The following is a 57,072-nucleotide window of genomic DNA, read 5'->3' on the forward strand; positions in this document are numbered from 1 at the left end:
CCCTACGCCAGTTCCGTGTCCTCCGACGCCGGCCTGACCTGGCACGCGCCGCAGTTCGGCGAGGACGTCCGGCACTTCACCGTCGTCACCCAGAAGGAACTCGCCTGGCGCCTCGGCGAGGTCGACCTCAGCGAGGCCGGCACCGAGTCCCTCGCCCGCGCCAAGGTCATCGCCGACGAGAACCGCGGCAAGGACGAGCTCCACGACTGGGCCTCGAACTCCATGCTCAGCACCAGCCAGGTCGGCTGGAGCGCACGGACCTCCAGCGACGTCGCCGCCTACCTGAAGCGCGGCGGCTTCCCGACCGTGGCGCCCGTCAAGGACTCGCCCGAGTACCGCGTCGAGGTCGAGGACCTCAAGCAGGCCTGGGCCGGCTGCGACTACCAGAACCCGTACGACCCGTCCCGCAAGCTCAACCAGCCGCTCATGACCGCGATGATCGAGTGGGAGCTGGAGTACGCGGGTCAGGCCGGCCAGCGCTCCGCCATCATGCGCGCGGAGGCCGACGCCTCGGCGGCGGCCCGCGAGGCCACGGACGACCTGATCGAGGCCATCGGTCAGGCGTGGCTCGCCGACCAGATCCTGAAGTGGCGCAAGTACTGGCACGACACCATCGCCAAGTCGCCCGGCTACTTCAGCAATCAGCCCGATCAGGCCAAGCTCGACAAGGCCGACGCGGACCTCGCCCGGTACCGCGCGAACGTCGCCGCCCTCGTCACCTCGGCCAAGGCCCACTCGGCCAAGGCCGCCACCGCCGCCCAGACGGCCGTGACCGCACAGCAGGCAGCCTGGGCCGTCGCCGACACGACCCACGTGCCGCGCGGCCGGGGTCTGATGTACGCGCAGCAGTCCGTGCAGGTGGCCCGTGCCTCCGCCGCGGCCGCCGCCGCCGCCACCAAGGCGACCGAGACCGCGCTCGCCTCCGCCAACGCCACCGTCGCCACCAGCGCCGCGCTGCTGGCGAAGGCGCAGACCGAGTCGCACGCGATCGACGCCGAGTTCCGTCGGGTCGCCGCGGAGGAGGCCGCCGCGCAGGCGAAGGCCGCCGCGGACAGCGCCGAGGCCAACGCCACGGCCGCCACGGAGAGCGCGAACACCGCGAAGTCCGCGCGGACGACCGCCGAGGACAAGCGCGACAAGGCCAGGACCGCCGCCGCCACCGCCGCTTCCGAGCGTGCCAAGGCGCAGGCGGAGCAGGCCACCGCCGTCGCCTCCCGGGCCAAGGCCGCCACCGAGCGCGCCAAGGCCAAGGAGGCCGAGGAGCGCGCCGCCGCCCAGCAGACCACCGCCACCAGCGCGGGTGCGGCTGCCGGCAGCGCGACCGCCGATGCCACGGCGAAGCGGAAGCTCGCCGACGAGAAGGCGAAGGCCGCGCAGGCGGCTCGCGAGAAGGCGATCGCCGCGCTTCAGGCGAAGCAGGCCACCGCGGCCCGCGCCGCCGCGCTCGAAGCGGCGGCCACCGCCGCCGAGGGCAGCGCCGCGGCGGCCGAGACCCGTACGGCCGCCACCGCCGCCCGTACGGCCGCGAACCAGGCCGTCCAGGCCGCGACCGCCGCGCAGACCGCCGCCGACCAGGCCACCACGGCCGCCGTCGGCGCGCGGACCGCCGCCACGACGGCGGAGGGCGCCGCCGAGCGTGCCAAGGCCAGTGCCGACACGGCCTGGTCCGCGTACTACGTCTCCCAGGGCGAGGCTTCCACGGCGCACGCCGCCGCGGCCACCGCCCTGGACGCGTCGCAGGACGCGGCGATCCGGGCGGACAACGCCGCCACGGCATCGGAGAACGCCAGCGAGCTCGCCAAGAAGGCCCGGCTGGAGTCGGCGGCCGCCGGGACCAGCGCGGACGAGGCCGTGAAGTCGGCCGCGACCGTGGTCGGCCGGGCCTACGCGGCCGGTCAGGCCGCCCTGGCCGCCCGGGACAGTGCCAAGGAGGCGATCACCGCCGCCGACACCGCCGTCTCCGTCGGTACTCCGTACCAGGAGAAGGACAGCGCGGCCGCGTTCGCGGTGCTGTCCGGCCAGTCGTCGAAGACGCTCGCCGAGCAGCAGGCCGCGGCGGCCGAGGCCAAGGCCACCGCCGCTGCCGCCGCCGCGGAGTCCGCGCAGCAGACCGCCGCGCAGGCGACCGGCGACGCGAAGCTCGCCGCGGAGGCCGCCGCCCGTGCGGCGAGCGATTCGTCGCGCGCCGTCGAGGCCGTCACCCGCGCCCAGGCGGCCGCGGCACAGGCCGCCGACGCCCAGAGGGGTGCGAAGGACGCCTCCGACGCCGCCGCGGGCCACGCCCAGCAGGCCGGGAACGACGCCGTCAGTGCCCGCACCACGGCCGGCGAGGTCAGCGGTATCGCCGCCGAGGCCGACCGTGAGGCCACGGACGCCGAGCGGCACGCCGCCGAGGCGAACGAGAAGGCCGGCCGGTCCTCCGAGGCGGCCCTGGAGGCCGCGAAGAAGGCGGCCGACTCGGAGAAGGACGCCAAGGACGCCGAGGACAAGGCGTCCGACGCGGAGGGCGACAGCTCCGCCGCCGAGGAGGCCGCGAAGAAGGCCGAGCAGGAGCAGCGCGAGAAGAACGAGGCCGCGCACCAGGAGGCCCTGGAGAAGGGCACCACGCCCATCAAGGGCGGTGCCTCCAACTGGCCGGCGCTGGGCGACCGCGAGGAGCGGATCCTGCTCGACGCGTGTGGTCAGACCTGTGTCGACGACTACCGGAAGGGCCTCGCGGCCGTCTCCGTGAACGTCGTCGACTGGGCGACCGCCAACGGCGGACAGATCCTCTTCGAGCAGCTCGACGCCGCCAAGGTGAAGGAGTGCCTGGCCTCGCGGGACGTCGACGACTGCCTCTGGGCGCTCGTGGACATCCCGTCGTCCTCGGTGATCGTGGGCCGTGTCCCCGCGCTCGCCGTGGCGATCGAGAAGGTCTCCGACGGTATGCGGACGATCTTCAACGCCGCTGACGACGCGCTGCGGCGGCTCAACGAGCTGGCGGCCGTCATCAGTGACGTCCGTTCCACCCCGCGGCTGGAGCGCTGCATCACCGGTGTCGCCCTGCACGCGGGCGGCGCCAGGACCAAGGCGAAGGCCATCGAGGGCCTGACCGGGACCGACGCGCAGCTGCACGCGGTCATCGGCGACCTCGCCTGGCTCCAGCTGATGCCCCTGGGGCAGGCCAACTCCCAGGACAAGAAGGCCGCGTACGAGTACGTGGACGCCATCGCCGCCCGCAAGGCCGTCCTGGAGGACGCCAACCGGCCGTACGCGATGAGCTCGTTCAGCGACGAGATCACGCTGCACGCACCGCAGTTCGGCGCCGAGATCACGGCGTTCACGCACTCCGCGCAGCCGAAGCTGTCCGCCCGTCTCGGCTGGGACGGACACACCAACCCCAGCGCCGAGTCGATCGCGCAGGCCAAGGCGGTCACCGAGCAGAACCGTGGCAAGGACGACTGGCACGACTTCGCGGCGGACTCCCTGCTGCGGAACGCCTCCACGGCCAACACCATGTTCTTCGGCGGCACCACCTCCGCCGACATCGCCACCTATCTGCGGCACGGCGGTTTCCCCGCCAAGAAGGTCACCGAGGGGACCGCGGCCTTCCGCGTCGAGGTCGAGAACCTCAAGCAGGCCTGGGCCACGTGCAACCACGGCGACCCCGTGGACCCGCGCAACGCCCTGAGTGACGTCGTCTCCCGGGCCTCGGCCGAGTGGGAGTCGGAGTACGCCGGTCAGAACACGCAGCGCGGGATCATCATGCGGGCGGAGGCCGACGCCGCCGCGGCGACGAAGGCCGCCACCGACCACATGATCGAGGCCATCGGTCAGGCGTGGCTCGCCGAGCAGATCCTGCTCTGGCAGAAGTACTGGCACGACCAGCTCGCACGCGACCCGAACCACCTCTTCAAGCCGAAGCAGGCGCTGTTCGACCAGGCCGACACGGACCTCACCAAGGCCCGCGGCAAGGTCCAGGCCCTGGTCACCAAGGCCAAGGAGCAGGCCGCCCTGGCCACCGCCGCCTCCCAGCGCGCGGTGACCGCCCAGCAGGACGCGTGGACGATCGCGGACGCCTCCGAGGTGCCGCGCGGTCGTGGCCTGATGTACGCCCAGCAGTCGGTCCAGGTCGCACGCGCTTCCGGCGCCGCCGCCACGGCCGCCGCGAAGGCGACGGAGACGGCGCTGAACGCGGCGAACGCCACGGTCTCGACGTCTCAGACGCTGCTGGCCCTGGCGCAGACCCAGGCGCACGCGGTGAACACCGAGTTCCGCCGTATCGCCGCCCAGGAGGCCGCCGCCCAGGCGAAGGCCGCCGCGGACAGCGCCGACAAGCAGGCCGCCGAGGCCGAGGCGAACCTGAAGATCGCCAAGGAGGCCCAGGCCACCGCGGAGAGGGAGGAGCAGGAGGCCAAGCAGGCGGCCGCCACGGCGCAGGCCAAGCGCGCCGAGGCGGAGCTGGAGCGCGCCAACGCGGCCGCTCACCGGGCCACCGCGGAGCGCGAGCGGGACAAGGCCGGTGCGGCCGAGGCCCGCGCGGTGGAGGAGCAGGGCAAGGCCGCCTCCGCCCGTGCCGACGCGGACGGCGCCGGCGCCACGGCCACGTCCAAGCGGCGTGCCGCGGAAGAGGCGGAGCTGCAGGCCAGGCTCGCCCGGAACCGCGCCGTCGTCGCCGAACGCGACCAGCGGGCGGCGGAGGCGAGGGCCGCGGCCACCGAGACGGCGGCCAGGGCCGCCGAGGGCACCGAAGCCGCGACCGAGACCCGGCAGGCGGCGAACGAGGCCCGCGCGGCCGCGGACGTGGCGACCACCGCCGCGACCAGCGCCCGCGTGGCGGCGAACGAGGCGACGACCGCGGCGGTCGACTCCCGTGCGGCCGCGACCCGGGCCAAGGGTGCCGCGGACCGCTCCAAGGCGGCCGCGGACGGCGCCTGGGCCGCGTACGCGACCGCGATGGGTTCGGCGGCTGTCGCCCACGCGGCCGCGGCCACGGCGATCGACGCCTCCGAGGCGGCCGCGCAGAACGCGCGGAACGCCGAGGCCGAGTCCAGGAAGGCGTCGGCCGCAGCGGCCGTTGCCAAGCAGGAGGCCGCGGCCGCGCACAGCGAGGCGGTTCTGACCGCCCAGTGGGCGGCGAAGACGGCCGGTCACGCGTACGCCGTCGCCCAGGCGGCGAGCGCGGCGCGGGACACCGCGACCCAGGCCGTCAAGCCGGCCAAGGAAGCCATCGCCATCGGTTCTCCCTACCAGGAGACCGACGCGTCGGCGGGCTTCGCGGTCCTCACCGGCCAGAGCGCGCTGACCCTCTCGGAGCAGCAGGCGAAGGCCGCCGAGGCGAAGGCCGTGCAGGCGGCCGCGTACGCGGCGGAGGCGCAGCGTCTCGCCGAGCAGGCGGCGGCCGACGACAAGCTGGCCGCCGAGGCGGCAGCGGCCGCGGCCAAGGACGCGGAGCGCGCGGCCAAGGCCGTGAAGCGCGCCCAGGCCGCGGCCGTGGAGGCGGAGAAGGCGGCCAAGGCCGCTCAGGCCGCCGCCAAGCGTGCCGACGGCTACGCCCTGCAGGCGGGTTCGGACGCCCTCGCCGCGACGTCCGCCGCCAACGCGGCGATGGGCGACGCGGTCGCGGCCGACAGCGCGGCCACCGAGGCGGAGAAGGACGCCGCGAGCGCACGCGCGGCGGCGACCACGGCGGAGAACGACGCCGCCAGCGCCCGTTCCACGGCCACCCAGGCCGAGAGCGACGCGGACGCGGCGGAGACCGCCGCGGAGAACGCGGAGAACCTCGCGGTGGAGGCCGACGAGGCCGCCAAGCGCGCGGAGGAGGCGGAGCGCCGGCGCCTCCTGGAGGAGCGGGCCGCCCACGTCGAATCGGGCTCCCTGTACGACGGGCCGCAGCTCACCGGCGACGACGAAGCCCTGCTGATGCAGATCTGCGGTCAGGCCTGTGTCGACGACTACAAGGCGGCCAGGGACCTGGCGGCCGGGGACATCGTCGAGTGGGTGAAGGCCAACGGCGGCGCGATCCTGCTGGAGCTGTTCGGCCTCGCCAACATCAAGGAGTGCCTGTCCACCTGGGACTTCGAGGCCTGCATGTGGGCTCTCGTCGACGTGGCGGCGAATCTCGTCCCCGTCCTGAAGATCCCCGCGGTGGCCAAGGCCCTCTGGCGCATCGGCCAGGCGCTCGACGCGTTCTTCGACGCCTCGAAGCTGGCCAAGCGGCTGCTCGAGAAGTACCGGGCCATGATCGAGAAGGCCAAGAAGCTTCCCGAGGTCTGCCTGGTTCCGCCGAAGCCGTCGTCCGCGCAGCAGGCCTCGTACTCGGGCAAGTACGCCACGTACAAGCACGCGACGTACAAGCATGCGACGTACAAGCACGCGACGTACAAGAACGCGACGTACCCCGCGCAGCGGGCTTCGTACTCCGTGCAGCCGGCCGCGTTCAGCGCCGCGGACAAGCCTCAGCAGTTCGGTCAGTGGACGATCCCCGGCCTGTGCCAGGCCGTCGTGCTCAACGACTGGTTCTACGAGGACGTCCGCGACTGGCACTTCGAGGGTGGCAAGAATCTCGACAAGGACAGGGGCGTCTGGGACGCCGCGACGAGCGACGATCTCCTCAAGAAGATCTTCTTCATGGCGGAGACCAAGTGCCCGTCGGGCTCCTGGCGTCAGGGGACGGAAGAGGAATACCGCGTCTGCACCTTCAACCCCGGACTCGGCTTCATCGGCAAGTCGAAGTTGAAGGGCGCCGACACCAACATCGTCGAGGTGGTCATCTCCAGGTTCGGTGACTCGATCACCATGTACCCCAAGTAGCAGACGGCCCGGAGGAAGGGCGCGTGAGATATCCGCTTTTCCTCGGTGACTGATCTGCAAGACAAAGGAACGCCCGGCCGGGAATTTCCCGGCCGGGCGTTTCGCGTACGGGGAGGTGGGCGCTCAGCCCAGCTGGTCCAGCTGGGACTTCACGACCGCTTCCGGAATCGCGCTCTTCTGCGGGGTCAGCATGTTGACGCCGTAGAAGACCGCGACCACGCCGTCCTTGCGGACCGCGGTGTACGTCATGGTGACGCTCTGCTCGGCGACGACGCTGGTGATGCGGTAGCCGAGGGATTCGTCGCCCAGGGCGGGGGCCTTCACCGACTGGACGGACTTGTAGGTCAGTCCGAGGGTCTTGAAGCCGCCGGGGCATTCCTTGACGGAGTTCCGCAGGTCGGCCATGACCTTCTCGGCGTTCTTCGCCGAGTGGGAGGCCAGCCACATCGAGCCGATGGTGGCGTTCTTCGCCTCGGTGGGTTCGAGGGAGCGGTGTTCCACGCTCACCGCGGGGATGTGGGTGAAGCCGCCGGCCAGGCTCGCGAGCGGCTGGCACTCGGCCTTGTCGGCCTTCATGTCCCGGCCGGCCTCGACCTCGGCCTTGGCGACCTTCTTGGCCTCGAAGCCGTTCTTCGTCCCGGAGAGCGTGGCCTTTTCGAGGGCCTGCGGGGCCATCGCGCCGATGCGCTCGGCCTCGGCGGCCGCCTTGGCGTCCGCATCGGCCGGGCTCGGCGTGCTCTTCGCGCTCGCGCTCGCGTTCGCCTTCGGCTTCCTGCCGTCGGAATCCGAGGATTCTCCGCTGCAGGCGGATATCGCGAGGAGGGCCGGTATTACGGCGGCGATCGGGAGGGCCCTGCGCAGTTTCATGGTCTTTCCTGGCATCTCTCGCTGGCGAAGAATGAGCAGAATGATCTTACCGGCGGTAGGGGTGCCTTCTCATTACGTTTTGACGTCGGCTCAGCCCGTTCCGGAAATGTCCGCCGGCTCATCAGCTTCCTGACTCCTCGGCTTCCTGACTCCTCGGCTTCCTGACTCCTCAGCTCTTCAGCTCCTCAACTCCTTGAGTTCCCGCTCCAGGTTCGCCCGCGCCTTCTCCTCCCACACCGCCGCCCCGTACGGCGTGCGGAAGAGCCGCGGGAGGCCGAGGAGGTGGCGCAGGACGGCCGCGCGGCCTTCGCGGAAGGCGTCCTCGGGCACGAAGGCGTACTCCTCGCGGACCGCCGCGACGTATGCCCCGTAGGCGGCGGGGCCGGTGGCGAGGATCGCGAGGTCCGCGTCGCAGAGGGTCTCGCCGTTCAGGTCGCCCTGGGGCGGGTCGTGGGAGATCGTCAGGCGGACCAGGCGGGCCACCTCCCGGACCTCGTGCTCCGTCAGACCCGCTTCGGTGAGCGCCTTTTCGGCCAGGAGCGCCGAGCGTTCCTCGTTCTCCGAGCGGTCGGGGCGGTAGACCGCGTCGTGGAACCAGGCGGCCAGCCGGACGAGTTCCAGCTCGCCGCCCTCCCCGCCCATGTCGGTGAGTTCGTCGATGCGGTCGAGGACCGCCCGCAGGTGGTCGACCGTGTGGTAACGGCGCTGCGGCTCGGCCCAGCGGGAGAGCAGGTTCCGGCCGAACGGGGCGGGGTCGGGTCCTTCGTGGCCGGAGCGGGCGGCGCGCAGGGTGGCGTTCCAACGCTGGAGCAGCTCGGGGTGTTCCTGGGCGGTCATGGTCGCATTCTGCCCGGCACGCGGGCCGGAAGCCCTGCTTCCCCGGCTCCCCGGTCGTGCCCTCATCTCACCCTTACATACCCCCCATGGGTATGCTACGGTGCTGCGCGAAGGTACCCCCTAGGGGTATGCCTCGGGGTAACTCGGGGCTCGTCGCGAGCGAAGGGTCAGGGCAATGTCAACCGTCAATCCCCGGCGCTGGTGGGCACTTGTCGTGCTCGCCGCCGCCCAGTTCATGGTCATCATGGACACCTCGATCATCGGGGTCGCACTCCCCGAGATGCAGAAGGACCTGGGCTTCACGCAGGGCGAGCTCCAGTGGGTCTTCAACGCCTACGTCATCGTCTTCGGCGGCCTGCTGCTCCTCGGCGGACGCCTCTCCGACCTCATCGGGGCCCGCAAGATCTTCGTCGCCGGCTGGGCGATCATGATCGTCGGCTCGATCCTCGCCGCCGCCGCGCAGACCGCCTGGGTCGAGATCGCCGGCCGCGCCGTCCAGGGCGTCGGCGGCGCGCTCATCGCGCCCGCCGCCATGACCCTGCTGATGATGCTCTTCATGCACGACCCGAAGGAGCTCGGCAAGGCCATGGCGCTCTACGGCGCCGCGGCTCCCGCCGGCGGCACCGCGGGCGTCTTCCTCGGCGGTGTCTTCACCGAGTGGGCCGCCTGGCAGTGGGTCTTCATCATCTACATCCCGATCGGCCTCGCGACCCTCGCCGCCACCAAGCTCCTCCCGGACGTCGAGTCCCGCCGCGGCTCCGTCGACGTCCTCGGCGCCGTCGCCGTCACCGCCGGTCTCGCGCTCGCCGTCTTCGCCGTGGTCCGCGCCCCCGAGGTCGGCTGGGGCTCCACCGGCACGATCCTCCAGCTGATCGGCGCCGCCGTCCTGCTCGTCCTCTTCTTCGTGATCCAGAAGAGCATCAGCGAGCCGCTCATGCCGCTCAGCGTCTGGCGGGTCCCGCGCCTCGGCTCGGCCAACCTCGCGATGACGCTGCTCGGCGCCGCGTGGATCCCGATGTGGTACTTCCTCAACCTCTACCTCCAGCAGGTCCTGGGTTACGGGGCCTTCGCCTCCGGCGCCGCGCTGCTCCCGATGACCGTCCTCCTCATGATCTTCATGACGGCCATCACCGCCCGGCTCATGATGAAGGTCGGGGCGAAGCCGCTCATCGGCATCGGCCTCCTCGTCCTCGCGGCCGGTCTGGTCTGGCTCGCGGCCGTCCCGCCGACCGGCACCTTCCTCGTCGACGTCCTGCCGGCCTCGCTCGTCGCCGCGCTCGGCATGTCCCTCGCCTACATCCCGGCGATGATCGCCGCCATGTCCGGCGCCCCGCAGGAGCAGGCCGGTCTCGCCTCCGGCATCGTCAACACCACCTACAACGTGGGCTCCGCGCTCGGTCTCGCCGCGCTGACCGCCGTCGCCATGTCCCAGGGCGCCGACCAGCTCGGTAACCTGCCCGCCCTCACCGACGGCTTCTCGTCCGCCTTCATCGGCGCCGCGATCATCGCCGCCGTCGGCGGTGTGATCACCCTCCTCGTCATGAAGAGCGACAAGGCGGTCGCCGCCGAGGCCGCCGCCCCCGCCGCCCAGGGCGAGAAGGTCTCCGCCTGAGCAGCTCCGAAGGGGCCGCCCGATGTCCGACTCCGGACGCCGGGCGGCCCCTTTCCCGTATCCGGAAAGGAAAGCCGTGGAACTGAACACCCGTGCCGTGCACGTCTTCAACGAACCCTTCCCCAGCGGCAGTTGGCCGCTCTCCGTGCCCCTCGTGCAGTCCTCCGCCTTCGCCTTCGACTCCGCCGCCGAGCTCGCCGACGCGATGGCGGGACCCGACGGGCGCTATGTCTACAGCCGCCGCGGCAATCCGACCGTGCGGGCCCTGGAGCAGACCCTCGCGGCCCTGGAGGGCGGCGCCGGGGCCATCGCCTTCGCCTCCGGCATGGGGGCCATCAGCGGCGTCCTGCTCGCGCTCCTGCGCCCCGGCGACCGGGTGGTGGCCCAGCGCTGCCTGTACGGGGGCACCCATGCCGTCCTCTCCGACCTGGCCGAGCGCTTCGGGATCGAGGTCGTACGGATATCCGGCGACGACCCGGCCGAGCTGGAGGCGGCGGCCGTGCACCCCGCCACCCGGCTGCTCGTCCTGGAGACGATCGCCAACCCCACCGGCCAGGTCCCCGACCTGCCGGGGCTGCTCGCCGTCGCCCGCGCGACGGGGGTGACGAGCCTCGTCGACAACTCGCTCGCCTCGCCCGTGCTGTGCCGCCCCCTGGAGCTCGGCGCCGACGTCGTCGTCCACTCCACGACCAAGTACCTCTCCGGGCACTCCGACGTCCTCGGCGGCGCCGCTGTCTTCGCCGACGACGAGCTGCGTCACCGCGTGTGGCCCCGGACCGTCGAACTCGGCGCCTGCGCCGACCCGTTCGCCGCCTGGCTGACCCTGCGCGGGATACCCACGCTGCCGCTGCGGATGCGCGAGCACTGCTCCAACGCCGTCTCGCTCGCCGCGGCGCTCGCCGAGCGGGCCGAGGTCCGCGGTGACGTCACGGCCGTCCACTACCCGTGGCTGGCGGCCCATCCCTCGCGGGAGAACGCCCGCAAGGTGCTCTCCGGCGGCGGCGGGCTGCTCTCCTTCGAGCTGGCCGGCGGCCGGGAGGCGGGCCGGGCCTTCGTCGAGCGCGTACGGCTCGCCAGGCTGGCGCTCTCGCTGGGCGGCGTGGAGACGCTCGTGACCCACCCGGCCTCCACCTCCCACCGGGAGCTGGACGGGGCCGCGCTGGAGGCGGCCGGGATCGGTGCGGGCCTGGTGCGGATGTCCGTCGGCATCGAGGACGTCGAGGACCTGTGGTCCGACATCGAACAGGCCCTCGCCTGAAGGGAGTCCGTTCCCCTCCCCTTCCTTCTTTTGGGTTGACAAAATAAATGACTGATTCGTAGATTGGATGTCGCCAGGGAAATACCACTCCTAGGTCAAGGGGAGCGCGCGATGCGTTACTTCGAGGACTTCCGGCCCGGCGACGTCCACGAGCTGGGCGCCGTCACCGTCACGGCGGAGGAGGTGCTGGAGTTCGGCAGGCGCTTCGATCCGCAGCCCTTCCACACGGATCCCGAGCTCGCGAAGCGTTCGCAGTTCGGCGGTCTGATCGCGAGCGGCTTCCACACGCAGTCGATGTTCATGCGGCGGTACGTGGACGGCCTGCTCGCCTACAGCGCCTGTATGGGCTCGCCCGGCATCGACGAGGTCCGCTACCTGCGGCCCGTCCGCCCGGGCGACGTCCTCACCGCGCGCGTCGAGATCCTCGGCGCCACCCCGTCGCCGTTCAACCCCGCCACCGGCACCGTCAAACCGCGGTGCACCCTGGTGGCCGCCGACGGGACGGCCGTGTTCAGCATGATCCTGCACAGCATCTTCCGCCGGCGCCCCGCCGACTCCGAGGCCGACCATCTGTCGTCGATGCCCGCGGCCGAGGACCCCGTCGCCTGCGCGCGACCGGCCGAGAGCTGTGTCCCGGTCATGAGCGCCTGACGAACCGCCGCTCGCCGGTGCGTGTCCGACGAACCCGTCCTTCGTCGGCGCGTGCCCGGCGGACCGTCCTTCGTCATGCCCTGAGCACGGCCGTCCGTGCTTCTTCCCATCCTGTTCACCAGTGAAGGGGGACCTCCAGTGGAGGCCGTATCCCGCACCGCCCAGTGGACCGCCGCCGCGCGCGCCCTGGAGACCGAGCGCGAGGACCGGCTGTTCGCCGATCCCTACGCGCGCACCGTCGCCGACCGGATCGGCTTCGAACTGCTCGAGCGCTACGACGGGGGCGGCATCGTGCCGTTCCTCGCCATCCGCACCACCTACCTCGACCGGGCCGTCGTCAAGGCGGTGGAGGAACGCGGCATCCGCCAGGTCGTCTTCCTCGCCGCCGGCATGGACACCCGCTTCTTCCGGCTGCCCTGGCCGGACGGCGTCACCGTCTACGAGCTCGACCGCCCCGCGCTCCTCGCCGCCAAGGCCGAGATGCTGGCGGACGAGCCACGGCCCGCCGGCCGCACCCGCGTCACCGTCCCGGTCGACCTCACCCAGGACTGGACCGGCCCCCTGAAGGAGGCGGGCTGGAAGAGCGAGGAGCCCGTCCTGTGGGTGGTCGAGGGCCTGCTGTTCTTCCTCCCCGAGCAGGCCGTCCGCACCCTCATCTCGACGCTCTCCGCGCACGCCGCGCCCGGCTCGGTGCTGCTCGGCGACGTCATCTCCAGGGCCGCCCTGGTCAACCCGCTGGCCCGCACCTTCCTCCAGGCCCTGAAGGACGACGGCAACCCGTGGCTCTTCGGCACCGAGGAGCCCGAGGCGCTGCTCGACGACTGCGGCTGGGCCGTACGGGAGGTCAGGCAGCCCGGTGAGGAGGGCGCCGACTTCGACCGCTGGCCCTACCAGGTCGCGCCGCGCGCCCTTCCGGGCGTGCCGAGGTCGTTCCTCTTCACCTGCGACCTGCCCGGTACGACCGGCTCCGGCCTGCCCACCCACAGCGAGGAGAAGCCGGCATGAGCGCCCACGACTTCCACCAGCGGGTCATCACCGACGCCGGTGCGGCCGTCCGCGGTCTGACCGTCGCCCTCGGCGAGCGCCTCGGCCTGTACAAGGCGCTGGCCGAGCAGGGTCCCCTCACGGCCGCGCGGCTGGCGGAGACGACCGGCACGAACGAGCGGTACGTCGAGGAGTGGCTGCACGCCCAGCTCTCCGCCGGGTACGTGGAGCGGCACCCCAGCTCCCTCACGTACACGCTCCCCGCCGACCACGTCGAGGTCCTCGCCGACCCGAAGGCCGTCACGTACGCCGCCGGGTTCTTCACCGCCCTCAAGGCGCTGTACGCGACCGAGGACCTGCTCGTCGAGGCGTACCGCACCGGTGACGGCGTCGGCTGGGCCGAGCACGACGCGGCCCTCGACACCGGCATGGGCTCCTTCTTCCAGCCCACGTACGAGCACAAGCTCGTCCCGGACTGGCTGCCCGCGCTGCACGAGGTCACCGACAAGCTCGGCGCCGGCGGCACCGTCGCCGACGTCGGCTGCGGGGTCGGCCACACCACCCTGCTCATCGCCAAGGCGTTCCCGCAGGCCACCGTCCACGGCTTCGACTACTCCGAAGAGGCCATCTCGATCGCCCGGGAGCTCGCGGAGGAGGCCGGTCTCTCCGACCGGGTCGTCTTCGAGGTCGCCTCGGCCGACGACTACCCGGGCTCCGGCTACGACCTGGTCTGCTTCTTCAACGCCCTGCACGACATGGGCGACCCGGTCGCCGCCGCCCAGCACGTCCACAAGTCCCTGGACACGGACGGCACCTGGATGCTCGTCGAGTCGAACGTCTCCCCGCAGGACATCGACACGCAGACCCCCGCCGCCCGCATGTTCATGGCCCTGTCGGCCGTGATGTGCCTGCCGGTCGCGGTCGCGCAGCGCGGGCCGCACGCCCTCGGCAACCACTCCGGCGAGAAGGCCTTCCGGGCCATCGCGGAGGAGGCCGGCTTCACCCGCTGGCGCCGCGCCACCGAGACCCCGGTCAACGCGGTCTACGAAGTCCGTCCCTGAAAGCCCCCGGGGCCCCGCACCCCGTGCACCTGAGGGCGAGTGAGCCGAAGGGGGCCGTCGGGGGAACGCGTCCGAGCGCGCGCAGTTCCCGAGGAACGAGGGAGCGAGCACGTACGGACGCGTGAGCCCGACTCAAGGCCGCCGGAGGCGAACCGAGCCCCGAAGAGAAGAGGAGCGAGAACATGGGCGTGTCCGCCCCCCTGCCCGTCACCGACCGGTTCATGGAGGTCCTGGAGCGGCTCAGCGAGCGCTCCGTGGAGGACTACTACAACCCGTACCAGACCTTCCAGTGGCCCGAGACGCTGGAGGAGAACCGTTTCTGGATGACGCCGGAGCTGCTCACCGTCTACGGCACCGAGCACTACGACACCCTCGGTGAGGAAACGCTTCAGCGGCTGTCGAAGTGGGAGTCCATCAACTTCTACAGCCTCAACGTGCACGGCATCCGCGAGCTCCTCATCGAGGTCGTCGGCCGGATCCACATGCCCGGCTTCGAGGTCCCCTCGGACTTCTTCCACCACTTCATCGGTGAGGAGAACGAACACATGTGGTTCTTCTCCGAGTTCTGCCGCCGCTACGGCCACAAGATCTACGGCTCCACCGCGATGCGCGCCGACGCGGCCTGGGAGCCCGAGGTCGAGAACTTCCTCGTCTTCACCCGCATCCTCTTCTTCGAGGAGCTCGTCGACCACTACAACTCCCGGATGGCGAAGGACGACTCCCTCTGCCACACCATCCGCGAGGTCAACCGCATCCACCACCAGGACGAGTCCCGCCACATCGCCTTCGGCCGCGAACTCGTCTCGCTCCTCTACAGCCGGATGTGCCAGTCGGTCGGTGCCGAGCGGGTCCGGGAGGTGGAGGCGTACCTCAAGCGGTACGTCGTCTACAGCACCAACTCCCTCTACAACCCGCACGTCTACCGCGACGCCGGCATCCCGGACCCGCTGGCCCTGCGCAACTCGCTGGTCGCCGACGCACGCCGCCGCCCGCACGAGCGCAAGGCCATCCGCAAGCCGCTCTCCTTCTTCCTGAAGACCGGGATCTTCTCCGACGACACCCTGCCCGTCGTCTGAGCGACGCCCTCACCCGAGAGGTGCACCGACCATGACCGTGACGACCCCCGAATCCGTCGGGGACACGAGGGGCCTGCCCTCGCTCGGCCCGGAGGGGACCCGCCTGCTGCGGCTCCTCGACGACACCTTCGAGGGGTGGGGAGTGACCGCGGGCGCCCGCCCGATGACCATGCCCCCGCTCCTCCCGGCCGCCGACCTGGCCAAGCTCGACTACTACGACAACTTCCCCCACCAGGCCGTCGTCGCCGCCCCGCTCGACCTGGAGCGCCGCGCGACCGCGCCCTTCTCCGCCGACACCGGCCGCTTCCCGAGCGACGCCCTCGAACCGGCCGCGCTCGGCCTGCCCTCGGCCTCCTGCTACGCCGTCTACCTCGACCACCAGGGCACCCGGGTCGCGGACGACACCCTCGTCACGATCTGCTCCTGGTGCTTCCGCAAGGAGACCCACTACGAGGGCATGCGGCGCCAACTCGGCTTCCGTATGCGGGAGATCGTGGCCATCGGCGCGCGCGAGCACGCCGAGAACCACCTCGCCGACTTCACCGGCAGGATCCAGTCCTTCGCCGCGGCGCTCGACCTGCCGCTGCGCAAGGAGGCCGCCTGCGACCCCTTCTTCGACAAGGGCAGCTCGAAGGCGGTCCTCCAGCGGCTGACCCCGGTGAAGTACGAGTTCCTGTACGAGGACCTGGCGATCGCCTCGGTCAACACGCACCGGAACTTCTTCGGCGACCGGTGCGGCATCACGCTGGAGTCGACCGGCGGACCGGCCTTCACCAGCTGCGTCGCCTTCGGCCTGGAGCGGTGGCTGTCCGCACTGACCCGGCGCCACGGCAGCTGGGAGGCCGCCACCGAGGCGGTGCTCGACGCGAACGCCCGCACGCGGGCCGGTGCGAGTGGCACGGCCGGGCCGGTGATCTGACGTGCCGGCCCGTCCCGCCGCCCCGCCGGCGGGCGGCCTGGGGTGGGCGAACCTCGGCATGGACATCGTGTCCGTCAACCGTGTCCGCAGGCTCCTCGCCCAGTACGGGGAGCAGTTCTTCGAGCGGATGCTCACCCCCGGCGAGCTCGCCGACTGCCGTACGTCCTCCGGGCTCGACCTCCTGAGCCTGTGCGGGCGGATCGCGGCCAAGGAAGCGGCCTTCAAGACCTTACGGGTCAGGGGCAGGTTCCTGCCCTGGCCGGACATCGTCGTGCGGCGCTCCGAGGGCGGCTGGCCGCTCGTGGAGCTGCACCGGTCGGCCGCCGAGATGGCGGCCGAGTCCGGGATCACCGAGATCACCGTGTCCATCAGCCACGACGTGGACTACGCGGTCGCGGTGGCCGCCCCGATCATCGCCCCCACCCCTTACGTATCCAGCAGCAGTAGCTAGCAGCAGCTAAAGGAGATCAACCATGGCCGACGGCCTGCAGACGGTGAAGAACTGGATCCTCGACCGTCACCCCGAGCGCGACGACATCGCCTCCGACCTCGACCTGATCGAGAACCGGCTCATCGACTCGCTGTCCTTCGTCGAGTTCGTCTTCCTCCTGGAGCAGGAGAGCGGCACCGCCATCCAGATGGAGACCCTTGAGGTCGAGACGATCCGCACGCTCGGCGCCATCGAGCAGCACTTCTTCAAGGCCCCGGTGGAGGTCCAGGCATGAGCCGCCGTCTCTTCACCTCGGAGTCCGTCACCGAGGGACACCCTGACAAGATCGCCGACCGGATCAGCGACACGATCCTCGACGCGCTGCTCGCCGAGGACCCGTCCTCGCGCGTCGCGGTCGAGACCCTGATCACCACGGGTCTCGTGCACATCGCCGGCGAGGTCACCACCACGGCGTACGCGCCGATAGCGAAGCTGGTGCGCGAGGCCGTCCTCGACATCGGCTACGACTCCTCCGCGAAGGGCTTCGACGGCGCCTCCTGCGGCGTGTCGGTGTCCATCGGCGCCCAGTCGCCGGACATCGCGCAGGGCGTCGACACGGCGTACGAGTCCCGGGTCGAGGGCGCGGGCGACGAGCTCGACGCGCAGGGCGCCGGCGACCAGGGCCTGATGTTCGGCTACGCCTGCGACGACACCGCCGAGCTGATGCCGCTGCCGATCGCGCTGGCCCACCGCCTGTCGCGGCGGCTGACCGAGGTCCGCAAGAACGGCACCGTGCCGTACCTGCGGCCCGACGGCAAGACGCAGGTGACCATCGAGTACGACGGGGACCGCCCGGTCCGCCTCGACACGGTGGTCGTCTCCTCGCAGCACGCCGCCGACATCTCCGTCGAGGGCCTGCTCACCCCGGACGTCCGCGAGTACGTCGTCGAGCACGTCCTCAAGGAGCTGGTCGAGGAGGGCGTCACCCTGGAGTCCGACGGCTACCGGCTCCTGGTCAACCCGACCGGGCGCTTCGAGGTCGGCGGCCCGATGGGCGACGCCGGACTCACCGGCCGCAAGATCATCATCGACACGTACGGCGGCATGGCCCGCCACGGCGGCGGCGCCTTCTCCGGCAAGGACCCGTCGAAGGTGGACCGCTCGGCGGCGTACGCGATGCGCTGGGTCGCGAAGAACGTCGTCGCGGCCGGGCTCGCCCGCCGCTGCGAGGTGCAGGTCGCGTACGCGATCGGCAAGGCCGAGCCCGTCGGCCTCTTCGTGGAGACCTTCGGCACCGGCACCCTGCCGGACGAGCGGATCCAGGAGGCCGTCGGCGAGGTCTTCGACCTGCGGCCGGCCGCGATCATCCGCGACCTGGACCTCAAGCGGCCGATCTACGCGCAGACGGCGGCCTACGGCCACTTCGGCCGCGAGCTCCCCGAGTTCACCTGGGAGCGCACGGACCGCGTGGAGGCCCTGAAGAAGGCAGCGCTCGCGCCGCAGGAGCGCGGCGGCGTCGAAAGGGAGAGCGCGCGCAGGTCGGGAGGAACGAGCGACCGAGCACGGTCGACCGTCGACGCCGGCGGGAGCGCTCCGGAGGCGCAAAAAGAGGGAGGGGAGTAGGCCATGCGTATCGCTGTCACGGGATCCATCGCGACCGACCATCTGATGACCTTCCCCGGCTGGTTCAGCGAGCAGCTCCTCGCCGACCGGCTCGACCGGGTCTCCCTGTCGTTCCTCGCCGACAACCTGGAGGTCAGGCGCGGCGGAGTGGCAGCGAACATCGCCTTCGGACTCGGTGTCCTCGGGCTGCGGCCCGCCCTCGTGGGCGCGGTCGGCTCCGACTTCGAGCCCTACCGGGTCTGGCTCAAGGACCACGGCGTGGACACCGACTCGGTGCGCGTCAGCGAGTCGCTCCACACCGCCCGCTTCGTCTGTACCACCGACCGGGCCCAGAACCAGATCGCCACCTTCTACGCGGGGGCGATGGCCGAGGCGCGCGAGATCGACCTGCGGGAGGTCGTCGCGCGCACCGGCCGGCTGGATCTGGTCCTGGTCTCCCCGGACGACCCGGGGGCGATGCTGCGGCACACCCGCACCTGCCGTCAGCTGAGGATGCCGTTCGCCGCCGATCCGTCGCAGCAGCTGGCGCGGCTCGACGGAGCGGAGGTGCGGGAGCTGGTGGAGGGGGCGCGGTTCCTCTTCACCAACGAGTACGAGACCGCGCTGCTCCTGGAGAAGTCCGGCTGGACCGAGGCCGAGGTGCTGGCCAGGGTCGGCAGCTGGGTCACCACCCACGGCGAGGCGGGTGTCCGCATCCGCGGCGAGGACCGCCCCACGCTCGCCGTCCCGGCGGTGGAGGTCGCCGGGGTCGTCGACCCGACCGGCGTCGGGGACGCCTTCCGGGCCGGGTTCCTCGCGGGGACGCTCTGGGGCGTGCCCGAGCGGTGCGCGGCGCAGCTGGGCTGCGCGGTCGCGGCGACCGTCCTCGACTACGTGGGGACGCAGGAGTACCGGCTGCACCGGGACTCCCTTCTCGACCGGATCAGGACGACGTACGGGGTCGGCTGCACGGCCGCCCTGGTCACGCATCTGGGGGGACTGTCATGAGGGGACTGTCATGAGGGGGCCGGCATGAGCGCCGCACGGCGGTCGCTGCGGGAGGAGTTCGCCACCCGGGTCGTGGTGGCCGACGGGGCGATGGGCACGATGCTCCAGGCCGCCGACCCGACGATGGACGACTTCCGGAACCTGGAGGGCTGCAACGAGATCCTCAACCTCACGCGCCCCGACATCGTCGCCTCCGTCCACGACGCCTACTTCGCGGTCGGCGTGGACTGCGTCGAGACCAACACCTTCGGCGCGAACCTGGCCGCGCTCGCCGAGTACGGCATCGAGGACCAGGTGTACGAGCTGTCGGAGGCCGGCGCCCGGATCGCCCGCACCTCCGCCGACGCGCACACGGCCGCCGACGGCCGCCCCCGCTGGGTCCTCGGCTCCATGGGCCCCGGCACGAAGCTGCCGACCCTCGGCCACATCACGTACGAGCCGCTGCGCGAGGCCTTCCGGCAGAACGCGGAGGGCCTGATCCGGGGCGGCGCGGACGCCCTCCTCATCGAGACCTCGCAGGACCTGCTCCAGACGAAGGCGGCCGTCATCGGCGCCCGCCGGGCCCTGGACTGGGTCGGGGTGGACCTGCCGGTGATCGTGCAGGTCACGGTGGAGACGACGGGCACGATGCTGCTCGGCTCCGAGATCGGCGCGGCGCTCACCGCGCTCGAACCGCTCGGCATCGACATGATCGGCCTCAACTGCGCCACGGGCCCCGCCGAGATGGCCGAGCACCTGCGGCACCTGTCACGCCACGCCCGCATCCCGATCTCCGTCATGCCCAACGCGGGCCTTCCGGTCCTGACCTCCGACGGCGCCCACTACCCGCTGTCCCCGGCCGAACTGGCCGACGCCCAGGAGAGGTTCGTGCGGGAGTACGGGCCGGCGCTGGTCGGTGGCTGCTGCGGGACGACCCCGGAGCACCTGCGGGAGATCGTCGAGCGGGTGCGGGGCGCGGCCGTGCTCGACCGGCGCCCCACCCCGGAGCCGGGCGCCTCCTCCCTCTACAGCCACGTGCCGTTCCGGCAGGACACCGCGTACCTGGCGATCGGCGAGCGGACCAACGCCAACGGGTCGAAGAAGTTCCGCGAGGCCATGCTCGACGGCCGCTGGGACGACTGCGTCGAGATGGCCCGCGACCAGATCCGCGAGGGCGCGCACCTGCTCGACCTGTGCGTGGACTACGTGGGCCGCGACGGTACGGCGGACATGGCGGAGCTGGCAGGCCGCTTCGCGACCGCCTCCACCCTGCCGATCGTCCTCGACTCCACCGAGATCGCGGTGCTGCGCGCCGGTCTGGAGAAGCTCGGCGGCCGGGCCGTCGTCAACTCCGTCAACTACGAGGACGGTGACGGCCCCGAGTCGCGGTTCGCGCAGGTCACGGGGCTCGCGAAGGAGCACGGCGCGGCGCTGATGGCGCTGACCATCGACGAGGAGGGCCAGGCCCGGAGCGTCGGGCACAAGGTGGCGATCGCCGAGCGGCTCATCGGGGACCTCACCGGGAACTGGGGGATCAGGGAGTCGGACATCCTGATCGACACCCTCACCTTCACCATCTGCACGGGGCAGGAGGAGTCCCGCAAGGACGGCGTCCACACGATCGAGGCGATCCGCGAGCTGAAGCGGCGCCACCCCGACGTGCAGACCACGCTCGGCCTCTCCAACATCTCCTTCGGCCTCAACCCGGCCGCGCGGATCGTGCTCAACTCGGTCTTCCTCGACGAGTGTGTGAAGGCCGGCCTGGACTCCGCGATCGTGCACGCCTCGAAGATCCTGCCGATCGCCCGCCTGGAACCGGAGCAGGTCCAGGTCGCGCTCGACCTGATCCACGACCGCCGCGAGGAGGGGTACGACCCGCTCCAGCGCTTCCTGGAGATGTTCGAGGGCGCCACGGCGAAGTCCCTCAAGGCGGGCAAGGCGGAGGAGCTCCTCGCGCTGCCGCTGGACGAGCGGCTCAAGCGCCGGATCGTGGACGGCGAGAAGAACGGCCTGGAGGCGGACCTGGACGAGGCCCTGGCCTCCCGGCCCGCCCTGGAGATCGTCAACGACGTCCTCCTCGACGGCATGAAGACCGTGGGCGAGCTGTTCGGCTCCGGGCAGATGCAGCTGCCGTTCGTGCTCCAGTCCGCCGAGGTCATGAAGACGGCCGTGGCGCACCTGGAACCGCACATGGAGAAGACGGACGCCGACGGCAAGGGGACGATCGTCCTCGCCACCGTCCGCGGCGACGTCCACGACATCGGCAAGAACCTCGTCGACATCATCCTGTCCAACAACGGCTACAACGTCGTCAACATCGGCATCAAGCAGCCCGTCTCCGCGATCCTGGAGGCCGCCGAGGAGCACCGCGCCGACGTCATCGGCATGTCCGGTCTCCTGGTGAAGTCCACCGTGATCATGAAGGAGAACCTCCAGGAGCTGAACGGCCGCGGCCTCGCCGCCCGCTTCCCCGTGATCCTCGGCGGCGCCGCCCTGACCAGGGCCTACGTCGAACAGGACCTCCACGAGCTGTACGAGGGCGAGGTCCGGTACGCCCGGGACGCCTTCGAGGGCCTGCGCCTCATGGACGCGCTCATGGGCGTCAAGCGGGGCGTCCCCGGAGCCGTACTGCCGCCGCTGAAGCCGCGGCGCGTACCCAAGCGCGAGACCCCGGTCGTCCTGGGGGTGCGGGAGCCCGAGCCGGCCGGCCGCTCCGACGTCGCCGCCGACAACCCCGTACCCGAGCCCCCCTTCCTCGGGACCCGCGTCGTCCAGGGCATCCCGCTCGCCGAGTACGCCCCCTGGCTCGACGAGACCGCCCTCTTCAAGGGGCAGTGGGGCCTCAAGGACTCCGAGACCGTCGAGACGGACGGCAGGCCGCGGCTGCGGGCGCTGCTCGACCGCGTCGAGCGCGAGGGCCTCGTCGAAGCGGCCGTCGTCTACGGCTGGTTCCCCTGTGTGTCCAAGGGCGACGACCTGATCGTCCTGGACGAGGACGGAGGCGAGCGGACCCGCTTCTCCTTCCCCCGCCAGCAGCGGGGCCGCCGCCTCTGCCTGGCCGACTTCCACCGCTCCGAGGACTCCGGGGAGATCGACACGGTCGCCCTCCAGGTGGTCACCGTCGGCTCCCGGATCGGCGAGGAGACGGCGAGGCTCTTCGCCGCCGACGCCTACCGCGACTACCTCGAACTCCACGGCCTCTCCGTCCAGTTGGCGGAGGCCCTCGCCGAGTACTGGCACGCCGGGGTGCGCGCCGAGTGGGGCATCGCCGGGTCCTCGGAGCCGGCCGGCATCGAGGGGATGCTGCGCACCGAGTACCGGGGCTGCCGGTACTCGCTGGGCTACCCCGCCTGCCCGGACCTGGAGGACCGGGCGAAGATCGCCGAGCTGCTCCGCCCGGAGCGGATCGGGGTCGAGCTGTCGGAGGAGTACCAGCTGCACCCCGAGCAGTCGACGGACGCGATCGTCGTCCACCACCCGGAGGCGAGCTACTTCAACGCGGGAGGGCGACGCCTGTGAATCCGACGCCTGTGAACCCCACGTACTCGTTCGAGTTCTTCCCGCCCAAGACGGACCGGGGCGAGCGGACCCTCTGGGACGCGATCCGGCGCGTGGAGGCACTGTCCCCGGACTTCGTCTCCGTGACGTACGGCGCGGGCGGCTCGTCCCGCGACCGGACCATCGACGTCACGAAGCGGATCGTCACCGGGACGACGCTGCGGCCGGTGGCCCATCTGACGGCCGTCGGGCACTCGGTCGCCGAGCTGCGGGCCATCATCGGCGCCTACGCGGACGCCGGGGTCAGGGACGTGCTCGTGCTGCGCGGCGACCCGCCGGGCGATCCGCGCGGCCCCTGGACCCCGCACCCGCAGGGGTTCACGTACGCGCACGAACTCGTCGAACTCGTGCGCTCGCTGGGCGACTTCAGGATCGGGGTCGCGGCCTTCCCGGAGGGCCATCCGAGGTCCGCGAGCCCTTCCGCCGATCTCGCGCACTTCGTCGCCAAGTGCCGGGCGGGCGCCGACTACGCCATCACGCAGATGTTCTTCGACCCCGAGGACTATCTGCGGCTGCGGGACCGGGTCGCCGCCGCCGGCTGCGACACCCCGATCATCCCGGAGATCATGCCCGCCACCGACGTACGCCAGATCCGGCGCTTCGCCGAGCTGAGCGACGCCGCCTTCCCGGAGGACCTGGCGCACCGCCTGGAGGCGGCGAAGGACGACCCGGCCGCCGCGTACCGCATCGGCGTCGAGCACGCGACCGGGATGGGCCTGCGGCTGCTCGACGAGGGCGCGCCGGGGCTGCACTACATCACGCTCAACAAGTCGACGGCGGCCCTCGAAATCCACCGAACCATCCTCAGCGCAAGGAGCGTTGTCCATGTCTGACTTCACCGATTTCAAGGTCGCGGACCTCTCCCTGGCCGAGTTCGGCCGCAAGGAGATCACCCTGGCCGAGCACGAGATGCCCGGCCTGATGTCGATCCGCAGGGAGTACGCGGCGACCCAGCCGCTGGCGGGGGCGCGGATCACCGGTTCGCTGCACATGACGGTGCAGACGGCCGTCCTCATCGAGACGCTGGTGGCGCTCGGTGCGCAGGTGCGCTGGGTGTCCTGCAACATCTACTCGACGCAGGACCACGCGGCCGCCGCGATCGCCGCCGCCGGGATCCCGGTCTTCGCCTGGAAGGGCGAGACGCTCGAGGAGTACTGGTGGTGCACCGAGCAGGCGCTGACCTGGCCCGGCGCGGACGGCCCGGCCGCGTCCGACGGTCGGTCCTCGTGCCTCGGCCCGAACATGATCCTGGACGACGGCGGTGACGCCACGCTCCTCGTCCACAAGGGTGTGGAGTACCAGAAGGCCGGTGAGGTCCCGGACCCGGCGACGGCGGAGAACGACGAGCACCGGGTGATCCTGGAGCTGCTGCGGAGCACCACCCTGGACTGGGGCACGATCGCCGCCGGGATCAAGGGGGTGACGGAGGAGACCACGACGGGTGTCCACCGCCTCTACGAGATGCACCGCGAGGGAGCGCTGCTCTTCCCGGCGATCAACGTGAACGACGCCGTGACGAAGTCGAAGTTCGACAACAAGTACGGCTGCCGCCACTCCCTGATCGACGGCATCAACCGCGCCACCGACGTCCTGATCGGCGGCAAGACGGCCGTGGTCTTCGGCTACGGCGACGTCGGCAAGGGCTCGGCGGAGTCGCTGCGCGGCCAGGGCGCCCGCGTGATCGTCACGGAGATCGACCCGATCTGCGCGCTGCAGGCGGCGATGGACGGCTACCAGGTCGCCACCCTGGAAGACGTGGTGGAGACCGCCGACATCTTCATCACGACGACGGGCAACAAGGACATCATCATGGCGTCCGACATCGCCCGCATGAAGCACCAGGCGATCGTCGGGAACATCGGTCACTTCGACAACGAGATCGACATGGCCGGCCTGGCGCGGATCCCGGGGATCGTGAAGGACGAGGTCAAGCCGCAGGTCCACACGTGGACCTTCGAGGACGGCAAGGTCGTCATCGTCCTCTCGGAGGGCCGCCTGCTGAACCTCGGCAACGCGACCGGCCACCCGTCCTTCGTGATGTCGAACTCCTTCGCCGACCAGACCCTCGCGCAGATCGAGCTGTTCACGAAGCCGGAGGAGTACCCGGTGGATGTCTACACGCTGCCGAAGCACCTGGACGAGAAGGTCGCCCGTCTCCACCTCGACGCCCTCGGCGTCAGGCTGACGACGCTCCGCCCCGAGCAGGCGTCGTACATCGGGGTCCCGGTGGAGGGCCCGTACAAGCCGGACCACTACCGCTACTGAGGACGCATGTGTACCGACGACCCTGGTCACGTGCGTGACCCCTGGCTCCCGGACAGGCTCCTGACCACGGAGCGGGACCTGCTGATGCCGCTGCTGCGCCGCACGCCCGAGGAGGCGTACGAGCTCCGCACCGCCTGCCCGGGCTGGACGGCCCGGCAGGTCATCGCCCACTGCGGGGCGGCCCTCGTGAGGATCGTCGAGGGCCGCCTGGAGGAGGGCGTCTTCCTGCCGGAGGCCAACGCCTGCGACGTGGCCGAACGGGCGGAGTGGCCGCTCGGCCGGATCCTCGACGAGCTGGAACGCGGCCTCACCGAGGCCGGGCCGGTCATCGCCGAGCGGGAGGACGGCAGGCTCGACGCCGTCGCGCTCGGCGAATGGGTCCACGCCGGGGACGTCCGGGAGGCCTTCGGCGAACCGGGCGCGTACTGCGGCGAGAGCCTGGACCTGGCCCTCCCGCTCCTCTCGGTGACGAGCCGCAAACGCGAGACCCCGCGCCTGGTGGGCGTCCTGGAGGGCCGGGAGGACACCCCGGTCGCCCTCGGCAACGAGATAGCGGGCCGCCCGGAGGCCCGCTTCCACGGGGACGCGGCGACCCTGATCCGCATCTACTCGGGCCGCCCCCTGGTCCGAACCCGCTACGAACTGACGGGCGCGACGGAACACGAACTACTCATCTACCGCTGACCCGGCTCGGTCTCGGGGGGCGCGTGTGGGGCCCGGGACCCGACGGTCCCGGGCCCCACACCGGTATCGCTCCTGCCGGTGACCGGCCGGTCGTCACGCTTCCTTGAGCCTGGTCACGATCCACTCGCCGAGTTCGCGGGTCATGGTGGTGTGGCCTTCGTTGCTGGTGGCACAGAGGAAGTCGTGGAGGTCGCTGCGCTCGGGGTCGATCTTGGCGTAGAGGGCGCTCTGGTCATCGATGTCGGCCGACGCGACGGCGCTGATGGTGGGGACGAAGGTGGAGGCGTTGTAGGTCAGTTCCGCCTCGGTCCTGTTGACGCGGCCGGCGAGCACGGCGGCGATGCCGAAGCTGGCGGCGTCGTCGAGGGCGGGGGCCTCGGGGAAGAGGCCGCCGGGGGCACCGTCGAGTTCGGGGAAGCCGGTGGTGCGGATCTCCGTCGGTTCCTGGCCGGGCTTGTCCATCCGGGCGACGGTCTGCATGTTCCCGGCCTGGGTGTCGAGCCGGCTGATCAGCTCGGGCCCGAAGGAGGCCATCGCGGTGCCGGCGGCGGGGATGTCGTTCCCGACACCGGTGCCGGTGCCGTTGGCGACGCCGAGCAGGCGGGGAATCTGCGGCCAGCTGCCCATCCTCTCCAGTGCGTCGAGGAAGTCGATGCGGTCCTGGTGCCGGCCGTCGGCGACGTCGAGAGTGGTCCCGGCGGCCGTGTCGAGGTGCCAGCGCAGCATCTGGCGCGCGGCGGGGCTGTTGACCAGGTTGGAGAAGGAGTTGTAGAGCGGCGTGAGGGGGCCTCCCCAGTGCTCCTTCACGTAGTGGGCGAGAGCCTGGACTCCCAGGGGCAGCCACGCGCCGCGGTGCGGGGTGTCGTAGGAGAGGTAGGTGGCGGTCTCGTGCTGCTCCTTCTGCCGTTCCATCTTGGCCAGGGCGTAGCGGGTGACCAGTCCGCCCATGCTGAAGCCGCCCACCGCCAGCGGGGCGTCGCCCTCGCGCTCGGCGATCGTCCGCCTGATGCACTCGATCGCGACGTCGGCGTTGTCGAGGATGGACGCGGTGCGGTCGGCGAAGCCCAGCAGGACGACGTCGAAGCCGGCCTCGCGCAGGGTGGAGATGAACGGGTACTCCCCGTTCTCCAGGCCCTCGTACAGCGCGTTGCCGTCGCTCTTGCCCGGGGCGAAGCCGTCGGCGAGGATCACCGGCCGCTTGACGGCCGTCTGGCCGGACGCGCTGGAGAAGATCCAGGCGGTCCCGCCCCGGAGATCCCACTGCGTGTCCCAGGGGGCGGCTTGCGTGGCTGCGGGCGCAGCCCCTTCGGGGGTGCCCCAGATGTTGACGACAGGCTTGGACATGCTTCGACGTCTCCTTCGTGTCGCGGCGATCGTGCCGAACCGCCATCGTTACGGCGCGCGCGCCAACAACCCACATAAATCCGGAGAGATCACTCTTACGGCTACGAAACATCCTGTTCGCGCCCGCTCGTACGCGGGCGCACTCGCTGTGGAGCCGGAGAACCCGACAGGTCGTCCGGGTGCGGTAGCCGCAGGGCAGGCAGGCAGGCAGCGGCGGGGCCCGAGGGCCCCGGCCGCGTGCCCGCAGGGACGGTGTGTCAGACCATGGCGAGCCGGTCCACCAACAGCTCCACCCTCGGCTCGGCGTCCTCGGGCAGCAGGCGGCCCGCTCGGGTCAGGGTCGCCAGGCCGTGCAGACCCGCCCAGAACACCTCGGTGAACAGCCCCGGGTGGACGCCGTCGCCGGCGACCTCGGCGAGGCACTCGAGCAGGGCGGCGAAGGCGTCCTTCAGCGGCTCGGGGGTGTCCTCCTGCGCGTACGCCAGGCCGCCGTCGAGCTGGAACAAGGCGTCGTAGACCGCCGGGTTGTGCTCGGCGAAGTCGAGGTAGGCGCGGGCGAGGGCGGCGACCCGCTCGCGCGGGCCGTCCGCGGCGGAGGTCGCGGCCCGCAGCGCCGCGGCCATCTCGGTGGCGCCCTCCAGGGCGACGGCGCCGATGATCTCGCGCTTGCCGCGGAAGTGGCTGTAGAGGACGGGCTGGCTGTACTCGATGCGCTCGGCGAGCCGGCGGGTGGTGACTGCGTCCCAGCCCTGCTGCTCGGCGAGTTCGCGGGCTGTCGCCACGATGAGGCGCTCGCGCTCCGCCCGTTCGCGCTCCTTGCGTTCCTTTACCGACATGAGTCGATCCTAGCATCGCTAGACAAGCGAGCGTTAGTAGTACTAGCGTTGCCCCATCATCTAGCAACGCTAGTTCACGGAGGGATCGTCATGCTCGACGCACTCGAGGTCGTCACCACCGTCGTCGTCGGCCTGATGGTGGGGGTGGAGTTCTCCGTCGCCTTCATCATGAACCGGATCCTGGACGCGCTTCCCGAGGACAGCGGCCAGCTCGGCCACGCCCACGGCGGCCGGATGCTCGGCGCCCTGATGCCGTTCTGGTACATGGGCTCGCTCGTCCTCATCGCGATCTGGGCCGTCGCCGGATGGCAGCACCAAGGCGCCGGACTCGTCGTCACCGCCGCCGGACTGCTGATCCTCAGCGTGGTCATGTCGATCCTGCTGCTCGTCCCGATCAACAACCGGAACAAGGCCTGGACCCCGGAGAACCGGCCCGCCGACTGGAAGAAGCAGCTGAACCGCTGGCAGCGCTACCACTACATCCGCGTCGCCGTCATCGTCGCCGCGTTCACCCTGCTGGTCGCCGCCCTCGCCTGATGCCACCGCTGCCCCGACATGTCGGTTCACGGCGACCTTTCGATGCTCCACACTCCGGCCTGGGCCTTGGTGACGTTCGGGTCGGTGGAGGTGAAGGGAGTGTCGGAGGCGAAGACGTAGAAGTCGTGGAGCCGGCTGCTGCAGCAGTCGGTGCGGTTCCACAGCTTGACGGTGCTCACCTGCTGGGAGGAGCCGAGGTCGACCTGCCACCAGGGGTTGGTGTCGAGGGGGCTGTCGGAGGTGTGGGTGACCGAGCCGCCGGAGTAGGTGCCGTTGAGGTTGCCGTCGACGGCGAGGCCGGCGAAGGCGACGTTGTTGAGGGTGCTCGACTGGGTGGCGGGCTTGTTCAGCGCCAGGTTCGGGGCTTCGATGTCCGCGTGGAGGGCGAACGTGGAGATCGCCGGGGGGAGCGACCGGGAGCTGGTGATCCGGAGCCGGACCTTGCTGGTGGTGACCGTGTCCGCGAGCTTGAGCAGACGGCGGTGGCCGATCGTGGTGCCAGTGCCGGCCTGCTGCCAGGAGGTGCCGTTCCAGGCGTCCACGGCGAAGGCTGCCACGCGCTGTCCGACCTGGAGGCTCTCCTGCAGGTCCACGACGTTGAAGGTCTTGGGGGAACCGAGGTCGAGCACGAGGTTGCCGGTGGTGCCGGTGGGCTGCCAGGCGGTGGCGTCGTCGGTGTCCAGGACGTTGGCGGGGACGTTGCCGGCCGTGTTGGAGGTACCGGTGTCGTTGCTCGCGGTCGCTCCGGCCGCGGCGTTGACGGCGTTGACGGAGCGGATCCATTCCCCGAATTCATGCATGCGGGCCACCGCGTCCGCGGGCATGCGTCCGGTGGTGTCCGGGCCGACGTTCAGCAGGAGCTGGCAGTTCTTGCCCACCGAGCCGTAGTACATGTTCTTCAGGATCTCCATCTGGACCGGAGTGGAGCCCGGGTGCCAGAACCAGTTGGAGCCCTGCAGCCGGCCGTCGCACTCGACCGGCTGGTACCGCAGGACCTTCCAGCTGGTCTTGCCCTTGGTCTGTCGCGTCAGCTGCGCGTCGCTGCCCAGATCCGGGTGGGCGGCGCCGTCGGGCACCTGCAGGACCATGTCGGCGGCGGTCGCCGGATCGGCCGGGTTGCCGGCGTAGTCGGTGTTGTACGGGAGCGTGGCCCACTCGCTGGTGCGGGTGGTGGTCCCGCTCTCGTTGCCGACATAGCGGATGTCCGGGCCGCCCTCCTGGAAGGCGACCGCGTTCGGCTGGAGGGTCCGGATCATCTTGACCCAGTCGGCGTAGTTGTAGTTCTGGGTGACCTGGCCGCTCCACGGGTTGGCTCCGTCGAACCACACCTCGTCGAGCGTGCCGTACTTGGTGAGCACCTCGTACAGGGTGTTCATGTAGTAGCGGTTGTAGTCGTCGGCGGTGAAGTTGAAGATCGTGCCGTTTCCGTCGCCGACGCTGGGGATCCGGGTGGCCTGGGGGGTGCTGCCGTTGCCGTAGGTGCCGGTGGTCGCCCTGGTCTCGAACTCGTGGCCGTCGGCCGGCGACAGGTAGACGCCGACCTTGAGGCCGTACTTGCGGGCCGAGTCGGTGAGCGACTTGAGGACGTCGCCCTGACCGTTCTGCCAGGAGCTGGACGCCACCCCGTAGGTGGAGTAGGCCGATGGGAAGAGCAGCATGCCGTCGTGGTGCTTGGCGGTGAGGATGATCTTCTTGAAGCCGGCGTTCTTGAACATCGCGGCCCACTGGTCGGTGTCCAGGTTGGAGGGCTGGAAGACGTTCGGGTCCTCGGTACCGGAACCCCACTCCTTGCCGGTGAAGGTGTTCGGGCCGAAGTGCACGAACCCTGTCAGCTCCTCACGCTGCCACGCGAGCTGCCGGGGCGACGGCGTCACCGTCGCCGCCTTCTGGAGGATCTGCGCAGCGGTGTCAGTGCGGTTGATCGCGACGACGGGGTTCGGCGGTGGCAGCGTGGCGGCGGGCGTGGGCGGGGCCGCCACGACACTGCCGCCGAACGCCGCGAGTACACCGAGCAGGGCGACGGCGGACCGCCGCAAGGCACGGCGTGGTACGGGCCGGCCCAAGAGATATCTGGACATGCGTCATTGCTCCTCTGGGGAGTTGTGGAGCGCAGGTTGTCGGGTACGCGACAACCTAGAGCAGGTTTAGACATCCGATCAATACGTGGCTCCAAGCGAGTGTCTCGTGATCCTGGTTGCGTTAACTTCGAGTAGCCATTGAGGGTCTTCAACTGTTGGGGCCGGAGGGTGCGTGTGGTGAGAGTCGCGGACTAAGGGGCCCGTCACCCGGGCCCATGCCACCCCGGACCGCTCCGCGAGCCCCGTCGCCCGCTACGGCTTCCACGTCACGCCGCCGACCATGTGGAGCCATGTATTGATCGGATGTATTGATCTAGGAGGAGGGGCAGGTGGCGCACGCCGGGCACAGGGTCTGGCCCGCGACGGCCGGCCTGAACAGCATCGGCTGGGTGTGCAGGCCGCTCGCGCACTCCTGTGCCCCTTCGAGCCGAGGGGAGAGCCCCGCCCGGGGTGCCGGGGGTACGGCCCGGGGCGGTACGGCCCGGAGCAGGTACCTCACCAGCCCCCCGGGCCGGTGTACGGGCGTCCCGGCACCGGGCAGCCCGCGCAGGACGTGCTCGTGGACGTCGGCGGAGGTGTGCCCGGCGGCGAGCCAGCGGGCGACGAGCAGGGCGAGCTCGTCGCGCATGCCGGGGGGAATGTGCCGGAGGGCGGGGGAGAGGAGGGGCAGGGCACCGACGAGAGCGCGGGCTTCTTCGAGCCGCGGGTCGTCGGGTGCGGGTGCGGGTGGGGGTGGGAGCTCGGGAAGGGGCCCCGCGTCGGCTTCGGGCCCTGCGTCGACCCCGACTTCGGGCCCTGCGTCGACCCCGACTTCGGGCCCCGAGTCGACCCCGACCTCGGGCCCCGCTTCGACCTCGGCCTCCGCCTCGACCCCGGCCCCCACCTCCCCCTCCGGCTCCGCCCCCGCCTCGGCCCCGGGCGGAAGGTTGGAGGTGTCTTCTCCCGGATCTTTACCTGGATGACCGTCGGTCGACGGGCTCACCGGACAACCGGCGGCCGGAGTACCGGCGTCCCGCTTCCGGGGTTCCGGTGCCACCTGCGGAAACACCCGATCGGTGCCGACGGCGACAGGCATGCGGGCGAAGATCTTGGCGGCCTCTTCGGGGCGCAACGGGGAGCTGGAGACGAGCTGTTGGGTCGCCCAGAGCCCACCGGCCCCCTGGACCCGCCGTTCGTGCAGGTACCCCTCGGCCTTGAGCTGCCGCTTGGCGGCGTTGAAGGAACACGCCCCGATCCGGGCGCGCTTGGCGGTCTCGGAGAGCGTCTCGCGGGCGTGCGAGGGGAGGGAGAGCTGCCAGGTGAGGAGGCGCGCGGCATGGGAGTCGAGGCGCGGATGCCGGATGATCTCGTGGGAGAACTGGCTGAAGGCGCGAGAGGGCGCGATAAAGTTGCGGTAGATCACGGTGGACTCTGGACTTTCCACTAGTGGTTCAGGCCCTCGACGACGGTTGCACCCGTTGGCGAGGGCCGTTTTGTGCGAACGTACCGCACGGCATATGCCCGCAACGACACGCAGAGTGAAGACCCCTCTTACGAGTGACGTGCGGTTTCCGCGTTTCCTACTCGTTTGACACGCTGGCTGTATGTCCGAAGCGACGTACAACATCGGCGAAGGGCCGGCGACACGCGTCAGCCTTTCCTTGCCCGAGGGAACGGCCGAGGCGATCCGCGCCCGGGTCGGCAAGCGAGAGTTCTCCGCGTTCATCGCCGCAGCTGTCGAGCGAGAGCTGCGTGGCCAGGTCCTGGACGAATACCTGGCGGACTACGAGAGCCGCAAGGGGCCGGTCTCCGCGCAGGCCAAGCAGGAGGCGCGGCAGGTCTTCGACGAGGTGTTCGCGGAAGAAGGCCAGTGGCCCGCCGCAAGCTGAGTCACGAGGGGACGCTCGTCCTCGACAGCGAGGGACTCTCCAAGCTGCTGGGTGACGACGAGACCGTGGTGGCCCTGGTCATGGAGGCGCGGTCCCGGGGCATGGAGGTGGTGATCTCTGCGCTCACCATCATCGAGGCCGTCCACGCACGTACGAACAAGGCCCGGTTGAACGGGGTGCTGTCCGGTCTGCGTGTCGTCCCGGTGGGCGACGAAGAGGCGAAGGCGGCCTCGGCGCTGCTGACGGCGGTCGGCCTCCACGGTCACAAGTACGCCAGCGACGCGGTCGTGGCCGAGGCCGCCCTGCGGCAGCAGCGGCCGGTGGTCATGTTGACGTCCGACACCGACGACATGAGCAAGCTGTGCAGCGGCCGGGTCCGGCTCGTAGCCGTGTGAGACGCCCGGGGCGGGCCGGGCCGCGATCCACGGCTCCGCGTCAACGGCTGTACCGGCCCCAATGTCAGTGGGCGGTCCTATCGTTGACCGATGCGCGCACACGATATCGACCGCCCGGCAGACCTCGACGTGGTCCGTGAGTCCTATGACCGGGTGGCCGACAACTACGTCCACATGGTGGAGACGACGGGGATCGGCGACATCCGTACCGATCCCTGGCTCAAGGCGTCGATCGACGCCTTCGCCGACACCGTGAGTGACCTCGGGCCCGTCCTCGACGTCGGCTGCGGGCCCGGGACGGTGACCGCCTACCTCGCCGAACGCGGACTCGACGTGTCCGGGGTCGACCTCTCGCCCCGCATGATCGAGAACGCGCGCCGCCTGTATCCGCAGTGCCGCTTCAGCGTCTCCTCCGCCACCGAGCTCGACCTCGAAGAAGCGTCCCTCGGCGGCGTCCTGGGGTGGTGGTCACTGTTCAACCTTCCTCGCGAGGTCCTTCCCCAGGTCCTCGCCCTGTTCACGCGCGCCCTCAAGCCGGGTGGCCACTTCATCACCGCCACCCACGTCGGCGACGAGGACGCGCTGCGGACCGAGGCCTACGGGGGCGTACCCGTCCGCTGGACGACGCACAAATGGCGGCCGGAACAGCTCGTCGACCTGATCGAGCAGGCCGGACTGCGCCCGGTCGCCGAACTGCGGCTCCCTGCGACCGAGTACAGCGGGCCGGGTCTGGTCGTCATGGCCGAGCGCCCCGCCTGAGGACCGGGGATCAGTGGCGCACCGGGCCGTCAGCGATCGCGTTCCTCCCGCCCGCGCACCACCAGTTGAGCTGTCCGTCCGCCTCTCGCACCCCAAGACCGGAGCGGGAAGACAGCTGCTGCTGTCCGAATCGTTTCGAGTTGCCCGCGCACAGCACCGTCCTTACCCTGAAAGGGGGATCTGTGCATCATGGCGATTCAGCCGCAACGAAGACTCGATGTGCGCCTCGCGGTATATCCGTCATCGATCTCGCAGTCATTAGCGACAGTCAGGCGATTCAGGGTCAACGTTCCCAACGTGCGATCGCGGGAGTGCAGGAAGGCTGGCCAATCAACCACCTGGGAAGCGTATTGCCCGGATGAAGGCAACTGGGCCGTGGACGAGGCACGATGGGATTGGCCACGCATGATGCCTACCTGTCAGATCCGCCAGCTCGCCGGCCGGAGGCAAGCGTTATCACGACTCTGCGTCTGCCAAGTCGCGGACAGCGCAAATGAGCGACGCTGCAGAAAAAGAGGGAACCCGCATCGTCAGAGGTGACGATCATGCTAGAAGTTGAAATGGATATATTCTCCGGCACGCCGAACCCGAGTTGGGTCCTCACCAAGGAGGAAGAGAGCCAGGTACTGGAAATCATTGAGGCGGACCCCGACCAGATCTCACCAGTGAGCACCGAGAAAGAGAAGTTCGGGCTTGGATACCGAGGCTTCCTTGTTCGCACGGTCAAGGATGAAGTCGCGTGGCACCAACTGCAAAGTCGACTGGACCGGCGCCTGCCGGAAGAGTTCCGTGTAGGCAGCAGGCCGACTGAGAGCGACGCTTCCATCGCGCAGTACCTACTGGAGGGAGGACCGGCCCGGCGCAACGGGCTCGACGACGAGCTACGCGACGCCGCTTCACGCGGAGTGGCACTGGTGCAACCTCCTCCTCCTGAAGGTGGGTTCGAGTCGCAGCCGCAGCCGCCAACCGCGAAAGCCGAACCGGACACATCACCCGAGGCTGACGAAGAAGACTATCTGCGCGGCTACACCTGGCACCGCCCGTGCCCGTCTTCCTATTTCTACTCGAACGCAGATATCTTCAATCGTCCGGAATTCATCTACCGGACAAATTGCTACGCGTACGCCTGCAACTACCTCTACGGCGGCCGGTACGCCCACCCAGGAGCCCACGGCGGAAAGCCGGCTACGAGCATGACGGTCGACTCTATCCGAGGCGGGCTGTACGTCGATGGCTGGGCCGACAACTGCCAGCCAAAGTCGCTCACAATAGCCGCTGTCGTCTGGCCCAACTGGGATTTCCACTTCTACCGCTTGGCGACGGGTAGCCCCTACTGGGTGTGGGGGCACAAACTGGCCACCAATGCCGCAGTTCACTACGACAATTGTGGCTATGCAATACGTAGGACTCCGCACTACCTGGGAACCATCTGGCAACATCCAGCAAATTGTTGCAGGGGAGGGTATACCGACTGGGTCGGGTGGTTCTATCAGAACAACGACGAGGCTTACTGTAAGCAGCCCCCGTGGATACCGGGTCGATGATTCCCATTGATTCCTAATGTCGTCTGTCAAGCTGCGAGGGCGGTCGGCGGCGTGAGCTCGTAGCACCGCCCGTCGCGGAGGAGGCCCAGAGGACGTTGACCCGGCGGCGGGCGAGGCCGACTATTGCGAGAGAAGCAGTTGCCGGCACTCGGCGGGCCAGCACGCGACCTGACTCGCCCGGCCGCGTCTAGCCCGGCTCCACCGGGCGAAACACCGGGAACTGGCCCCCCGGGCCCACGGTCAGGCCGAAGCGGCCGAACCCGGGGCGTCCTTCGCCCACCCACCAGTCGTACGCGGCCTCCGTCTCGTCCCACAGGCGGCGGGGGCCCGACTGCACGACCTCGAACTCCCGGGCGCCGGGCTCGTGATCGACGGAAGCCCAGGACTCCCGGTCGGTGCCGTACGTCCACAGGGTGTACGACCCGTCGTCGTACCGCTCGACGGACCAGAACGCCCCGGGCACACGCAGCCCGATCACGAACTGTTCCAGCCAGCCGCCCACGGCGGTCGGCGAGAGCGCCGTCGTCCTCCTGACGCCGTCGGCCGGCCACGCCCGTCCCCCGAGGTACGCGTCGTGCGACGGCAGGTCGGGGCGCTGCTGCCGCAGCCGCATGAAGGCACTGGAACGGGTGAAGTGCCCACTGGCCGTGCGGTCCTGACTGACCGTCAGCCGGACGATGGCCTCCCCGCCGTACGGGGTCCCCCAGGGCGCGACGATCACCCCGCCGGCCACGGTCTGTTCGATCCAGGCGTGGGGGATCTCCCCGACGGAACAGGTGGCGATGACCCTGTCGTACGGGCCGCCGTCCTCATACCCCTTCCGGCCGTCCCCGACGACCAGTGTGGGGGCCGGTCGTCCCGCGCGACGCAGGTGTGCGGCCGCGCCCTCCGCCACCCCGGGGTCGTACTCGACCGAGACGACATGCTCCGCCCCGAGCCGGTGGGAGAGGAGCGCCGCGTTCCACCCGGTCCCGGTGCCGATCTCCAGCACACGATGCCCCTCCCCGACGTCGAGGTCGGCGAGCATCGTGAAGACCATGCCGGGCTGCGAGCTGGAGCTCGACGGGCGGGTGCCGACGGCATCCCCGACGTGGAGTCCGTCGTCCCACTGGGTGGTGAGGGGGATGTCGGAGTAGACCGCCGCGAGCCAGGCGTCCGGGTCCGTGGCCCGGTCCACCAGCGGCTTCTGCCGGGTCCCGTCGGGGATGCCGGGCCAGATGCGGTCGGGCACGAACAGGCCCCGAGGCACTGCCTCGAACGTCGGCAGCCAGTCGGGGCGCAGAGCGCCCGAGGCGGAGAGCGCGGAGGCGAGCCCGGCGGGGCCCGCCTCCTCCGTACGTGTGATCACCGGCCGCTACTTCTTCGCCGGGCCGGAGCCGTCGGACGAGTTCCCACCACTCGTCTCCGACCCGCCGCCACCGTGCCCGCGCCCGCTGCCGCTGTCGTCCTGCTGACTGCCGCCCTGGCCGCTGCCGGTACCGCCGTCGTGCTTACCCATGTTCGTTCGCTCCTCGTGTCGTTCTAGGCCCTGTCGTCGAAGTAGCGCCGTCTGCCCGGAGGGCAGGGGACGCCGCGTCCCAGGCGGGACTTTGACGACAGGGCCTTAGGGGGCGCGGAGCCAGAGGGCGGCGCAGAGCGCGCCCACGGCCACCGCGATCAGGAAGAGGGCCGCGCGGGCGACGTGCTGATGATGCGCACGGCCCCGCGAGGGGTCAGGCTCGCGCGCTCCTCCGGGCTCGCCGTCCAGCACTGTTCGACCGCCGCTTCCCAGAGGTATCCGCTGGGACGCACCAGCGTGAGCAGATTCCCGTGCACGTCCCGTACTTGCCCGGTCAGAGCGCGCTGCGCGTCGGTCACGACGTCTCCGACGCGGTACCTCACGGGGCCGGCCGGGCGGTGCGCAGGAGGACGGTGAGCCGCTTGGCACCGCTGAGACTGACGACCCCGAGCCCGTACCGGTGGATGTCCCCGCCGGGCGAGCGGGTCACGTCCCGGTAGAGGCCGTTCGTGGGGAGCCCGGCGGTGTCCATGGCGGCCTTGAGCTCGCGGAACACGCGGGCGGCCTCCGGCTCGGTGACGGGGCGGATGGGGGGAGCGTTCGTCGTCGTACGCATGGAGGGCTCACTTTCTGATGGATCTCCTCCGGAACAACTCCACGATGACGTGACCAGCCCTACCCTTTCCAGGAGTTGAGTTCCATTGCGCAGGTGAGGAACGGGGCATATGCCAGGAGCGCTAGATCTGGACCCCGGAGACAGCGTCGAGCAGTACCTCGGGAACATGGTCCGTGAGGCCCGGCTGGCTCTCGGGCGCGAGTGGACGCAGTCGTATCTCGCGGCGAAGGTCTTCAGCAGCAGTACGCGGATCTCCGAGATCGAGCGCGGTGAGGATCCGCCGGATCGGGACTTGGCGAAGAAGCTGGAAGCGGTGCTACAGCTTTCGCCCGGTTCTCTGGTGAACCTCGTGAAGATTCTGAGTCAGCAGACCGTTCGCAACTACGTGAAGGCCCTGAGTCGGCGGAGCATCCGAAGCTATGCGAAGACCTATGTGCGCCGTCAACTCGAAGCCACCGCAATCCATGAGTTCTCCATCGGAGTGCCAGGACTGCTCCAGACCGGGGGCTACGCGCGGGGGTCGATGGAAAGAGGGGCCGCCGGTAGTCCGGCCGAGATCGACGACTTCGTTCGAACGCGTTTGGAGCGACAAGTCGTACTCGGGCAACCTGAGCCGCCCTGGATGGTCGTCGTGCTGGACGAGGCCGGCCTGCACCGCAAGATCGGCGGCAGCGCGGTGATGCGGGAGCAGATCGAGCATCTGCTGTTCATGGCCCAGCGTCCTAACGTGAACATCCAGGTACTCCCTGCCAAGACGGCCTCTGTGGTGGGGTCCTTCGCCGTTCTCACGCTTCCCAAGGGGAAGCGAGGTGCGTACACAGAGGGGTTCAGCACGGGCAACTACACGGAGGATCCCAAGGTCGTGATGCGCTTTCAGCAAGTCCACGACCTTCTGCGGCAGGATGCACTAGGCCCCAGGGCGTCCCTGGAGCTGATGCGGGCCATTGCGAAGGAACACGATGACTGAGCCCACATGGCACAAGAGCACGTACAGCGGCAACAACGACAACTGCGTAGAGGTCGCCGACAACGCCCCCAGCCTCGTACGCGTCCGGGACACCAAGGACCACACCCAGGGCGAGCTCACCGCCACCCCCGCCGCCTGGGCCGCCTTCACCGCCTTCGCGCGCACGTACCCGGTCTGACCCGACCGTCCCGGTCCGGAACACCCGCAGGGCGTCCCGGACCGGGGGCCGGTCGGGCACGCGCTCAGAAGCGGAAGCGCGCCTTGATCGGGTAGTGGTCCGACTCGCCCGCGTCGGCCGTCACGTCGCACGAGACGACGGTCCCGTCGGACGGGTCGAACAGGTAGTCGATCTTGATGTAGCGGTTGTCCTTGGGGTCGGGCTTGAGGATCGGCTTCGTGGCCCGGCCGTCACGCGGCCGCGTGCTCGAAAGACCCTCGTCGCACTCCTTGTCCGCCGCGTAGGCCGACGTCAGGACGTCCTTGGGGAGGTCCTCCAGCGAGGTGGAGTCCGGCGGGGTGGCGTTGAGGTCGCCGCCGTAGACCGTCCGGTAGCCGGGCATGGTGTACGAGCGGACGATCTTCTGCAGCTCCGCGGCCTGCTCCCTGCGCTTCGAGCCGTCCGCGTCGTCCGTCGCCAGACCGGCGCTGAAGTGGGCCGTGCAGAACTGCAGGGCCTGAGCCGGGAGAACGGCGCAGATCGCGGTTCGCTGCTCCATGCGCACCCAGGCGCCGTCGATGGTCTTGTTCTGCGGCGACGGCAGGTCGTACGAGTGGTACCAGACGTTGGCGTCCGGCACCGCGAGGCCGATGCCGTAGGAGCCGCGGTCCTTCCAGGCACCCGTCGAACCGGAGTTGTCGCAGGTCCTGGCGGCCTTCACCGAGGAGTTGTCGACGGTGAACTTGATGGGGGCGAAGCGTACGTCCCATCCGGTCCCCGTCTTCGACTCCAGCCAGTTCTCGATGGGCTTGACCTGCGACTCGCAGATCTCCTGGAGGAACACGGCACGGTACTGCTGCGCCTCCGCCGTGGTGCCCATCCGGGAGGTGATCTGGTCGCCCAGGGAGGGGCCTTCCACCCGGTGGTTTCCGCAGTCGTCGTTGTGGTTCGCGCAGACGTTCCACGACATCACGCGGAAGTCGGCCGCCGGAGCGGGGGAGGCGGGGGCGGGGCGGCCCCCCAGGTCGCTCGCGTTCTCCTCGCCGAGGTGGACGAGCTGGAACTTCTGCCAGGAGCCGACCGTGTCACCGCGTGCCCGCAGCAGCCCCGCATCGTTTCCGGGGTCCTGGACCTCGGCGGTCACGTACTTGTCGCCGGCGTTCGTGGCGGCCTTCAGGGCGTAGGTGCCGTCCGCCTGCTTCTCGAGCTGGAGCTTCTCCCAGTCGCCGGCGGTGGTGCCCCGGGCCCGGAGCAGATTCTGGTGGCTGCCGGTGAAGTTACGCTCGGTCGTGACGTAGTTTCCGTTGCCCTCCGAGCGCAGGGTGGTGCTCCACCCCTTGTCGTCGGTGTGCAGCGTGAACTTCTCCCAGGAGCCCAGGTCTTCGAGCGTGGCCGCGGCCTTGCGGGCTCGCAGCATGGTCTCCCCCTCGCCGGTGGAATCGACCTCCACCGACACGTAGAGGCCGCCGGCGCCCACGGACTTGAGCGCGTACTTGTCGCTCGCCGTGACGGGAACCGGCCGGGTTTCCACAGCCTGGGCCTGCGCGGGTGTCATGGCGATCATGGCGAACAGAGCGGAACACAGCACCGCCAAGCGGCGCGCTGTCTGTCTCATCTTCGTACCCCCACCTAGGGCTGGGAACGGACAAACGGCGCACGGTACGGCACCGCCGCAGGCGCGATCAATGATCGTGAGGAGCCTTTGTCACGTCCCCCGCGCGCCCCCGGCTTCGCTCGATCGGGCCCGCCGCCGTGCGGGGTGGGGGAGCGGCTGTTCTGCTGGTCGGGACCCTCACTCCCCGCACGTACAGGAGCAGCACCATGGCCGTCATCGTCACCGTCGAGATCCCCGGCGGCACCCGTGAGCAGTACGAGCAGAGCACTGCGCAGGTCACCGGCGCCGAGTGGTGGCCGCCCAAGGGGTTCATCGCCCACGCGGCCGGGCCGGACGGGAGCGGCGGGTGGCGGGTCGTCGACTTCTGGGACTCGGAGGACGACTTCCTCGCCTTCGCGAAGAAGGCGCAGCCGCTCTTCGAGCGGATCGGCATGCCGACGATCATGCCGAAGGTGCAGGAGGCCACGAACATCGTCCTGCGGTAGCCGAGGGGGCGAAAACCCTTTGCGGGGCGGGGGTCTCGGGCGCCAGGCTGCGTGCCCATGACCAGTCATCCTTCCCGCCCCGTCGCGGACCTCTTCTCCGCAGACGGGCGCCTCAAGGCGATCCCGCGCCGGCCCGCCCGCCGCGAGGCGCTCCTCGCGCACCTCGCCGCGACCCTCTTCGACGCGGACCGGTCCTACCGGGAGCCGGAGGTCAACGAGGCCCTGCGCGCCGTGCACGAGGACTTCCCGGCGCTGCGCCGCTACCTCGTGATCGGCGGCTTCCTCACCCGTACCAAGGACGGCGCGGACTACCGCCGACAGCAGCAGCCCGGCTCCCCCGGAGGCGCGATCCCCGCCGTCGCGTGACGGCCGCGGTGGTGGCCGGCCTGCTGGCCGGCTACGGCATCGCGATCCCGGTCGGCGCCGTCGGCGCCTACCTCGTGGCCGTCACGGCCCGTGCCGGCTGGCGTACGGGCGCCGGTGCGGCCCTCGGCGTCGCGACCGCGGACGGGGTGTACGCCCTGCTCGCCGTGGCGGGCGGCTCCGCCCTCGTACCCCTGCTCGCCCCCGTGATGACGCCGCTCCGGTGGGCCTCGGCGGTGGTCCTCGCGGTGCTGGCCGTACGGGCCGCCTGGATGGCGCTCGCGGCGTACCGGTCGGGCGGGCTCGCCTCCCGCGACGACGGGACCGCTCTCACCCCCGCCCGCGCGTACCTCACCTTCCTGGGAATCACCATCCTCAACCCCATGACGGTGATCTACTTCGCCGCCCTCATCCTCGCGACGGGCCCCTCCGCGCCCACCACCCTCCCCGACCGCACCGCCTTCGTCCTGGCGGCCCTCGCCGCCTCCGCCAGCTGGCAGCTCCTCCTGGCCCTGGGCGGCACCCTTCTCGGCCGGACCCTGACCGGGGCCCGCGGCAGGCTGACGACGGCGCTCGCGTCGAGCACCCTGATCGTCGTGCTCGCGGTGCGGCTCGTGGCGAACGGTTGACTCTCGGGTAACCCGAGACGGCACAGTCTCCTGCGTGGACAGGACGAATCTGCTGCCGATAGGGCAGTTCGCGCAGGCCAGTGGCCTTTCGGTCACTGCCCTGCGGCACTACGACGCAAGCGGTGTACTGACACCGGCCTTTGTCGACCCGGAGAGCGGCTACCGCTACTTTCGGCGCGACCAGCTCCGCAGCGCGCAGCTCGTGCGCGCGCTGCGGCGGCTGGACATGCCGATCGAGCGGATACGCGGCCTTCTCGCGGGCGCCGGCGACGGTGCCGAGCCGGTGACCGACCCGGCACCCCGGCTGGCAGCCGCGCTGCGCGACCACCTGAAGGCCGCCGAGCGCCGGCTCGACGTCCAGCGCTCCCTCGTCCACGGCCTGTTGACCCAGCTGACCGAAGGAGCCGACATGAACCACCGCGTCACCCTCCGCCAAGGCGCCGCCGAACGCGTCCTCGTTCGCGGTGCGATGGTCAACCACCACGGCCTGGACCCGTTCCTGGGCACCGCCTACCAGGACATGTACGCCGTCGCGGGGCGTGGGCCGCTCACCTTCGCCGGACCCGCGTTCGTCCGGTACCACGGGCTCTGCGACGAGGAGAACGAGACGCTGGTCGAGGCGTGCCTGCCGTTCTGGGAGTCGGGCGCACAGCCCGAGGAGCTGGGCGAGGGGATGTCCGTACGGGACATCCCGGAGTGCACCTACGCCTGCACGGTCGTGGAGGGCGCGGCGACCGCCTTCCCCGAGATCCTCACCGCGTACGACGCCGTCGCGAACTGGATCGCCGAGCACGGCTTCGCCTTCGCGGGCCCCGTCCGGTCGACCTTCCTGCGCTGGACGGGTACGCCGGACCACCCCGACAACCGGCTGGAGATCGCCTGGCCCGTCGAGGAACCGGTCTCCGAAGGCTCCTGACGCGCACCGCACGGTGACCTCCCCCGACCCCCTCCCGTACCCACGGATCACTGAGGGTGCCCGACAAGACCGTCCCGAGATGTCTCGGCGGCCGGAACCGGCTTGCTCTCGGGGCGGTCGAGCGGCGAAACTCCCGCGCCGGTCGTGTCTGGATTTCGGGGGGCCTCGTCCGGTCGGTCCTCAGGCGGTCGCGTACCGCGCGAGGAACAGATCCACTCCCGAGCTGATCACCCGCGTGAGCTCGGCGTCCTCGATCGCCGCGTCGGGCGAGAAGGTACGGACGAGCTGCGGCACGCCCACCGTCACCGCGACGAGCTGCTGCACGGCGAGCTTCGGGTCGGGCGCGTCGAGGGTGCCGCGCGCGTGCAGCTCGGTGAAGGCCTCGACGAGCGGGCCGTTGTTCATGTCGTAGCCGACCCGGTACCAGAGCCGGCCGAGCTGCGGGAAACGGTCTATCTCGCCGATCACCAGGCGCCGCAGCGACATGATGTCGGGGCGCAGCAGGATCCGCGCCCAGTCGGTCGTGAGCCGGACGAGGGCGGCCCGCAGGTCGGGGGCGTCGGCGATGGTGGAGTTGGAGGGCTCCAGGTCGGCGTACGTCTTCGGCAGGACGCCGCCGATGACGGCGAGGAAGAGCCGTTCCTTGCTGCCGAAGTGCTTGTAGATCGTCGCCTTGGAGACGCCGGAGCCGCGGGTGATCGCGTCCATGGAGGCCGCGGAGTAGCCCTCGGCGAGGAACTCGGCGAGGGCGGCGTCGATGATCGCCTGGCGCTTGCGGGAGGCGGCGTCGGCGGGGTCCGGGATGATCGGGATGCCGTACTCGTCGATCGCGCCCAGGGCGCCCAGGGCGCCTGGAGCGCCCGGAGCGCCTGGAGCGCCCGGAGCGCCTGGAGCGCCCGGAGCGCCTGGAGCGCCTGGAGCGCCTGGAGCGCCTGGAGCGCCTGGAGCGCCTGGAGCGCCCGGAGCGCCCGGAGCGCCCGGAGCGCCCGGAGCGCCCGGAGCGCCCGGAGCGCCCGGAGTGCTTCGGGCTTCGGCTTCGGCTTCGGCGCCCATGGGTGGTGTCCTTGGCTGTGGTGGCGAGCCGGGGTGGCGGGGCGGTCAGTATATGAACTGAACGGTTTGGTCTGCACAGGCCGCGAGGGCCGTACCGGCCGGCGGCCCGGGCAGGACGGTCCCGGGCATGACCGCCTCGGGCGCGGGCCACCGGCCGAAGCGCTCTGAGGTCCCCGGCGGGGGTCAGCGACCCCGGCGCGCCCCGGCGGTCAGGGCTACGGCCCCCGCGACGGCCAGGCACGCGCCTGCCGCCAGGACACCCCTTCGGGAGCGGTAGGAGAGGACCGACCAGCACGACTGGGCGGACAGCAGCGAGCCGGCGCTCGCCCAGGAGCCGATGGAGCCGATCGACAGGGCGGAGCCGACCGAGCCGACGGAGAGGAAGGAGCCGACGGAGCCGATCGACAGCGTCGAGCCCACCGAACCGACGGACAGGAACGAGTCCCGCGACCAGAGAGACAGGGACGAACCGCATCGAATGGTCATACCTCGATCCTAGGCACACACATCCGCCGGGCGGCGACCGATGAGTTTCTCCGGGATGCACGGTCTTGGTTCATGGATGGTGCGCGACAGCCGCGGCGGCATCCACGGAGCACCGGAAACCGAGAACCGAGCACGAGAACCGAGGAGCCTTCCATGCGCACTCTCATCAGCACCGCTTTCATCTCCCTCGACGGTGTCGTGGAGGGCCCGGGCGGTGAGCCCGGCTACCGGAACTCCGGGTGGACCTTCAAGGACGTCGAGTTCCTTCCCGAGGCCTTCGAGATCAAGGGGCGCGAGCAGAAGGAGGCCGCCGCGATCCTGCTGGGCCGGACCAGCTACGAGGCGTTCAGCCCGGTGTGGCCCGACATGGAGGAGTTCGCCGACTACAAGGTGATGCCGAAGTACGTCGTCTCCACCACCCTCACCGAGGACGACCTCGTGTCGAACTGGGGCGAGACGACGATCCTGCGTTCGCTCGACGAGGTCGCCGCGCTGAAGGAGACCGAGGGCGGCCCGATCATCGTCCACGGCAGTGCCACGCTGAACCAGGCCCTGTCGGACGCCGGCCTGATCGACCGCTACCACCTGCTCGTGTTCCCGCTCCTGCTCGGCGCGGGCAAGCGGCTCTTCAGCGCCACGGACAAGGACGTCCAGAAGCTGAAGCTCGTCGAGTACGAGGCGTACGCCAACGGCCTGCAGAAGCAGGTTTTCGACGTTGTCCGCTGATAAGACGTTCTTGTTCACGACATCAAGGGGAGCCCCGTGGTCCAGCTGCTGAGAGTTCAGAACTTCAACGTGTCGAGTGACGGGTTCGGTGCCGGTGAGGGCCAGAGCCTGGAGAGGCCGTTCGGCCATGCGAATCCGGGGGACATGTTCGCGTGGGCCGGTGCCACGGCGAGCTGGCCCATGCGTACCGACCCCGGTGGCAGCCGCGGCCTCGACGACTACTTCACGCGCGACTTCTCGCGCAACATCGGCGCCGAGATCATGGGCCGCAACAAGTTCGGCCCCCAGCGGGGGCCCTGGCGTGATCACGAGTGGCTCGGCTGGTGGGGTGACAAGCCCCCGTTCCGCACCCCGGTGTTCGTCATGACCCACCACGTGCGGCCCTCGTTCACGCTCTCCGACACCACGTTCCACTTCGTCGACAGCGATCCGGCCACCGTCCTCGCGCAGGCGCGGGAAGCGGCGGGGGGCAAGGACGTCCGGCTCGGCGGCGGGGCCACCACGATCCGTGAGTTCCTCGACGCCGGCCTCGTCGACACCCTGCACGTGGCGGTCTCACCGGTGGAGCTCGGCTCCGGGGCGCGGCTCTGGGAATCCCCCGACGAGCTGTTCGACCAGTTCCACCACGAGTCCGTGCCCAGCCCGAGCGGCGGCGTGACGCACCACCTGTTCTGGCGTCGGTGAGTCGGTGAGTCGGTGAGTCGGTGAGTCGGTGAGTCGGTGAGTCGGGGGGGCCGGAGGACCGGGCGCGGGGGCTGACTCGTCAGCCGCCGCAGGCGGGCAGGAACTCCAGCCCCTCCGGCGTGCCGAAGCGGACCACCGCGAGGTACGCCTCCGGGTAGTCGCAGCCGAGGTCTGTCCATTGCAGGGCGAGGACGGTCCAGACGACGAACACGGCAAGGAGGAACCAACGCCAGCCTTTTGACATGTACGCCAGCTACCCGCCCGTCCGGCGGAGGAACCGCTTCCCTCGGCGCGCCTTGCCGGCTCGTACGCCGAGCTCGCCGGGAGCCCGCTGGTCCAGCCACCTGGCTCAGCCCCTGGCCCAGCCCCCTGGTCCGGCCCCCTGGCCCCCTGGCCCCCTGGACCAGTGGGCCAGGCCTACCGGTCGAGCTCGGACATCCGTCGCTTGACGTCGTCGTCCGTGGACTGCTGGCTGCTGGAGATCAGCAGGATCCCGGCGGGCAGCGTGTCGTCCAGGTAGTCGCCGATGGCCTTCGTGGCCTGGGTGAGATCGTCCAGGACCGTGCCGAGCGTCGCGGCGATCGCCGCGCCGAGGGCGCCGCTCTGCGCTCCTGTGGCGTGGTCGTGGACGGCGTCGCGAAGGGTGGTCGAGGTCGTGTCGAAGACCTCGTCGGCGACCTCCCTGAGCCGCTTGGCCGCGCGCTCGTGCTCGGCGTGGTCGACGTGGACGCCCTCGGCTGCCCGGCCGGATCCGGAGGCGAGGTCCTTGCCCCAGGCGCGGCCCGTCCCCGCGTCGGCCGCCCCGTCGCGCGCCTGGCCGCCGATGGCTCCGGCGAGGTCGGCGGCGACGCTTCCGAGGGCCGCCACGGCCGGGTCCCGCTGGAGCCGGCCCAGTTTGGCCACGACCAGCTGCTGACACCTGGCGACGACCTTCCGCGCCAGGGTCTGGGCCTGTGAGACGGCGGTCGCGACGACGTCGTCCGCCACGCCGAACACCAGCGCACCGCCGGCGAGCTGGGCGCCGGTGCTCACGGCGCAGGAGGCGGCGACCTCCGTGATCTCGGCCTTGGCCACGGCGATGATCTCGCCGAGCTCGTACGCCGTGACGGCCGACACCCGCGCCACCGCCGTGGTGGAGCCGACGTCCTTGTTCATGACCTTGTCCCACTGCTGCCCCAGGGCGTCCATCGCCTCGCCCCTGCCGGACGAGAGCAGCCGCTGGACGGCCTTGTTCGCTTCTCCCGTGTCGCTCCAGAGGGAGTCGGCGTAGAGGCGCAGGCTGTCCGAGACCGAGTAGTAGGGCTCCTGGTCGGCCTCGGGTCGGGCGAGGTACTGAGAGATCAGAGCTTCGTGCAGGCTGGAAACGAAGTCGGTCATGACGCGAACTCCCCCTCGCCACGCGCGTGTTGGTCGCACGCGCCCCCACGTGTGGCGCCCACCGTCCCATACGCCCCGTGCCGCCACAAGGACACTCGCGTGGGCTTCGCGTGGGCTTCGCGAGGCCTCTGCGGGGGCTCTTCGGGGGCTCTGCCGGGCTCCCTGGGGGCTCCGCGCGGAGGCGGCTCAGTCGATGTGCACGATCTGGAACGCCTCCGCCATCCGGCCCGGCGGCAGTCCGCCCGCCGTCGCGTGCTCGCCGAGCCAGGTCCGGAGCAGGCCGGCCAGGTCGTCGAAGTGGGCCGTCTGGGAGGTGTGGATGCGCAGGGCCTCGACCTTGCGGTCGAAGACGGGGGTGACGTCCACGTACTGGTTGGGGGTGGGGCCCGTCATCAGCCACAGTTCGTGGACCGTCCAGGGTTCGAGGCCCTCCTCCTTCAGGAGCTGCGCGTGCGCGAAGGGGTTGCGGGCCTCGGGGTAGATCGCGCGCAGGCAGGCGTCCCCGACCGCGCGGTGGTCGGGGTGGAGGTCGGCGACGCGCGCCCAGTTGATCTCGGGGGACGGGATGATGGCCCGCTGCGGGCGTACTTCGCGGATGACCCGGCACAGGTCGCGGCGGAGCTCGACGGAGGCCTCGACGAAACTGTCGGGGTAGCCGAGGAAGCGGACGTCGGCGACGCCGCTGAGCTTCGCCGAGTGGACCTGCTCGGCGCGGCGCAGATCCGCCATCGCCTGCCGGGGGAGCTGTTCGTCGTAACCGCCCGCGCCGCCGTCCGTGACGATGCAGTACGTGACGCGGGTGCCGCGCGCGATCCACTGCATGACCGTGCCGCTGACGCAGAACTCGATGTCGTCCGGGTGCGCGGCCACGACCAGCAGGGACGCGGGTGCGCCGCGGCCGGGTATCTCGGGCGGCTGCTCGGGCGACCGCTCGGGCGGCTGCTCGGGCGGCTGCTCGGGTGTGGTCCGGCCCGTGCCGTTCGTCGCGAAGTCCTCCATGTCCCTCATGAGGCAAGCCTGTTGGGGTGGCGGAAGCGTCGCAAGGCCAACCCGTGGCGTGAACTGGACATGGCACTTACGCGCCATTCAAAAACTTGGTAGATTCAAATCATTGGGTTCGACCAGTGTGTCCAGTGTGTGATGGACAGTGACTTCGGATTCGGAGGCGACCGCCATGTGCAGGATTCTCGGCTCCTTCGCCGCGGGAGCGGACCGCCCGGACCCCGCCGAGCTCTCGGCGGTCTCGGCCCGCCAGCGGCACGGCGGCCCCGACGAGCACCAGGTGCTCAGCGGGCCGGGCTGGTCGCTCGGCTGCGACCGGCTCGCCGTGACCGACCCGTGCGGAGGCCGGCAGCCCTACCGGCTGCCGCACCTCCCCGGCATCCTCGCCGTGCTCAACGGCGAGATCTACAACCACGCCGAACTGCGCCGCGCCCTCGCCGCCCGCGGCCACCGGTTCCCCGACCTCTGCGACGGCACCGTGCTCCCCGCGCTCTACGCCGAGTACGGCCCCGCCTTCGCCGAGCACCTCGACGGCATGTTCGCCGTCGCGGTCCTCGACCTCCGCCCCGGCAGCGCCCAACTCGTCCTCGCCGTCGACGACATGGGCATGAAGCCGGTGCACCTCCACCACGACCCGTACGACGGCTCCACCCGCTTCGCCTCCGAGATCCCCGCCCTCCTCGCCTTCGACGGGGTACGGATCTCCCCGCGCGACGACGCCCTCGACACCGTCCTCGCCACCCGCACCTCCTTCTCCGCGCACACCGCCCTCGACGGCATCAGCGTCCTGCCGCCCGGCGCCACCGCCGTCGTGCGGCCCGGTGCCGCTCCCGTCGTACGCCGCCGGGGCCCCCACCGCGGCACCCGCCCCGCCACCCCCTTCGACGACACCCAGGACGTCCTGCGCCACGAGGTCCGGCGGCTCGCCCAGGCCGAGGTGCCCGTCTGCGCGATCACCAGCGGCGGCCTCGACTCCGGCCTCGTCACCGCGCTCGCCGCCGAGCACGCCCGCGAGACCGACGCGCCCCCGCTGCACACCTTCCACCTCACCTACCGCGGCAAGTGGCCCGACTCCGAGGCCGCGTACGCCCGTTCCGTCGCCCGCCGCGCCCGGACCGTCCACCACGAGGTCTCCGTCGACCCCGACGAGCTCCCCTCCCTCCTCACCCGGACCGTCCGCCACCTCGGCCAGCCCAACGCCGACCCCATCGCCCTCTCCACGTACGCGCTCTTCCGCGCCGTCCGCCAGAACGGCTTCACCGTCGCGCTCGCCGGCGACGGCGCCGACGAACTCTTCGGCGGCTACGACCGGATGCGCGACGCGCTCGCCGCCCCCGCCGGCGCCGACTGGGCCGGCGCCTACGCCGACGCGCTCTCCGCCGCGCCGCGCCTCCTGCGGGATCACCTCTACACCGCCAACTACCGCGCCCACATCGCCGATCAGGGCTCCGCCGCCGACCGCATCGAGCAGGAGCTGCGCTCCGCCGAGGCCGTCGGCGAGGACCGGCTCACCGCGATGACCGCCTTCGAGACCCGCTGGCGGCTCCCCGCGTACCACCTGCGGCGCGTCGACCACCTCTCCATGGCCTGGGCCGTCGAGGCCCGGATGCCCTTCTGCCAGCCCTCCGTCGTCGCCCACGCCCGTGCCCTGCCGACGGCGGCGCGGACGGGCAAGCGGGCGCTGTACGAGGCCGGGGCCGAGCTGCTGCCCACGCCCGTCCTGCGACGGCCCAAGCAGCCCTTCACGCTCCCCATCGCGGCGATGATCGCCCCCGGCAGCCCGCTCCTCGACACCGTCCGCGAGCTGCTCTCCCCGGCCCGGCTCGTCCTCGGCGGCAAGGTCCGCGCCGACCGGGTGCAGAGGCTCCTCGCGCGCCAGCTCGAACGCCCCTCGCACCATGACGCCCTGGCCCTCTGGGGCCTCGCCGTCCACGAGCTGTGGACGGAGGTCGTACAGGGCATGCGGATCCCGGTGGGCTGTGCGGCCTGAAATCCCGGGACCTCCCCGTCCCGAACCCGCGCCGACGGCTGGGCGTCCCGAACCCGCGCCGGGTCCCGTGTCCGGCGGTGTCCCCGCCGACCTCCGGCCCGGCCGTGTGGGCATGCGTCCCGCCGGGGCGGGACGGGTGGGCACACGGGACGGCGCCCTTGCGGGCGCCTCCGCTCCCTGTACCTACGGCGCCCACGACGGCGGTGCCGTTTCCGTGCGGGGTGCGGGTGCGGGGTGCGGGGTGCTCGGGGCGGAGGCGCCCGCAAAGGCGCCGTCCGTTGTGCCCACCCTCCCCCAGACTTCGTCCGGGGGGACCCCCATCGCCCCGGCGGAACGAATGCCCACAACGGACTACGGGGGCTACCCCACGGGCATCGTCCGCGCCACAGACACCGTCTGCCCCACGGGTACCGTCCGCGCCACCGTCGTGCGTGCCGAGGACGCGCCCGGGCCCACCCTCGTCCTGCGCCTCGACCAACTGCCGGTCGGCGCGCTCGCGCTCGGCGGTGAGCTGGCGCGGTTGCGCCACGCGCTCTCGGGGACGGCGTACGCCGACGTCGACAAGATCGCCCTCTACGGCCCCGCCGCCCGCCCCGGCCACACCCTCGACTACCGCTTCGTGCAGGCCCTCCCCGGCGGTGTCTTCGACTTCCGCGCCGGATGCGGCCACTCCCTTCTCGCCTGTGTCGTCGCCGACGGCCGCCCGGGACCCGTCACCGTCCGCGCCGTGACCACCGGCGACACCGTGCTCTGCGAGCGCGAGCCCCGCGAGGACGCGTACACGCTGAGCTTCCTCAAAGCTCCGACCGCCCCCGGCACTCTCCCCACCGGCCGGCCCGTCGACGTTCTGGACGGGGTGCCCGTGTCGCTCGTGCGGTACGGCAATCCGTACGTGTTCGTCGACGCCCGGCACCTTCCCGAGTCCGAGTCCGAAGAGGCGCTCCAGGACCGGCTCCTCGCGCTCCGGGCCGAGGCCGCCCGCCTCCTCGGGCACCCGCCGCACTCCGCACTCCCCAAGATCGCCGCCTTCACCGCCGGGCCCGAGGGGCTCTCCGTCCGGGCCCTCACCGTCGGCGGCTGGCACCCCCGCCTCGCCCTCACCGGCGCCGCCGCCCTCGCGGCCGCCGGGGCCCTCGACGGCACCGTCGTCCCCGCCGCGCACGGCCCCGTCCGCACCCCCGGCGGTACGGTCACCGTCTCCGCCGCACCCGACCGCGTCCGTGTCCACCACAAGCGTGCCGAGGTTCTCGGCAGGCTGGAACTGCCGTGGCGTATCCACGCAACGGCGTGAACGCGCACCCCTCTCACCGGGCCTCCGCCGTCCTTTCTCTGCCACGCTGAAATGGACCGGCAATCGGTATCCGTGGAGAGAGCAGACACACATGAAATTCGAGAATCTGCGTGTCGTCGTGACCGGAGCGTCCCGCTATTTCGGTCGCGCGCTCGCCGTCGGATTCGCGCATCTCGGCGCCGAGGTCTATGTCTCGGCGCGGACCGTCGAAGCCGCCGAACGCACCCGCGCCGAAGTCATGGGCTCCGCCCGTGACCGTATCCACGCCTTCGGCTGCGACCTGAGCAGGCCCGCCGAGATCCGGGAGTTCGCGGCCCGGGTCGGCGAACGCACCGACCGGGTCGACCTGTTGGTCAACAACGGAGCCCGCTGGCTCGACGGCATGGACCTGGAGGCGGCCAGCGACGCCGAGATCGTCGAGACGATCGAGTCGACGGCCGGCGGCACGGTCCTCATGGTGAAGCACTTCCTGCCGCTGCTGCGCGGCTCGCTCCGCCCCGACATCGTCAACATGGTCGCCGTCCGCGACGCCGAGGGCGCCTCCGCGGCGACCGCGGGCGTCGCCCACGAGGCCTTCTGGGCGGCGAAGAGCGCGCAGGCCGGATTCGCCGACATTCTCTCGCGCAGGCTGCGGCCCTCCGGGGTCCGGGTGTTCTCGCTCTTCCCGCCCGACTTCTCCACCTCGGATCCGCGATTCGCGGAATGGGACGGATCGAATCCGGACGGAATAGCGCCCGACGAGAAGCTGACGACCCAGGCCCTTTTCGAGTGCGTCGTCTACGCCGTCGAGCAGCCGCGCGACTGCTTCATCCGCTCCTTCCACTTCGAGCCCCGCTGACGCCTCGGGCTCCTCCGACCCCGACCCGTCGACCCCGCTGACCGCCCTGCGCCGACAGCGCGCACGCCCACCGCGACCCGCTGAAGCCCACCGCACCACAGCGTCAAGGAGGTCCCATGAGCACCCCCGTCTGGATCACCGCGACCCCTCCCGCCACCCACGGCGAACTCCACATCGGCCACCTCGCCGGGCCGTACGTCGCCGCCGACGTCCTCACCCGCTACCTGCGGGCCGAGGGGGAGGCGGTCCGGTTCACCACCGGCACCGCCGACCACGCCAGCTCCGTCGAGGTCCGGGCGCTGCGCCACAACCGCAAGCCGGAGGAGGTCGCGGAGGGCTACCGCGCCGCGATCACCGCCGACTGGCTCCGCTCGGGCGTGGAGTTCGACCACATCGTGCGCCCCCGGCGCGACAAGGGGTACGGACGCTGGGTGCAGGACCTCTTCGGCCGGCTGTTCGCACAGGGGGTCATCGCCCCGCGCACCCGCCTGCTGCCCTACTGCGAGCCCTGCGACCGCTGGCTGTACGGGGCGCACGCCACCGGCAGCTGCCCGCACTGCGGCGCGGTCAGCGACGGCGGCATGTGCCACGAGTGCGCCCGCCCCAACGACGGCGGCGACCTCATCTCCGCGCGCTGCGCGGTCTGCGACACCCCGGCGGTGGCCCGCCGCTGCCGCCGGCTGTACGTACCCCTGGAGCCCTTCCGGGAGACGCTCGCCGAGTACTGGGCGACGGCCGGGCTCCCGCCGCGGCTCGCGGCCCTGTGCGAGTCGCTCGTGGAGGACGGGCTGCCGGACATCGCGGTCGGCCACCCGGCCGAGTGGGGCCTTCCGGTGCCGGTCGAGGGCTTCCCCGAGCACCGGATCGACGGCTGCTTCGAGGCGGCCGCGATGCACCTCTTCGGCTACGACGTCACGGGCCCGCTGCCCCGCCGCGCCATCCACTTCTGCGGCTTCGGGCACGCCTTCTGCCACGCGGTGCTGCTGCCGGTGCTGCTCCTCGCGCAGGACATCAAGCTGCCGCAGGACTTCAACGTCAACGAGTCGTACGTCATCGAGGAGGGCGTCCAGGAGGGCAACGTCTGGGCGCTCGACCTCCTCACCGAGTACGGCTCCGACACCCTGCGCCGGCACGTCCTCCAGGCCCGCCCCCTGGGGCGCCGCACCGTCTTCCACCGGGAGCGGCTCGCCGCCGCCCGCCGGGAGCTCGACGAGAGCTGGAACAGCTGGCTCTCCCGGCTCTTCACCTCCGTACGGGAGGAGTGCGGCGGGCTCGCCCCGCAGGCACTGCCGGGCGGCACCGGCTGGGAGATCCTGGAGCGGCGGCTCCACCGGGCCGTGGACGATCTGCGCGAGGCGTACGGCCCCGACGCCTTCGACCCGCGCAGGGCGGTCGCCGTCCTCGACGAGATGGTCCGCTCGGTGGCCGACTTCGGCCACGTCAACGCCCACGAGCGGTGCCGGCCCAGCACCTCCTGCCGTCATCTCCCGGCACTCGCCGCCCAGTTGGCGGTGGCGTCGGCGCTCTCCGCGTGGGCGCGGCCGGTGATGCCGGAGGGCGCCGACCGGCTCGCGGCGGCGCTCCAGGTGGCGCCGGGGCGGCCGGTCGACTGGCAGGCGCTGACGGGCCCCCTCCCGGGGACCAGGCTCGCACCGCCCTCGGGCCCGGTCTTCGGCTTCTGAGCCCGCCACACCGACGCACCGCCGTACGACCTGTCCCGACGCACATTGCCGTACGACCCGTACGGCCCCACACCGACGCACCTCGCCGTACGACCCGTACCGCCCCGCACCGACGCACCTTGCCGTACGACCCGTACCGCCCCGCACCCTCACCCACCCTGCCGCGTGACCGTGCGCGCGAGCGACGCGCAGGGACACGTGGCCCCCCACTCCACAGGAGCCCCACGTGTCCCTGCGCGTCGCCATGCTCAGCGTCCACACCTCCCCGCTCCACCAGCCCGGGACGGGGGACGCCGGCGGTATGAACGTCTACATGGTCGAACTCTCCCGCGCCCTCGCCGAACAGGACGTGGAGGTAGACCTGTTCACCCGCTGCCGGGGCGAGGGCCTGCCCCCGCTCGTCGAGCTCGCCCCGGGGGTGCGGGTGCGCCATCTGCAGGCCGGGCCGCGCGGGCCGCTGCCCAAGGAGGCCATGCCGGATCTCGTCGTGCCCTTCTCGCTGGCGCTGCTCAAGGAGGACCGGCGCTACGACCTCGTCCACTCGCACTACTGGCTCTCCGGGCAGGCGGGCCGGATCGCCTCGGTCGGCTGGCGGATCCCGTTCGTGCACACCGCGCACACCCTGGCCCGGGTGAAGAACGCCTCGCTCGCCGAGGGCGACACCCCCGAGCCCGAGCTCCGCGTCCGGGGCGAGCACCAGGTGGTGTCCTCCGCGGACCGGTTGATCGCCAACACCGCCGACGAGTCGGAGGCGCTGCGCTCGCTGTACGGGGCGGAGGCCGCGCGGACCGAGGTCGTACGGCCGGGGGTCGACCTGCGGACCTTCCACCCGGCCGGGGGCACCTCCCGGGCCGGAGGTTCCGGGGGAGGGCGGGCGGCGGCCCGGGCCCGACTGGGCCTGCCGGCCGACGCGTTCATACCGCTCTACGCGGGCCGCATTCAGCCCCTGAAGGGCCCGGACGTGCTCGTACGGGCCGTCGCCGAGCTGCTGCGCGAGGAGCCGGAGCTGCGCCGCAGGCTCCTGGTGCCGGTGGTGGGCGGCCACTCGGGCGCGACCCGGGAGGGGACGGCCTGGAAGCTGGCGGGGGAGCTGGGGGTCACCGACGTGCTGCGGGCCTTCCCTCCCGTACCGCAGTCACGCCTGGCGGACTGGTACCGGGCGGCGGACGTGCTCGTGGTGCCCTCGCGCAGCGAGTCCTTCGGCCTGGTGGCCCTGGAGGCGCAGGCCTGCGGGACCCCGGTGCTCGCGGCGGCGGTCGGCGGGCTGAAGACGGCGGTGCGGGACGGGGTGACGGGGCTTCTGGTGCGCGGTCACGACCCGGTGGAGTACGCGCGGCGCCTCCGGTGGCTCGCGGCGCATCCGAGGGCGGTGGAGACGATGGGGGAGGCGGCGGTCCGTCATGCGCGCGGGATGAGCTGGCGCGCGTCCGCCACCCGGACCGTCGAGGTGTACCGGGGGGCGCTGGCGGAGTCGCGCCGGCCGGCCACCCCGGGGGAGGGGCCGGAGGCCGGACGGGCGGTGGGGCAGGGGCGGCGGCACGCCCCTGCCCCGGCGGCCCCTCTCTCCTGGAGGAATGAGAAGGCCGTAGCTCAAGTCTAGCACCTCTTTTGGTTCGACCAAAGATATGGAGAGCTCCGGATCTCTCAATTCCGTTGAGGGAGAGGCGTATTGACGCATCCACGCCATGGCGGGTCCACGCAGAGACAATCCCTGGATCGGAATCGGGGGCGGGGACAGAATGGAGATGTCTTCAGGGAACGCCCGGCGGCACGGGCCCCCGAAGGCGGAATTCACATTCCAACTCCTGGAGGAATCATGTCTGCTGAGCACGCCACGGGGATGCGCAAGATCGTCCGTCAGGTCGCCCTCGCCGCGGCCGCGTGTATCGCCGTCGCCGGCGGCGCTGCGCTGGCGACGGCCCCGAACGCGGTCTCGGCCCCCCAGCACGTGGTGGCCGACGGAGTCGCCGACGCGACCACCGCCACCCCGACCCCCACCCCCACGCCGTCTCCGTCCAACGGAAACGAGTGGAACAAGATCCCCCCGGCGCCGATATCTGCCAATTGAGCCGTCGGGAATCCGAAAAGGCTCCGTGGCCGCCCGTAAAGGGCGACCGCGGAGCCTTTTCCATGCCGGCCGGACGAAAATCCCGGGCTCAGTCGACCCAGCCGAGCCGATGAGCCCGCACCCCGGCCTCGAACCGGCTCGTAGCGCCCATCTCCTGCATCAGTTCCGACAGCATGCGGCTCACCGTCCGCAGCGACACCCCGAGCCCCCGCGCGATCTTCTCGTCCTTCATCCCCGAGGCCAGCATCGTCAGCGCCGCCCGCTGCTGCTCCGAGAGCCCGTCCCCGCCCTGCTCGGGCGTCGAACCGTCCCCGTACGGCGACGCCGTGTGCCAGCAGTGCTCGTACAGGGCGATGTACGAGCGGACCAGGGCCGGCCCCCGGGCCAGTACCGCGCCCGCCATCGGCTCCGCGGGATCGACCGGGACCATCGCGAACTGCGCGTCGGCGATGATCATCGTCATGGGGACGGCGGGGGTGATCCGCACCTCCACGCCCGTCTCGACCCGGCGCCGCAGCAGCTCCGCCACCTCCGGCGTGGAGATGACCCGCTCGCTGTACATGGCGCGGACCCGCACCCCGTTCTCGATCTGCCGCCGGTCGCGGCTCAGTACCCGCTCCGCCACCTCGCGGACCAGCGACGTCGGGTGCATCGACGACAGACTGTGCTGGATGACGTCCGTGATGTCCTCGAGGACCTGCTGGATCCGGCGGTAGTCGCTGAGGAGCTCCACATCGGCGTCCGAGCGCGTGAGGGAACCGGCCCGCAGAAAGGCCCCCGCCAGCGTCTCCAGCGTGCCGTACGCGCGGTCCGCCTCGTCGAGGTGCTCGCGCAGCTGCTCACGCTCCCGGTGCAGCAGCCGGAGCAGCGCTATCTCCGGGTCGATCACCGCGACCGTGTCGCCGTCCTGCTGCGGTCCGCCGCCGCCGTCGCCGCCGTCGCCGCTGTCGCCGCCGCCACTGCCGTCGCCATTGACGTCGCCGTCCCGGAGCCCCGCCCGGAGCTCCGACCGGGCGCCGTGCTGCGCGGGGTTGGTCGGCACGATGAGTCCGAGGTCCGTCAGTTCGTTCCTACATCGCTCGTACTGCTCGGGCGAGAGCCGTAAGTGGGCGCCCACCTCGCCGAGGCTCGACACCCCGCGTCTGCGCAGCTCCTGGTAGAGGTTCACCACAGCATCGGGTGAGCCTTCCGAGCGCTCGGTTCCGTTCCCCGTACCGCCGCCGGTGGTGATCAAGGCGAAGTGACCCCCTGTTCCCTCGAGTCGCGCCGCCGTCACCCTGTCACACGGCTGGGCGGCCGTCCGTCATGCCGATCCGACCGATCGGACATCCATCGTGCGCCATTCGAACTCCTCGGTGGTATCCCGCCCTTACGCTCCCCGCTCGGCGACCTCCCCGTCCAGCAGGCCGAGCCGGGACGCCTTCACGCCCGCCTCGAAACGGCTCGCCGCCCCCAGCTCGTGCATCACCTCGGAGAGGAGCCGGCTCACCGTCCGCAGCGAGACGCCCAGATTGCGGGCGATCTGTTCGTCCTTGATGCCCGAGGCGAGCATGAGCAGCGCCGCCCGCTGCTGCTCGGAGAGCCCGTCGCCGCCCTTCTCCGCCGCCTCCTCCTCGCCGTACGGGGCGGCGGCCGTCCAGCAGTACTCGTAGAGGGCGAGATAGGAGCGGACGAGGCCGGGGCCG

The 57,072-nt window shown here is 71.1% G+C and carries 53 protein-coding genes (2 of these 53 only partly in view); 35 read left to right on the forward strand and 18 right to left on the reverse strand.

Features of this window, described 5'->3' with window-relative positions; translation table 11 throughout:
- Positions 1–6,792: the 3' portion of a hypothetical protein gene (locus OG361_RS22485; RefSeq protein ID WP_405856156.1), read on the forward strand. Its footprint begins 375 nt before the window's first position; only the last 6,792 of its 7,167 coding nucleotides appear in the window; the start codon falls outside the window, past its left edge; it ends in the stop codon at positions 6,790–6,792.
- Positions 6,793–6,915: 123 nt separating this feature from the next.
- On the opposite strand, the gene OG361_RS22490 is transcribed toward OG361_RS22485, so the two are convergent.
- Both OG361_RS22490 and OG361_RS22495 read right to left on the reverse strand, forming a co-directional pair.
- Positions 6,916–7,659 carry a hypothetical protein gene (locus tag OG361_RS22490; protein ID WP_405856158.1) on the reverse strand — a complete coding sequence of 248 codons (744 nt, stop codon included), beginning with the start codon at positions 7,657–7,659 and terminating at the stop codon, positions 6,916–6,918.
- 177 nt (positions 7,660–7,836) lie between these two features.
- Entirely contained in the window at positions 7,837–8,496 is a 660-nt protein-coding gene (locus OG361_RS22495) for a hypothetical protein (protein ID WP_405856160.1), read from the reverse strand.
- A 175-nt stretch (positions 8,497–8,671) separates the two neighbouring features.
- Between OG361_RS22495 and OG361_RS22500 the strand changes: the two genes are divergently transcribed.
- The 15 genes from OG361_RS22500 to OG361_RS22570 all read left to right on the forward strand — a co-directional run bounded on the left by OG361_RS22500 (position 8,672) and on the right by OG361_RS22570 (position 25,583).
- Positions 8,672–10,108, forward strand: coding sequence for an MFS transporter (locus tag OG361_RS22500; RefSeq protein WP_405856162.1), 1,437 nt, complete (start codon positions 8,672–8,674; stop codon positions 10,106–10,108).
- A 76-nt stretch (positions 10,109–10,184) separates the two neighbouring features.
- Complete coding sequence (locus OG361_RS22505; RefSeq protein ID WP_405856164.1) at positions 10,185–11,366, forward strand: trans-sulfuration enzyme family protein; 1,182 nt, start codon at positions 10,185–10,187, stop codon at positions 11,364–11,366.
- A gap of 111 nt (positions 11,367–11,477) precedes the next feature.
- A complete protein-coding gene (locus tag OG361_RS22510) occupies positions 11,478–12,017 on the forward strand; it encodes a MaoC family dehydratase (protein WP_405856166.1) in 540 nt (179 codons plus the stop codon).
- A 138-nt stretch (positions 12,018–12,155) separates the two neighbouring features.
- Entirely contained in the window at positions 12,156–13,022 is an 867-nt protein-coding gene (locus OG361_RS22515; protein WP_405856168.1) for a class I SAM-dependent methyltransferase, read from the forward strand.
- A complete protein-coding gene (locus OG361_RS22520) occupies positions 13,019–14,062 on the forward strand; it encodes a class I SAM-dependent methyltransferase (protein ID WP_384572860.1) in 1,044 nt (347 codons plus the stop codon). The genes OG361_RS22515 and OG361_RS22520 overlap by 4 nt, the downstream gene beginning before the upstream one ends.
- A 182-nt stretch (positions 14,063–14,244) precedes the next feature.
- The gene (locus OG361_RS22525; protein WP_405856170.1) at positions 14,245–15,138 is read left to right on the forward strand and encodes a diiron oxygenase; all 894 of its coding nucleotides are present in this window, start codon (positions 14,245–14,247) and stop codon (positions 15,136–15,138) included.
- A 31-nt stretch (positions 15,139–15,169) separates the two neighbouring features.
- Positions 15,170–16,057, forward strand: coding sequence for a hypothetical protein (locus OG361_RS22530; RefSeq protein WP_405856172.1), 888 nt, complete (start codon positions 15,170–15,172; stop codon positions 16,055–16,057).
- A 1-nt stretch (position 16,058) separates the two neighbouring features.
- Positions 16,059–16,508 (forward strand): holo-ACP synthase, encoded by a 450-nt coding sequence (acpS, locus tag OG361_RS22535; RefSeq protein WP_384572868.1) that lies wholly within the window; start codon positions 16,059–16,061, stop codon positions 16,506–16,508.
- Positions 16,509–16,530: 22 nt separating this feature from the next.
- Entirely contained in the window at positions 16,531–16,782 is a 252-nt protein-coding gene (locus OG361_RS22540) for a phosphopantetheine-binding protein (RefSeq protein WP_405856175.1), read from the forward strand.
- A complete protein-coding gene (metK, locus tag OG361_RS22545) occupies positions 16,779–18,110 on the forward strand; it encodes a methionine adenosyltransferase (RefSeq protein ID WP_405856177.1) in 1,332 nt (443 codons plus the stop codon). The genes OG361_RS22540 and metK overlap by 4 nt, the downstream gene beginning before the upstream one ends.
- A 3-nt stretch (positions 18,111–18,113) precedes the next feature.
- Positions 18,114–19,097, forward strand: coding sequence for a carbohydrate kinase family protein (locus OG361_RS22550; RefSeq protein WP_405856179.1), 984 nt, complete (start codon positions 18,114–18,116; stop codon positions 19,095–19,097).
- Between the two features lie 24 nt (positions 19,098–19,121).
- Positions 19,122–22,595 (forward strand): methionine synthase, encoded by a 3,474-nt coding sequence (gene metH / locus OG361_RS22555; RefSeq protein WP_405856181.1) that lies wholly within the window; start codon positions 19,122–19,124, stop codon positions 22,593–22,595.
- Positions 22,592–23,467, forward strand: a complete 876-nt coding sequence (gene metF / locus OG361_RS22560) for a methylenetetrahydrofolate reductase [NAD(P)H] (protein WP_405856183.1) — start codon at positions 22,592–22,594, stop codon at positions 23,465–23,467. The genes metH and metF overlap by 4 nt, the downstream gene beginning before the upstream one ends.
- Positions 23,460–24,899, forward strand: a complete 1,440-nt coding sequence (ahcY, locus tag OG361_RS22565; protein WP_405856185.1) for an adenosylhomocysteinase — start codon at positions 23,460–23,462, stop codon at positions 24,897–24,899. The genes metF and ahcY overlap by 8 nt, the downstream gene beginning before the upstream one ends.
- 6 nt (positions 24,900–24,905) lie before the next feature.
- A complete protein-coding gene (locus tag OG361_RS22570; RefSeq protein WP_384572887.1) occupies positions 24,906–25,583 on the forward strand; it encodes a maleylpyruvate isomerase family mycothiol-dependent enzyme in 678 nt (225 codons plus the stop codon).
- 93 nt (positions 25,584–25,676) lie between these two features.
- Here OG361_RS22570 and OG361_RS22575 read toward each other — a convergent pair whose 3' ends face one another.
- The gene (locus tag OG361_RS22575) at positions 25,677–26,927 is read right to left on the reverse strand and encodes an esterase/lipase family protein (RefSeq protein ID WP_405856187.1); all 1,251 of its coding nucleotides are present in this window, start codon (positions 26,925–26,927) and stop codon (positions 25,677–25,679) included.
- A gap of 257 nt (positions 26,928–27,184) precedes the next feature.
- Complete coding sequence (locus OG361_RS22580) at positions 27,185–27,763, reverse strand: TetR/AcrR family transcriptional regulator (RefSeq protein ID WP_405856189.1); 579 nt, start codon at positions 27,761–27,763, stop codon at positions 27,185–27,187.
- A 90-nt stretch (positions 27,764–27,853) separates the two neighbouring features.
- On the opposite strand from OG361_RS22580, the gene OG361_RS22585 reads away from it, so the two are divergent.
- A complete protein-coding gene (locus OG361_RS22585; protein ID WP_405856191.1) occupies positions 27,854–28,300 on the forward strand; it encodes an anthrone oxygenase family protein in 447 nt (148 codons plus the stop codon).
- A gap of 26 nt (positions 28,301–28,326) precedes the next feature.
- Here the strand turns inward: OG361_RS22585 and OG361_RS22590 are convergent, their stop codons facing one another.
- Together OG361_RS22590 and OG361_RS22595 are read right to left on the reverse strand one after the other, a co-directional pair.
- On the reverse strand, positions 28,327–30,378 hold the full coding sequence (locus OG361_RS22590; protein WP_405856193.1) for an alpha-L-fucosidase: 2,052 nt from the start codon (positions 30,376–30,378) through the stop codon (positions 28,327–28,329).
- 313 nt (positions 30,379–30,691) lie between these two features.
- Positions 30,692–31,780 (reverse strand): hypothetical protein, encoded by a 1,089-nt coding sequence (locus OG361_RS22595; protein ID WP_405856195.1) that lies wholly within the window; start codon positions 31,778–31,780, stop codon positions 30,692–30,694.
- A 181-nt stretch (positions 31,781–31,961) separates the two neighbouring features.
- On the opposite strand from OG361_RS22595, the gene OG361_RS22600 reads away from it, so the two are divergent.
- The 4 genes from OG361_RS22600 (at position 31,962) to OG361_RS22615 (ending at position 34,944) form a co-directional block, all read left to right on the forward strand.
- Positions 31,962–32,246, forward strand: coding sequence for a hypothetical protein (locus tag OG361_RS22600; protein ID WP_405856197.1), 285 nt, complete (start codon positions 31,962–31,964; stop codon positions 32,244–32,246).
- A complete protein-coding gene (locus tag OG361_RS22605) occupies positions 32,228–32,641 on the forward strand; it encodes a PIN domain-containing protein (protein ID WP_405856199.1) in 414 nt (137 codons plus the stop codon). The genes OG361_RS22600 and OG361_RS22605 overlap by 19 nt, the downstream gene beginning before the upstream one ends.
- 90 nt (positions 32,642–32,731) lie before the next feature.
- Positions 32,732–33,400 carry a class I SAM-dependent methyltransferase gene (locus tag OG361_RS22610; protein WP_405856201.1) on the forward strand — a complete coding sequence of 223 codons (669 nt, stop codon included), beginning with the start codon at positions 32,732–32,734 and terminating at the stop codon, positions 33,398–33,400.
- Between the two features lie 545 nt (positions 33,401–33,945).
- Positions 33,946–34,944, forward strand: a complete 999-nt coding sequence (locus tag OG361_RS22615) for a hypothetical protein (protein ID WP_405856203.1) — start codon at positions 33,946–33,948, stop codon at positions 34,942–34,944.
- Between the two features lie 187 nt (positions 34,945–35,131).
- Here OG361_RS22615 and OG361_RS22620 read toward each other — a convergent pair whose 3' ends face one another.
- From OG361_RS22620 to OG361_RS22635, 4 genes are all read right to left on the reverse strand, one after another.
- Positions 35,132–36,292: a methyltransferase domain-containing protein gene (locus OG361_RS22620; RefSeq protein WP_405856205.1), complete on the reverse strand. Its 1,161-nt coding sequence runs from the start codon at positions 36,290–36,292 to the stop codon at positions 35,132–35,134.
- A 6-nt stretch (positions 36,293–36,298) separates the two neighbouring features.
- Positions 36,299–36,442 (reverse strand): hypothetical protein, encoded by a 144-nt coding sequence (locus OG361_RS22625; protein ID WP_405856207.1) that lies wholly within the window; start codon positions 36,440–36,442, stop codon positions 36,299–36,301.
- Positions 36,443–36,600: 158 nt separating this feature from the next.
- Positions 36,601–36,801 (reverse strand): hypothetical protein, encoded by a 201-nt coding sequence (locus tag OG361_RS22630; protein ID WP_405856209.1) that lies wholly within the window; start codon positions 36,799–36,801, stop codon positions 36,601–36,603.
- A gap of 20 nt (positions 36,802–36,821) precedes the next feature.
- Entirely contained in the window at positions 36,822–37,058 is a 237-nt protein-coding gene (locus OG361_RS22635; RefSeq protein WP_405856211.1) for a hypothetical protein, read from the reverse strand.
- Between the two features lie 109 nt (positions 37,059–37,167).
- Here OG361_RS22635 and OG361_RS22640 point away from each other — a divergent pair, with 109 nt between their 5' ends.
- Both OG361_RS22640 and OG361_RS22645 read left to right on the forward strand, forming a co-directional pair.
- Positions 37,168–38,025, forward strand: coding sequence for a Scr1 family TA system antitoxin-like transcriptional regulator (locus OG361_RS22640; RefSeq protein WP_405856213.1), 858 nt, complete (start codon positions 37,168–37,170; stop codon positions 38,023–38,025).
- Entirely contained in the window at positions 38,018–38,203 is a 186-nt protein-coding gene (locus OG361_RS22645; protein WP_405856215.1) for a DUF397 domain-containing protein, read from the forward strand. The genes OG361_RS22640 and OG361_RS22645 overlap by 8 nt, the downstream gene beginning before the upstream one ends.
- Before the next feature lie 64 nt (positions 38,204–38,267).
- On the opposite strand, the gene OG361_RS22650 is transcribed toward OG361_RS22645, so the two are convergent.
- Positions 38,268–39,797: a hypothetical protein gene (locus OG361_RS22650; RefSeq protein WP_405856217.1), complete on the reverse strand. Its 1,530-nt coding sequence runs from the start codon at positions 39,795–39,797 to the stop codon at positions 38,268–38,270.
- A 206-nt stretch (positions 39,798–40,003) separates the two neighbouring features.
- On the opposite strand from OG361_RS22650, the gene OG361_RS22655 reads away from it, so the two are divergent.
- From OG361_RS22655 to OG361_RS22670, 4 genes are read left to right on the forward strand one after another with little or no spacing between them, the layout of a single operon-like run.
- Positions 40,004–40,282, forward strand: coding sequence for a hypothetical protein (locus OG361_RS22655; protein ID WP_405856219.1), 279 nt, complete (start codon positions 40,004–40,006; stop codon positions 40,280–40,282).
- A 57-nt stretch (positions 40,283–40,339) separates the two neighbouring features.
- Positions 40,340–40,648: a DUF2087 domain-containing protein gene (locus OG361_RS22660; RefSeq protein ID WP_405856221.1), complete on the forward strand. Its 309-nt coding sequence runs from the start codon at positions 40,340–40,342 to the stop codon at positions 40,646–40,648.
- Positions 40,645–41,274 carry a LysE family transporter gene (locus OG361_RS22665; protein ID WP_405856223.1) on the forward strand — a complete coding sequence of 210 codons (630 nt, stop codon included), beginning with the start codon at positions 40,645–40,647 and terminating at the stop codon, positions 41,272–41,274. The genes OG361_RS22660 and OG361_RS22665 overlap by 4 nt, the downstream gene beginning before the upstream one ends.
- A 34-nt stretch (positions 41,275–41,308) precedes the next feature.
- Entirely contained in the window at positions 41,309–42,190 is an 882-nt protein-coding gene (locus tag OG361_RS22670; protein ID WP_405856225.1) for a MerR family transcriptional regulator, read from the forward strand.
- A gap of 180 nt (positions 42,191–42,370) precedes the next feature.
- Here the strand turns inward: OG361_RS22670 and OG361_RS22675 are convergent, their stop codons facing one another.
- Complete coding sequence (locus OG361_RS22675; protein WP_405856227.1) at positions 42,371–43,243, reverse strand: TetR/AcrR family transcriptional regulator; 873 nt, start codon at positions 43,241–43,243, stop codon at positions 42,371–42,373.
- A 183-nt stretch (positions 43,244–43,426) separates the two neighbouring features.
- Positions 43,427–43,729, reverse strand: coding sequence for a hypothetical protein (locus tag OG361_RS22680; protein WP_405856229.1), 303 nt, complete (start codon positions 43,727–43,729; stop codon positions 43,427–43,429).
- A gap of 153 nt (positions 43,730–43,882) precedes the next feature.
- Here OG361_RS22680 and OG361_RS22685 point away from each other — a divergent pair, with 153 nt between their 5' ends.
- Positions 43,883–44,455, forward strand: a complete 573-nt coding sequence (locus OG361_RS22685; RefSeq protein ID WP_405856231.1) for a dihydrofolate reductase family protein — start codon at positions 43,883–43,885, stop codon at positions 44,453–44,455.
- A 36-nt stretch (positions 44,456–44,491) separates the two neighbouring features.
- On the forward strand, positions 44,492–45,139 hold the full coding sequence (locus OG361_RS22690; RefSeq protein WP_405856233.1) for a dihydrofolate reductase family protein: 648 nt from the start codon (positions 44,492–44,494) through the stop codon (positions 45,137–45,139).
- A 79-nt stretch (positions 45,140–45,218) separates the two neighbouring features.
- Here OG361_RS22690 and OG361_RS22695 read toward each other — a convergent pair whose 3' ends face one another.
- The 3 genes from OG361_RS22695 to OG361_RS22705 all read right to left on the reverse strand — a co-directional run bounded on the left by OG361_RS22695 (position 45,219) and on the right by OG361_RS22705 (position 47,524).
- Positions 45,219–45,350: a hypothetical protein gene (locus OG361_RS22695; protein WP_405856235.1), complete on the reverse strand. Its 132-nt coding sequence runs from the start codon at positions 45,348–45,350 to the stop codon at positions 45,219–45,221.
- Between the two features lie 206 nt (positions 45,351–45,556).
- The gene (locus tag OG361_RS22700; protein ID WP_405856237.1) at positions 45,557–46,516 is read right to left on the reverse strand and encodes a hypothetical protein; all 960 of its coding nucleotides are present in this window, start codon (positions 46,514–46,516) and stop codon (positions 45,557–45,559) included.
- A 186-nt stretch (positions 46,517–46,702) separates the two neighbouring features.
- Positions 46,703–47,524, reverse strand: coding sequence for a PIG-L deacetylase family protein (locus OG361_RS22705; protein ID WP_405856239.1), 822 nt, complete (start codon positions 47,522–47,524; stop codon positions 46,703–46,705).
- A gap of 166 nt (positions 47,525–47,690) precedes the next feature.
- On the opposite strand from OG361_RS22705, the gene asnB reads away from it, so the two are divergent.
- The 6 genes from asnB (at position 47,691) to OG361_RS22735 (ending at position 55,387) form a co-directional block, all read left to right on the forward strand.
- On the forward strand, positions 47,691–49,508 hold the full coding sequence (gene asnB / locus OG361_RS22710) for an asparagine synthase (glutamine-hydrolyzing) (protein ID WP_405856241.1): 1,818 nt from the start codon (positions 47,691–47,693) through the stop codon (positions 49,506–49,508).
- Positions 49,509–49,845: 337 nt separating this feature from the next.
- On the forward strand, positions 49,846–50,799 hold the full coding sequence (locus OG361_RS22715; protein ID WP_405856243.1) for a PrpF domain-containing protein: 954 nt from the start codon (positions 49,846–49,848) through the stop codon (positions 50,797–50,799).
- Between the two features lie 91 nt (positions 50,800–50,890).
- Positions 50,891–51,637 (forward strand): SDR family oxidoreductase, encoded by a 747-nt coding sequence (locus OG361_RS22720; RefSeq protein WP_405856245.1) that lies wholly within the window; start codon positions 50,891–50,893, stop codon positions 51,635–51,637.
- 116 nt (positions 51,638–51,753) lie between these two features.
- Entirely contained in the window at positions 51,754–53,319 is a 1,566-nt protein-coding gene (locus tag OG361_RS22725; protein ID WP_405856247.1) for a class I tRNA ligase family protein, read from the forward strand.
- Positions 53,320–53,545: 226 nt separating this feature from the next.
- Positions 53,546–54,919, forward strand: a complete 1,374-nt coding sequence (gene mshA / locus OG361_RS22730; RefSeq protein WP_405856249.1) for a D-inositol-3-phosphate glycosyltransferase — start codon at positions 53,546–53,548, stop codon at positions 54,917–54,919.
- A 216-nt stretch (positions 54,920–55,135) separates the two neighbouring features.
- Positions 55,136–55,387 (forward strand): hypothetical protein, encoded by a 252-nt coding sequence (locus tag OG361_RS22735; RefSeq protein ID WP_384569812.1) that lies wholly within the window; start codon positions 55,136–55,138, stop codon positions 55,385–55,387.
- 88 nt (positions 55,388–55,475) lie between these two features.
- On the opposite strand, the gene OG361_RS22740 is transcribed toward OG361_RS22735, so the two are convergent.
- Together OG361_RS22740 and OG361_RS22745 are read right to left on the reverse strand one after the other, a co-directional pair.
- Complete coding sequence (locus OG361_RS22740; protein WP_405856251.1) at positions 55,476–56,555, reverse strand: LuxR C-terminal-related transcriptional regulator; 1,080 nt, start codon at positions 56,553–56,555, stop codon at positions 55,476–55,478.
- A 201-nt stretch (positions 56,556–56,756) separates the two neighbouring features.
- Positions 56,757–57,072 carry the 3' portion of a helix-turn-helix domain-containing protein gene (locus tag OG361_RS22745; protein ID WP_405856253.1) on the reverse strand. It continues 701 nt past the right edge of the window, so the window shows 316 of its 1,017 coding nt (coding positions 702–1,017); its start codon lies off the right edge, out of view; it ends in the stop codon at positions 56,757–56,759.

Origin of the sequence: Streptomyces sp. NBC_00090 (assembly GCF_045160815.1) — a bacterium.
Lineage (GTDB): Bacteria > Actinomycetota > Actinomycetes > Streptomycetales > Streptomycetaceae > Streptomyces.

Coding starts and splice junctions, on each gene's coding strand:
- OG361_RS22490 (WP_405856158.1), bottom strand. CDS start 7,659: ATGAAACTGCGCAGGGCCCTCCCGATCGCCGCCGTAATACCGGCCCTC.
- OG361_RS22495 (WP_405856160.1), bottom strand. CDS start 8,496: ATGACCGCCCAGGAACACCCCGAGCTGCTCCAGCGTTGGAACGCCACC.
- OG361_RS22500 (WP_405856162.1), top strand. CDS start 8,672: ATGTCAACCGTCAATCCCCGGCGCTGGTGGGCACTTGTCGTGCTCGCC.
- OG361_RS22510 (WP_405856166.1), top strand. CDS start 11,478: ATGCGTTACTTCGAGGACTTCCGGCCCGGCGACGTCCACGAGCTGGGC.
- OG361_RS22520 (WP_384572860.1), top strand. CDS start 13,019: ATGAGCGCCCACGACTTCCACCAGCGGGTCATCACCGACGCCGGTGCG.
- OG361_RS22525 (WP_405856170.1), top strand. CDS start 14,245: ATGGGCGTGTCCGCCCCCCTGCCCGTCACCGACCGGTTCATGGAGGTC.
- OG361_RS22530 (WP_405856172.1), top strand. CDS start 15,170: ATGACCGTGACGACCCCCGAATCCGTCGGGGACACGAGGGGCCTGCCC.
- OG361_RS22540 (WP_405856175.1), top strand. CDS start 16,531: ATGGCCGACGGCCTGCAGACGGTGAAGAACTGGATCCTCGACCGTCAC.
- metK (WP_405856177.1), top strand. CDS start 16,779: ATGAGCCGCCGTCTCTTCACCTCGGAGTCCGTCACCGAGGGACACCCT.
- OG361_RS22550 (WP_405856179.1), top strand. CDS start 18,114: ATGCGTATCGCTGTCACGGGATCCATCGCGACCGACCATCTGATGACC.
- metH (WP_405856181.1), top strand. CDS start 19,122: ATGAGCGCCGCACGGCGGTCGCTGCGGGAGGAGTTCGCCACCCGGGTC.
- ahcY (WP_405856185.1), top strand. CDS start 23,460: ATGTCTGACTTCACCGATTTCAAGGTCGCGGACCTCTCCCTGGCCGAG.
- OG361_RS22570 (WP_384572887.1), top strand. CDS start 24,906: ATGTGTACCGACGACCCTGGTCACGTGCGTGACCCCTGGCTCCCGGAC.
- OG361_RS22575 (WP_405856187.1), bottom strand. CDS start 26,927: ATGTCCAAGCCTGTCGTCAACATCTGGGGCACCCCCGAAGGGGCTGCG.
- OG361_RS22580 (WP_405856189.1), bottom strand. CDS start 27,763: ATGTCGGTAAAGGAACGCAAGGAGCGCGAACGGGCGGAGCGCGAGCGC.
- OG361_RS22585 (WP_405856191.1), top strand. CDS start 27,854: ATGCTCGACGCACTCGAGGTCGTCACCACCGTCGTCGTCGGCCTGATG.
- OG361_RS22590 (WP_405856193.1), bottom strand. CDS start 30,378: ATGTCCAGATATCTCTTGGGCCGGCCCGTACCACGCCGTGCCTTGCGG.
- OG361_RS22600 (WP_405856197.1), top strand. CDS start 31,962: ATGTCCGAAGCGACGTACAACATCGGCGAAGGGCCGGCGACACGCGTC.
- OG361_RS22610 (WP_405856201.1), top strand. CDS start 32,732: ATGCGCGCACACGATATCGACCGCCCGGCAGACCTCGACGTGGTCCGT.
- OG361_RS22615 (WP_405856203.1), top strand. CDS start 33,946: ATGCTAGAAGTTGAAATGGATATATTCTCCGGCACGCCGAACCCGAGT.
- OG361_RS22625 (WP_405856207.1), bottom strand. CDS start 36,442: ATGGGTAAGCACGACGGCGGTACCGGCAGCGGCCAGGGCGGCAGTCAG.
- OG361_RS22635 (WP_405856211.1), bottom strand. CDS start 37,058: ATGCGTACGACGACGAACGCTCCCCCCATCCGCCCCGTCACCGAGCCG.
- OG361_RS22640 (WP_405856213.1), top strand. CDS start 37,168: ATGCCAGGAGCGCTAGATCTGGACCCCGGAGACAGCGTCGAGCAGTAC.
- OG361_RS22645 (WP_405856215.1), top strand. CDS start 38,018: ATGACTGAGCCCACATGGCACAAGAGCACGTACAGCGGCAACAACGAC.
- OG361_RS22650 (WP_405856217.1), bottom strand. CDS start 39,797: ATGAGACAGACAGCGCGCCGCTTGGCGGTGCTGTGTTCCGCTCTGTTC.
- OG361_RS22655 (WP_405856219.1), top strand. CDS start 40,004: ATGGCCGTCATCGTCACCGTCGAGATCCCCGGCGGCACCCGTGAGCAG.
- OG361_RS22660 (WP_405856221.1), top strand. CDS start 40,340: ATGACCAGTCATCCTTCCCGCCCCGTCGCGGACCTCTTCTCCGCAGAC.
- OG361_RS22675 (WP_405856227.1), bottom strand. CDS start 43,243: ATGGGCGCCGAAGCCGAAGCCGAAGCCCGAAGCACTCCGGGCGCTCCG.
- OG361_RS22680 (WP_405856229.1), bottom strand. CDS start 43,729: ATGACCATTCGATGCGGTTCGTCCCTGTCTCTCTGGTCGCGGGACTCG.
- OG361_RS22685 (WP_405856231.1), top strand. CDS start 43,883: ATGCGCACTCTCATCAGCACCGCTTTCATCTCCCTCGACGGTGTCGTG.
- OG361_RS22700 (WP_405856237.1), bottom strand. CDS start 46,516: ATGACCGACTTCGTTTCCAGCCTGCACGAAGCTCTGATCTCTCAGTAC.
- OG361_RS22705 (WP_405856239.1), bottom strand. CDS start 47,524: ATGAGGGACATGGAGGACTTCGCGACGAACGGCACGGGCCGGACCACA.
- asnB (WP_405856241.1), top strand. CDS start 47,691: ATGTGCAGGATTCTCGGCTCCTTCGCCGCGGGAGCGGACCGCCCGGAC.
- OG361_RS22715 (WP_405856243.1), top strand. CDS start 49,846: ATGCCCACAACGGACTACGGGGGCTACCCCACGGGCATCGTCCGCGCC.
- OG361_RS22720 (WP_405856245.1), top strand. CDS start 50,891: ATGAAATTCGAGAATCTGCGTGTCGTCGTGACCGGAGCGTCCCGCTAT.
- OG361_RS22725 (WP_405856247.1), top strand. CDS start 51,754: ATGAGCACCCCCGTCTGGATCACCGCGACCCCTCCCGCCACCCACGGC.
- OG361_RS22735 (WP_384569812.1), top strand. CDS start 55,136: ATGTCTGCTGAGCACGCCACGGGGATGCGCAAGATCGTCCGTCAGGTC.